Genomic DNA, 42,851 nt, shown 5'->3' on the forward strand with positions numbered 1-42,851 from the left:
CTCCCCACCCCCAGGGGTGGGGGGGGGGCGGGGGGGAGAAGGGGGACCCGGGGGGGGAGCGGGGGGGGGCGGTCGGTTCCGGCGGCCGCCCCCACCGCGTCACCTCTGTGGTGTGCCGGCCGCGCCCACCACCAGCCAGTGGGACGGGAGGTCGATCCGGCTGCCGTCGGGCGCGAACTCGGTGAGGAACAACGGCAGTTCGCCGGAGGCGAGGACGGTGAGCCCGGCGGTGCGGAACAGCTCGCCGAAGGCCGAGTCGACGACCTCGGCGGGGGCGAGGCCGTGCTCGAAGACGGGGCGCAGCTTCGGGGGAGGGCCCTGCGGGCTCTGGGCGAGGCCGGCCAGGACGGCCTTCGCCGACGCGGACAGCTCGACGACGAACGCCCGGCCGCGATCCCCGACCAGGGCGGCGATGGCGTCGGCGACCGGCTGGCGGTCGGCCGGTTCGCACTGGTGGATCAGGGCGCGTACGTACACGTTGGCATCGCCGAGCCGGGCGTGCAGCTCCCGCACGGCCTGCCGGTCGGTGGCGTCGAGCCGGGCGAACTCGGCCCGCCCGTCCGGATGCTGGGTGCGGGCGAGCTCCACGGCGGCGGTGGACAGGTCGACCCCGAGGGCGCGGCCGAAGCGTTCGGCGAGGAAGCGGGTCTGGGTGCCGTTGCCGCAGCCGACGTCGACGACGGGCAGCGCCGGGTCGACGAGGTAGGGGTCGAACAGCGCGAGGTGCACGCTCGCGGTGAGTGCCGGCTCCGCGTCCCAGATCACCGCGCCGGCCTCCGCCGGTGCGTCGCGCCAGAAGCCCTCCCAGGCGTTCAGGTACCGACTCGACACGGGCATGGCGGAGAACCTCCCAGCTGGTGGAGCACGGTGTCGGGATCGTCCCCGGACAGCGGGCGGCGCGTGGAGGCGCGTGGGGAATCCGGCGAAGGCCTCCGCCTCCCGGCTTTCCCCGGCCCCCGAGCTGTGCGCAGCTCCGTCCGACCGGACGGCCGATGACGGTCAGTCACGCTAACGGTCCCGGCGGGCGAGGCCGGCCGCGCGTCACCCGAATGCGGTAATTCCGAGGGAAGTTCGCCCGAACGGCCGCCCGTCGTGCGAGCGCTTCGCGGTGACCCCGCAGGGCCGGTTCGGGTCGGAGCGGGGCTCAGCCGGTCACGCTCGCGGGGGTGGCGGCGAGGTCGCGGACGGTGTCGGCGATGGCGTGGAAGTCCTTGCGCAGGATCTTGGAGTGGTTGCTCGCGACCTTCGTGCTGACCCGGATGTTCGGGTTGCGGGCGAGCACCGGGTCGAGGTTGGTGCGGATCTGTTCCATCAGCTTCGCTTCGCCGCCCAGGTTGCCGCCCGTGGCGACCACGTACCGGACCGGTGCGGCCACCTGGTCGAAGACCGGGTCGAGGGCGGCGGGCGCGCAGAGCTCGTTGATCTCAAGATTGATCTCGGCGTGCTGCTCGGCGCTCATCCGCGCGGCCATGCCGAGTCGGCGGGCGATCGGGAACAGCGGGCTGAGCCGGCGGAACAGCTTGCGGACCTGCTCCCGGGTGGCGTCGTCGAGCCACTCGTGCGGGAACGCGCCGTCCACGGACACCGCCCCGAGGGCGCGGTCCGGGTGCCGGGCGGCCCAGTGCACCGCGAGCATCGCGCCGTAGGACCAGCCCACCAGGATCGGCCGGTCCACGCCCCTCGCGGTGAGGACGGCGTCGACGTCGCGCAGGCACGCTTCGAACGAGTAGTCCGCCGAGCGCTTCGACTTGCCGCGGGCGCGCTCGTCGAAGGTGATGTGCCGGTAGCCGTCGCCGAGGTCGGCGATGACGCGCCGCCAGTGCGACTGGTCGGCGTAGGAGCCGTTGAGGTAGACCACGGGACGGCCGGGCCCGCCGGTGTCGGTCACGGCCAGGGCGGTGTCGTCGACGGAGACCATGCCGGTCCAGGCGGGCTGCTTGATGGTCATGGGGTGCCTTCTTCCAGGTGTGGGGGTGGCGGGCTGCTGCGGCTCGGTGTTTCTGATGATGGAAACGCTACGTTGCCTTCACGGGTAATGGCAACAAGTTCGTTGCTTGAAATCGGTATCGATGCAGGTAAAAGCGCGATTATCGTTGCAGTGGTTTTGAATTTAACGCAACGTCAGTCGCTGTGTTCGTTGCACTGTAATGGGAGTGAACGCTATGGTGAGGGCGTTCAGGGAAGCGTGAAGGGAGAATCGCGGTGCCGGGAGGCAGGCTCACTCAGCAGGAACGCCAGCAGATCGCGCTGGGGATGGCCGACGGCCTCGCCTACGCGGAGATCGCCAGGCGGCTCGACCGACCCACCTCGACGGTCACCCGCGAGGTGATGCGCAACGGAGGCCCCACCGCCTACCGCGCCGACCTGGCCCACCGCGCCACCGAACGCCGCCGCGCCCAACGGCGCAGGCCCGCCGCGCCCCGGGGGCCGGCGGCGCCCCCGCAGGCCCACGGGCGCGACGCCGAGGCCGTGCGCGAGTACCAGGAGACGTACACCACCGTCCTGATGGCCTCCGGCATGCCCAAGATGACGGCCCGGGTGCTGGCCTGCCTCACCCTCACCGACAGCGGCAGCCTCACCGCGTCCGAGCTGGCCCGGCACCTCCAGGTCAGCCCGCCGTCCATCTCCAAGGCGATCACGTTCCTCGACGGCCAGGGCCTCGTCCGCCGGGAGCGCGACGAGCGCCGCCGCGAGCGCTACGTCGTCGACGACGACGTCTGGTACCAGTCGATGATGGCCAGCGCCCGCGCCACGGCCCACCTCGTCGAGGTCGCGCGGCAGGGCGTCGGCGTCCTCGGCCCGCAGACCCCGGCCGCCACCCGCCTGGAGAACATCGCCCGCTTCGTCGACTTCGTCTCCGAGAGCATCGTCCGCGCGGCGGAGCAGGCCCGCGAGATCCTCCACGCGAAGCCGGAGACGGCCCCGGCCGACACGGCCGCTCCGCGTTCGGACCGCGGATAGCCGGCGATCACCGGGAGGCGGCGCGGTAGGCGCGGCGCCAGGGGCCCGGGTCCGCGCCGAGGGCCTGGACGATGTCGGAGAGCAGTTCGACGTCCAGGCGTTGGCGTCCGCTGCGGAAGCAGTCGTAGACGGTGATCCGCCCGGGTGTGCGTTCCCCGGCCGGGACGCCGCGGGCTGCCCGGACGGAGCTGATCCGCCGGACGATGGTCGAGTAGGAGGGGCTGCCGGCCTCCTGCCGGAGCAGGGTGAGGGACTCGGCGAGTGCGTCCAAGGACTGCGAACGGGCTAGCGTCGCAGCGGAGTTGACCTCGGCTGCCCGGCAGGAGCACGGGGCCGCCGTGGTGCGCATAGGTGACCAGGTCAAAGCTCTGTCCTCCCCCCGCCGGGCCTGCGTGAACAGCCTCTTCGCGCCGGAGGTTCCTGTCAACTGAGGTGAATCAAATGGCGAAATCCATACACTCCCGTTTGTTCGGGATCGTTCGGAAAGCTGCCCAGGCCCTCAACTCCGCTGCCAGGATGGCCGCATTCCGCAGTGACCCGACGTCAGAGAGAGAGGTGTCGGACCTCATGAAGTCCGCCCGAAAGATCGTCTCAGCACTGGCACTCGCGATCGGCCTGAGCGTCTCGTTGCCCGTCGCCGCCGCGCAGGCCGACCCCGTCAATCCGCAGCCCTACGCCTACGGTTCCCTCGTGGCGCTCGCCCGCCCGGCCAGCGGCGGCCCCAACGGCACCTACTACTGCTTGGACGAGTACCGGCAGACCAACGGCGACGGCCGGCCGGTCGTCCTGCGCCCGTGCGACGGCTCCTGGAACCAGTTCTGGTTCGTCTCGCCGGAAGGCCTCATCCGCAGCACCAACGACGGCCGTTGCCTGTGGGGCCACGTCCCGAGCGGCCCGTCCGACGGCCCGGGCGCCAAGGCGGTGGGGTGCAACGGGGGCGACCCGAACCAGCGTTGGACGTTCAACACCGACCGCAGCGTGTGCAACGCCGCCGGCGCCTGCCTGACCTACACCGGCAACCAGGGCCCGCGGTCCTCCTACGAACTCTGGACGCTGGGGCGGAACGCGAGCATGGGGCAGACCCAGGAGTTCGACTGGCACCACTCCGACAGCGACCGTCCGATCAACCCCAACATCTAGACATCTGGGCACTGTCAGGGGCCCGGCGTGGCCGGGGTCGAGGCGGTGATCGCCTCGACCCCGGCCGAACGGGGCCGCCGGTCACCAGACGCGGCGGTCGGCGGGGGTGCCCAGGCCGGTGCGGAGGTGGCGGACGAGGCTGCGGCGCAGCTCGCGGTCCTGGTCGGTCTCGACGGGGAGGTCGAGCTGGACGATGTCCACGCCGGCCGAGCGGAGCAGGCCGATGCGGGCGGCGACGGTGGCGGGGGAGCCGGCGTAGGCGGCGGTGAGGGAGCGGCGGATGTAGGCGGCGACCTGCTCGTCGCCCCGGGCCGGGTCGGAGCGGCCGCGCTCTCGGTCGCGGTCGAGCTGGACGGCTTCCGTCCAGGGCCCGCCGCCGCCGGAGGTGAGGCGCAGGGCGTCGCGGCGCAGCCGGCGGACGCGGTCGCGGGCCGCCTCGTCGGTGTCGGCGAGGACGACGGTGACGTGCCGCCAGATCCGCAGGGTCCGGCCGTGCGCGGCGGCGGCGGTGCGGACCTGGGCGATCCGCCGCCGGGTGTCCGGCAGCGGCAGCGGGCTGACGGCGTACACCTCCGCGTAGCGGGCCGCCAGGTCGAGGCCCTGCGGTGACGAGCCGCCGAAGGAGAGCAGCTCGCCGCCGGGTCTGGGGTGCAGGCCGGGCCGGGCGGCGGAAACGGTGTAGAACTCGCCCTTGTGGTCGATGTCCTGGTCGGCGGCGAGGTAGCGGGTGAACAGGTCGAGGTACTCGTCGGCCCGGCGGTAGCGCTCCTGCTTGTCCAGGAGGTCGCCGTCGCGAGCCGTGTCGTGGTCGCTGGAGCCGATGATGACGTGGGCCGCCGCCCGCCCGCCGGAGAGGCGGTCCAGGGTCGCGAGGGAGCGGGCGGCGACGGTCGGCGCGGTGGTGCCGACCCGGTGGGCGACCGCGATGCGCAGCCGTGTGGTGGCGGCCAGGGCCCACGAGGCCACCAGCCACGGGTCGGGCCACGAACTGGACTGCACCACCAGGGCGCTGTCCAGCCCGTCCTCCTCGTTCTCCCGCGCGGTGCGGGTGACGTACGCGGGGTCGGCGGTGCGGTCGCGGCCGTCGGGGGCCCAGCGCAGGGCCTGGCGTTCCTGCGCGGTGTGGCCGGGGACGGGTGCGGCGCGGACCCCGCCGCGGATTTCGAGTGGCACGGCTCTCCTCCGGTCGTGAGCGTCGTGAGGGTGGCAGGGGATGGGGACGGGTGGGGCGCGACGGTCAGAGGGCGGCCGGCCCGAGCCGGGCCAGGGTGTCGAGCAGCTTGGCGCGGCTGACGAACACCTCGGGCGGCAGCGACACGTACAGCTGGATGGTGGTGACACCGGGGCGGTGGTAGGCGAGGATGCGCTCCCGGCACTCCTCCGGCGAGCCGCTGATGAACAGCCCGTCGACGACCTCGTCGGGCAGCGCCTTCTGGGCGCCCTCCGGGTCGCCGGCCGCCCAGAGGCGGTGGGTCTCGGCGAGGAGTTCGCCGTGGCCCAGCCACTCGTGGAACTTGCGGTACGGCTCGCGGTTGAGGATCCAGGCGAGGAACGGCCGGCTGGCGCGGTGGGCGTAGTCGGTGTCCTCGGTGGGGCAGACGAAGACCTTGACGACCAGCTCCTTCCCGGGCGGCTGCGGGCCGACGGCGTCCAGGATCTTCGGCACGTCGTGCGGGAACAGCAGGTTGGTGATGGCGCCGTCGCCCTCGTTGAAGCCGAGCCGGAGCATGTTGGGCCGCAGCGCGCCCAGGATGACCTTGACCGGCTCGGTCGGCGGGTGCGGCAGCCGGTAGCCGGTGATGTCGAAGGTGTCGAACCCGCCGGTGACGTACTCGCCGCGCAGCGCCCGGGTGACGAAGCGCAGGACGTCCCTGGTCCGCTTGAACGGCTCGTCGAACGGGATGCCGTTGATGTCGGTGACGTGCGCGGGCACCGAGGCGCCGATGCCCAGCAGCAGGCGGCCCGGGGCGAGTTGGGCGAGCGTCGCGGCGGTCTGGGCGAGCACGGCCGGGCCGCGGGTGTGCACCGGGACGATGCCGGTGCCGATCCGCAGCGAGGGGGACCAGGCTGCCGTGGCGGCCAGCGGGGTGAAGGCGTCGGTGCCGCCGCCCTCGGCGCTCCACACGTCGGTGTAGCCGAGGTCGGGCAGCCGCTCGACCAGGAACCGGTGCCGGTCGATGGTCAGGCCGGGCAGCGGGAGGGTGATGCCCCACTTGGGCGGCGCGGCGGGCACGGGGCCGTGCGCGGAGCCGGGCGGGACGGTCCCGCTGTGGTGGTGCGGTCGGTGCGGGTCGGTCATCGGGATGGCCGTCCTTCCTGTGGTGCGCGGTGCTCTTCGGAGCCGGGGGAGAGGCGGTGTCCGCGGGTCAGCGGACCCACACGGTGGTCAGGTCGAGGAACCAGGACTGCGGCTGCACGAGCCCCTGGACCTTCGGCGAAAGGGCCCGCGGATTACGGTCGTTGACCACGAACAGCCAGGGCGCGTCCTGGGTGACCAGCGCGAGCGCCTTGCGGTACCCGGCCTGCCGGGCGGCCTGGTCGGCGTTCGCGGCCGACGACGCGAGCAGCTCGTCGACCTGCGGATTGGCGTAGTGGCCGGTCCAGAACGGGCTCTTGGAGCCGATGAACAGCGGGAGCAGCGCCTCGGACTGGAACAGCGTGGTGGACTGGGCGACGGCGTCCGAGCCGAGCGCCACCTGGCCCTTGGCCTCGGCGCCGATCAGCGTGGTCCAGTCGGTGGTGCGCAGCTCGACCTTGATGCCGACGGCGGCGAGATCCCGCTGGAGGGCCTCGGCGATCGGCACCGGCAGCAGGTTGCCGCTGCCGCCGGTGGGCACGGTGACGGAGGTGCTGAAGCCGTTCGGGACGCCGGCCTCGGCGAGCAACTGCCGGGCCTTGGCGGGGTCGTAGGAGTAGACGTCGCCGGCGGGGTCGTAGGCGGCGGTGGCGCGCGGCGCGGTCTGGTAGGCGGGGTCGGCGGTGCCGTGCAGCAGCTTCTCGGCGATGGCCTTGCGGTCGATCGCGTAGTTGGCGGCCCTGCGGACCAGCGGGTTGTCCCAGGGCGCCTTCGAGGTGTCCAGGATCCAGTACCAGAGGTGGTCGTAGCTGTTGGTGGCGATCTGGACGCCGTCGGCCTTGAGGCTGTCGATGTCGTCCGGGTTCGGGTACTCGATCCAGTTCACGCCGCCGGAGCGCAGGGCGGCGGTGCGGGCCGCGGCGTCCGGCAGCGCCTTGATCACGAGCCGGTCGAGTTTGGGGGCGCCGCGCCAGTAGCCCTTGTTGGCGGCCAGCTCGATCTGCTGGCCCTCGGTCTGCGAGACGAACGAGAAGGGGCCGGTGCCGACCGGGTGCCGGGCGAAGTCGGCCGAGCCGGACTTGCGGACGGCGGTGGGGCTCGCGATCAGGACGTGCGCGAGGTCCTCGGGGAAGTGGCCGTTGGGGTCCTTGGTGACCAGCTCGACGTGGTCGGCGTCGGTCTTGCGGTACGAGGCGATGTCGCCCGCGTACTCGGCGGCGGCGGCGCCGAGGGCGTCGGTGTACTCGGGGCTCTTCTTGTCGAGGTAGCGGGCCAGGTTGAAGACCACGGCGTCGGCGTCGAACGGGGTGCCGTCCTGGAACGTGACGCCCTTGCGGAGGGTGAAGGTCCACGTCCTGGCGTCGGCGGCGACCTGCCAGTCGGTGGCCAGGGCGCCGGTCACGACCGGCGGCTTGTCGGTGTCCTTGAGCAGTTCGTACCGGGTGAGGCCCTCGTAGAGCTGGAAGGAGACCAGCCGCTTGCCCTCGAATCCGGCGCCGCCGATCACGGTGTCCGGGTTGGGGAGTTTGCCGGTGGCGCCGATGACCAGGGTGCCGCCGCGGCCGTCACCGCCGCCCGCCCCAGCGGAGCCGCCGCCGTCGGAGCCGGCGCAGCCTGCCGCCGCCGCGAGCAGAACGGCGGCGGCCGGCAGGGCGACGGCTCTGGAGCGGATACGGCTGGTGCGCGTCATGGCGATTCCTCGTCGGTTCGGTGGTGCGGAGGTTCAGCGGTGCGGGGGTGCGGGGGTGCGGGGGTGCGGCGGTGTGTCGGCATGGAGTTTCGGCGGCGGGTCACGCGACGCCGGTGGCGGCCTCCAGCAGCGCCCGGGTGTACGGGTGCGCGGGGGAGTCCCAGAGCAGGCCGGCCGGGCCCTCCTCGACCACCTGGCCGTGCCGCAGCACCAGCACCCGGTGGGCGAGGTGCCGGACGACGGCGAGGTCGTGGGAGATGAACAGGTAGGCCAGGCCGGTGCGTTCCTGGAGGTCGGTCAGCAGGTCGAGCAGGCGGGCCTGCACGCTGCGGTCGAGGGCGGAGGTCGGTTCGTCGCAGACGACCAGGTCCGGTCCGGTGGCCAGGGCCCGGGCGACGGCCACCCGCTGGAGCTGCCCGCCGGACAGCTCCCGGGGGTAGCGGTCGGCGAGCGCGGGCTCCAGGCCGACCTGGGTGAAGAGCCGGGCGACGGCCGCGGCGCGTTCGGCGCGCGGCGTACCGTGCAGGCGCAGCGCGAAGGCGACCGCCTCCCCGGCGCGCAGGCTGGGGTTGAGTGATCCGCGCGGGTCCTGCGGGACGAACTGGAGCCGGCCCCGCAGCGCCCGGTCGGCGCGGCCGCGCAGCCGGTACGGATCGCGGCCGGCGAAGCGGACGCTGCCGGCGTCGGGGGCGAGCACCCCGAGGGCGAGCCGGGCCAGGGTGGACTTCCCCGAGCCGGATTCGCCGACCAGGCCGACGGTCTCGCCCGGCGCGACGGTGAGGCTGACGGCGTCCAGGGCGGTCCGGTCGCCGTAGCGCTTGGTGACGGCGTCGACGACCAGGACCGGGCCCGGGCGGGCGGGGACGGCGTCCGGCCGGGTGTGGGCTACGGCGTTCATCGGCGGGCTCCCGGTTCGGCGGCCACCAGGGCGGCGGTGAAGGCGTGTTCCGGGTCGCCCAGCACCCGTTCGGCGGGCCCGAGTTCGACGATCCGGCCGGCCCGCATGACCGCCACGGTGCCGCCGATCCGGCGGGCCGCCGCGAGGTCGTGGGTGACCAGCAGCAGGGCGATGCCGCAGTCGGCGCGCAGGGTGGTGAACAGGTCGAGGATCCGCCCGCGGATCAGCGCGTCGAGCGCGGTGGTCGGCTCGTCGGCGATCAGCAGTTCCGGGCCGCAGCAGATCGCGACGGCGATGGCGGCGCGCTGGCGCAGGCCGCCGGAGAGCTCGTGCGGGTAGGCCCGGGCGACGCGTTCCGGGTCCGGGATGCCGGCGGTGGCGAGCAGCTTCGGGACGGCCGCGCGGGCGGCCCGGCGGTCGGCGGCGATCCCGTGCCGCCGCAGCACCTCGGCGAGCTGCGGGCCGATCCGGCGCAGCGGGTCGAGCGAGGCGGTCGGGTCCTGCGGAACGTAGCCGATCCGCCGGCCGCGGACGTCGGCCAGTGCGCGTTCGCCGAGCGCCCGCAGGTCCGTCCCGGCGAGCCGGACGCCTCCGGTGACGGTGGCGCCGTGCCCCGGCAGCCCGAGCACCGTGCGGGCGACGGTGGTCTTGCCGCTGCCGGATTCGCCGAGCAGCACCAGGGAGCGGCCGGCGGGCAGGGTGAGGGAGACGTCGTCGACGGCCCGGACCCCGCCGGGGTACTCGACGGTCAGGCCGTTGATCTCCAGCAGCGCGCTCATGCGCCCACTCGCTTCGCGGCTCGCGGCCGGGCCGAGCCGTCGGCCGAGCGGTCGGCTGAGCCGTCGGCCGAGCGGTCGGTGGACTGGTCGGCGGACCGGATCGCGGCGGCGGGGGCGGCGGGGGCGGCGTGCGCCAGCAGGGCGGCCGTGTCGCCGACGCGGGTGCGCAGCGTCTCGCCGAGGGTGTTGAAGACGACCGAGACGGCGATGATGACCAGGGCCGGCAGGACCGCCACCCAGGGGTGGGTGAGCAGCGAGGGCCGCAGCTCCTCCAGCATCGCGCCCCACTCGGCGGTGGGCGGGGCGACCCCGAGCCCGAGGAAGGACAGCCCGGCGGCGTACATGATGGCCAGCCCGACCAGCGAGGACGCGTACACCAGGACCACCGGCGCCACCACCGGGGCGACCTGGCGCAGGACCAGCGACCCCCAGCCGGCACCGCTGACCCGGGCGGCCACCAGGTACTCGGCGGCCCGGACCCGCCGGGTCTCGGTGAACGCGACCCGCGCCACCGCGGGGGTGAGCACCACCGACAGCGCGAGCACCGTCGCGCCCAGGCCGGGCGTGAGCAGCGAGGCGATGGCGATCGCCAGCAGCACCCCGGGGAAGGCGTAGAGCACGTCCAGCAGGCGCAGCAGGGCCTGTTCGGTGGTCCGGCCGCCGAGCCCGGCCACGACGCCGAGCAGGGTGCCGACGACGGCGGCCACCGCGACCGGGACGAGCCCGCCGGTGAGCGAGGCGCGCCCGGCCCAGATCAGCCGGCTGAGCAGGTCGCGGCCCTGGCCGTCGGTGCCGAGCAGGTGGCCGGGGCTGCCCGGGTCGAGCAGCCGGTCCGCCAGCCGCCCGGCGGCCGGGTCGTACGGGGCGACCAGCGGCGCGGCGAGCGCGAGCAGGACCAGCAGAGCCGCGAGGGCGGCGGGGACGGTCAGGCCGAGGTTGCCCCGGCTGAGGACACGTGACGTCACATCAGTTCCTTACTCGCGGGTCGATCGCCGCGTGCGCCGCGTCCACGAGGATGTTGACGCCGACGAACGCGACCGCCACCACCAGCACCCCGCCCTGCACCAGGGGCAGGTCGCGGGAGGTGAGGGCGTCGTACAGCAGCCGGCCGACGCCGGGCCAGGCGAACAGGGTCTCCACGAAGATCACCCCTTCCAGGAGGTAGGCGAGTTGCAGGCCGCCGATGGTCAGCAGCGCCGGCGAGGCGTTGTGCACGCAGTGCCGCAGCACGGTGGCCGGGCGTAGGCCGCGGGCGCGCAGCGAGTCGGCCAGCTCGCCGGCCAGCACGCCCCCCAGCGCGGCCCGGAACACCCGGGCGGTGAGCCCGAGCGGGACGAGCGCGGCGGCCACGGCCGGCAGCACCAGGTGGCGGGCCAGGTCGGGCAGGCCGCCGGAGCCGAACACGTCGTGCGTGCCCCCGGCCGGCAGCCAGCGCAGGCCCACGGCGAAGACGGCGATCAGCAGCAGGGCCACCGAGTACTGCGGGGCGGAGACCGCGAGGGCGGACAGCGCGCCGGAGATCCGCCCGCCGGGGCCGCGCGGGCGCAGCGCGCCGACGGCGCCCAGCGCCACCCCGCCGACCAGCACCAGCAGGAAGGCGGCCGCGGTCAGGGTCAGCGTCTGGCCGAGCGCCGGGAGCAGCAGGTCGGCGACCGGGCGCTGACCGGAGACGGAGGTGCCGAGGTCGCCGGTGAGCGCGTGCCAGAGCCAGGAGGCGTAGCGGACGGGCAACGGCTGGTCCAGGCCGAGCCGTTCGGAGAGCTCGCGGCGGGCCTCGGGCGGTGCGCCCGGCCCGAGGAAGAGGGCCACCGGATCGCCGGGGACGAGCGTGACGGTCGCGAAGACGACGGCGGTGACGCCGAGCAGGGTCGGTACGGCCAGCAGGAGGCGGCGCAGCAGGAAGCGGGTCACCCGGCCCTCCGTGGCGTGGCGCCGGACTGGCCGGCGGCGGGCCGGTTGGGCGGGGCGGGCATGGGGCTGGTGGTCCTTCCGGGAGGGGCGGTTCGGGGAGCGGTTCGGGACGGTCGGCGGTGGTAACCGGCAGTCACCGGCGGCGTCCGGGGTGCTGGACCGCCGGACCGGGGCCGTGGGACGGGCCGTTCGCCGGGGGGCGGATGCCGCGTCGGGGCGGGATCGGGTGCCGGAGCACGGGTCGGGCGGTCCGTGGGACGGGGGACGTCGGTGCCGCTCCGGCAGCTGCGGCCGCTTGAAGGAGCGTTGCGGACCGGTGGCCCGGACAGCCAGTCAGCACTTGATGCTGTTACTCCTGGTCACAGCATCCGGAGTGCCAGGACCGCCACTGCCCAGGGCGCCGAGCCCCGGTTCTGTCCTTGACCTGCACAAGGAACCGGACCTAGGGTTCCCCGCATGGCTATTCGGCGGACCGACATCACCCTGGTCGGGATCGGCGGCTCGTGGCACCGACGGTGTTTCGACGAGCTCTGTCGCCCGCGCGCTGCGCGCTGACCGCCCCGTTCCCAGCCGCTGCGGTCGGCGCCCCTCCCCAGTCCCGGATTCCGCAGCCGACGCCCGTGCGCGTCCTCGACGGATCCTCGCCGCAGCACCCGTGCCCACCGGGCCGGCCCGCCACCAGCAAGGGGACCGTATCGCCATGCCGTACCTCAGACGCCCTGCCTCCGCCCCCGGGGGTGCGCGATGGCAGCAGTGAGCAAGCTCGCCGTCCCGGCCGGCCCGCGCGGCCGCCGGATTCCCGCCCGACGCGGCGCCTGCGGCGGCGCCACCCTGGTGGACGCCCCCGCCGCGGGCGCGCCGCCGGTGCACGCCGCACCACCGGCACAGGCCGAGATCGACAACCCGCTCGACCTGATCGCCGGTCACCAGCTGCTGGCGGAGACGGTGACGCCGCCACCGTCGGTCGGGCCGACCGCCACCGGTTGCGGGTGCGGCCATCCGATGTGCGTGGAGGAGGACCGCGACCGCACCGCCGACGCCCGGGTGTTCCTGGTCGAGCGGCACTCGGTGGCCAGCGCCGGGCTGCGCAGCGTGCTGACGACCGTGCCCGGGCTGGCCGTGGTCGGGTCCACCGGCGACCCGCTGCGCGCGGTGGCCGCCGTGCGCCGGGTCGCCCCCGACGTCATCCTGCTCGGCCGCGGCGCGAGCCTGGAGGCCGACCTCGCCGTCGTGGTGGCGCTGCGCGGCCCGGACGCGGCGCCCGACGCCCGGGTGCTGCTGCTGCGCCGGGCCGAGTCGACCGCCGAGGCGAGCCGGATGCTGCTGGCCGGGGCCAGCGGCTGCTTTCCGCTCGACCTGGCCGAGGACCGGATCATCAGCGCCGTCCAACTCGCCGCGGCGGGCGGGTCGGTGTTCCTGCCGGCGCCGCCGCCGGCCCGGACCCACGCGGCGGCTCCCCCTCAGCACGTCGGCGAACTGGCGCCGCAGCACGCCGGACTGACGGATCGTGAGCACGAGGTGCTGGTCCAGCTCGGGCTCGGGCTGAGCAACGCCGAGATCGGGCGGGAGCTCGCCCTGGCCGAGGCGACCGTGAAGAAGCACCTCACCCAGGCCATGCGCAAGATCGGGCAGCCCGACCGGCTGCGCGCCGCGCTCTACGCCCACCGGCACGGCCTCGCCGGGTAGTTCGTTCCAGCACATCTCCGTCACCACTCTCCGGAGGGCGGGCCCCGAAGCACGTGGGCCCCGCCCTCCGTCGTGTTCCGGCCGCCTCCCGCAGGTGACCTTCGGAGCATGCGCGAGGCGACGAACGGCGCCCTGAGCGGCGCCGTTCGGGGCTACCGGGGCGCCCGGCCCGCTCCGTAGCGTGGCGGGAAACGACCACCACACGACGGTCCGAAGGATCGTCCAGCCGAAGGGAGATGGCCCGATGGGGGGTGTGTCCGACAGGACCGGCGGTCCGACCGGTTCCACCGGTGCGGCGAGTGCCGACGCCGGCCCGCGCACGGCGGTGCTGGCCGCCGCGAGCCACCGGAGCCCCGGCGCGGAGCAGCCGAGGTCCCCGTACCGCGCGATGTCGGACGCCGAGCGGTCGGCGCTCTGGCGCCAGCGGCTGCACGAGGCCGAGGCGGGCCTGACGCGGTACCTGGTGTCGCGCGGGAACGGGCTGCACCTGACCGACTGGTTCGTGCTGCAGTCCGAGCTCTTCGCCGACCTCCCCGCGCCGGACGCCCCGGCCCCGGAGTGGCAGCGGGTGTTCTTCCGCGACCAGGCACTGATGGAACGTTTCCTCGTGCGCCGCTACGGCGAGGAGGGGCTGGGGGACTGGGCCCGGTCCAATGCCGAGGTGCACCGCGAGGTCGAACCCGACCACGGCCGGGGCGCCGCCGACCCGATCCACCGGATCGCCCGGCAGGCCGAACTCTACGGCTCGGAGTACGAGTTCGACGACGAGGAGCCGCCCGGCGCCGAGCACGCGGCGCTCACCATCACGCACTGTGCGATCTGGGACTACCGCGAGAAGGCCCGCCGCTCGGGCGTCCAGCTGACCCTCGCCTCGCCCTGCACCTACTGCACCGAGGCGCTGTCCGCCAACATCCGCGCCAAGGGCTACCGGCCCGCGCACCGCCTGACCAGCGGCCCGACCGGCCACGGCTGCCGCTGGGAGTCGAGCGCCGCAGCCGGGCCCGCCGCCAACGACGAACCGGGGGAGTCCTGAGATGTGCGGTGTCACCGGCTGGATCGACTGGGACACCGACCTGCGCCACCAGGCGCGGACGGTCCGGGAGATGACCGCCACCCTGGCCTGCCGCGGCCCGGACGCGGACGGCGTCTGGCTCTCCCGGCACGCCGCGTTCGGCCACCGCCGGCTGTCCGTGATCGACCTGGACGGCGGGGCCCAGCCGCTCGCCGACCGCCCGGGGCCCGACGCCGGCGCCGTCCTCTGCTACAACGGGGAGCTCTACAACCACCGCGAGCTGCGCGCGCAACTGGAGGCCCTCGGGCACGTCTTCCGGACCCGCTCCGACACCGAGGTGGTCCTGCGGGCCCACCTCCAGTGGGGCAAGGACGCGCCGACCAGGTTCAACGGCATCTTCGCCTACGCCCTGTGGGACGCCGCGCGCGAGGAACTGCTGCTGGTCCGCGACCACCTCGGCATCAAGCCGCTGTACTGGCACGCCCACGCCACCGGGGTGCTGTTCGGCTCCGAGCCCAAGGCGGTGCTCGCGAACCCGCTGTTCCGCGCCGAACTGGACGCCGAGGGCATCGCCGAACTGTTCGCGCTGCCCGCCGCGCCGAGCGCCGGCCACGGCCTGTTCCGCGGGCTGCACGAAGTCCGGCCCGGCCACCTGGTGGTCGTCGGCCGCGGCGCCACCCGCGAACTCCGCTACTGGCGGCTGGAGTCGGCCGAGCACCGGGACGACGCCGCGACCACCCGCGGTACCGTCCGGGACCTGCTCGCCGACGCCGTCGAGCGGCAGCTGATCAGCGACGTGCCGCTGTGCACCCTGCTCTCCGGCGGCGTCGACTCCAGCGCCGTCACCGCGCTGGCCGCGGCCGCCCGCGAGCGGGCCGGCCACGGGAAGATCGCCAGCTTCTCGGTCGACTTCCCCGGCAGCACCGACCGCACCCCGGACGCCTGGCGGACCACCCTCGACGCCCCGTACGTGCAGGCCGCCGCCGAGCACATCGGCACCCTGCACACCACCGTCCTGGTGCCCGACGACGACCTGCTGGACGCCCGCGACGCCGTCCTGCGCGCCCGGGACCGGCCCGGCTGGGGCGAGATGGACGCCTCGCTGCACCTGCTCTTCCGCGAGGTGCGGCGGCGCTCCACGGTCGCACTCTCCGGCGAGGCCGCGGACGAGATCTTCGGCGGCTACCCGTACTTCCACGACGCGCAGGCCGTCGCCGCGCCGACCTTCCCGTGGCTGCACGGCAAGGCCACGCCGGCGGACCTGCTGCGTCCGGACGTCCGGGCCGAGGTGCGCCCCGAGGAGTACACCGCCGCCGCCTACCACCGCTCGCTCGGCGAGGTGTCGCGCCTGCCCGGCGAGTCGGCCGCCGACGCGCGGATCCGCGAGGTCTTCCACCTCGCGCTCACCCGCTGGCTCCCCCCGCTGCTGGACCGGGTGGACCGGGTGTCGATGTCGGTCGGCCTGGAGGTGCGGGTGCCGTTCTGCGACCACCGCCTGGTGGAGTACCTGTGGAACGTCCCGTGGGCGCTCAAGGCGCCGGACGGGCGGGCCAAGGGCCTGTTCCGCGACGCCGTCCGGGACCTCCTCCCGCCGCAGGTCGCCGACCGGCCCAAGAGCGGCTACCCCTCCACCCCGGCCGTCCGCTACACCGAGGTGCTCACCGCCCGGGCGCACGAGCTGCTGGCCGACCCGAACGCGCCGGTCTTCGAGCTGGTGGACCGCGAGCTGGTCCGCCGGCTGCTCGCCGAGGGCCGCCCGCTGCCCAGCCCGCGCACCGCGCCGAACCCGGTCGGCGGCCTCGACCACCTGGTCCAGGTCGACGAGTGGCTGCGCGCCTACCGGGTGGGGCTGCGATGAGCGGCCCCGCGGCGGCCGTGACCACGGCGAAGGCCACCGAGGAGGCCTTCCGGGCCGCCTCCCGCGGCTGGACCACCGGGGTCGCGGTGGTCACCACCCGATCGGACGAGGAGGTCTTCGCCAAGACGGTCTCCTCCTTCAGCACCCTCTCCCTCGACCCGCTGCTGGTCACCGTCGCGGTCAGCCGCCACAGCCCGCTCGTGGCCGCGGCCCGCGCCGCCGGACGGTTCGGCCTCTCGGTCCTGACGGACGGCCAGTCGGCGGTGGCCCGGCGCTTCGCCACCCCCGGGGCCGGGCGTGCGCTCGGCGGCTTCACCGCGGTGCCGATGCGCACGGCCGTCACCGGCGCCCCGCTCGTCGACGACGCTCTGGCCTGGTTCGACTGCCGGCTGCACGGCACCCTGCCCGGCGGCGACCACACCATCCTGGTCGGCCGGGTCGCCGCCGCGGACCGCGGCGACGGCGACCCGCTGCTCTACCACGACGGCCGGTACCGCGTGATCGACCCGAAACCCTTGAACCCTTGAACCCTTGACATCAAACGGAGTTGGCGCATGACACTGCTGGGCACCATCACCGGCCGCGGCGCACCCGCCACCGCCCGCGGCCTGCTGACCGGCGACCGGTACCGGGCCGAACTGGACGACGGCCGCGAGCTCTACCTCGACGGCAAGCGCATCGCGAACCCCGCCGAGCACCCCGCGTTCCGCCCGGCCGTGGACGAACTGGCCCGCCTGATCGACCTCCAGCACGACCCGGCCCACCGCGACCTGCTCACCTGGGAGGACCCGGACAGCGGCCTGCGGCTCGCCCGCGCCTACCAGCCCCCGCGCACCCTGGAGGACCTGCGGCTCCAGCGCCGCAGCGCCGAACTGTGGCACGCCGAGGCGCTCGGACAGCAGGGCCGCTCACCCGCCTTCATGGCCTCGATCGCCGTCGGCGTCTACGACTTCCGGCACCGGCTGGCCGGCGCCGACCCGCGCTTCGGCGCCAACGCCGAGGCGTGGTACCGGCATTGCGCGAGCAACGACCTGGTCCTCTCGCACGCCCTCGGCGACCCGCAGATCGACCGCTCCGCCAACCCGCTCGACGACCCCGACCTCGCCCTGCGCGTCGTGGAGGAGAACGACCGGGGCATCGTGGTGCGCGGCGCCAAGCAGCTCACCACGCTCGCCCCGATCGCCCACGAGGTGCTGGTCTACCTCTCGGCGTCGTTCACCGAGGGCCGGGGCGAGCAGTTCGTGACCTGGTTCGCCCTGCCGCTCAACACCCCCGGCCTGATCACCCTCGCCCGCGAACCGCTCGGCAGCGCCTCCTGGGGGCACGCCCACCCGCTCGGCGCGCGGTTCGACGAGCAGGACGCGATGCTCTTCTTCGACGACGTCCTGGTGCCCTGGGACCGCGTCTTCCTGCTGCGCGACGCGAACCTGGCGCGCACCGGCCTCGGCCGGATCAACGCCTGGAGCGCCTACGTCGGCCACATCCGCTACCGCGAGCGGCTGCGGACCCTGCTGGCCAGCGCCACCCTGGTCGCCGAGTCGATCGGCGTGGACGGCTTCCGCAACATCCAGGAGGACCTGGGCCGCCTCGCCGGGTACGCCGAACTGACCGAGTACTTCCTCGACGCCGCCGAGGCGCGCGGCGGCCTCACCGACGGCGGCCTGTTCGCCCCCGGCGACACGGCGGCCTCCCGGGTCTGGTCGGCCGAGGTGGCCGGCAGCGCGGTCGAGATCGTCCGCAAGATCGGCGCCTCCGGGCTGCTCATCCAGCCCACCGCCGGGGACCTCGCCAACCCCCGGCTGCGCCCGCACCTGGACCGCTACATGCGCGGCCGGGACATCGACGCCGAACGCAAGGCCCGGCTCTTCCGGATCGCCTGGGAGCTGACCGGCGACGGCTTCGGCCAGCGCCAGGACCTCTACGAGTACGTGCACCGGGGCGACCTGGCCCGCAACCGGATCAACCTCTTCAAGCGCTACGACCAGAGCGCCGCCCGCGAACGGCTGCTGAAGCTGGTCGACCAGGGCGCCGCGGAGCAGCCCGCTGCTGCGGCGCAGCCAGCTACCGACCAGCCGTCCACCAACCAGCAGTCCACCGAGCAGCCGTCCACCGTGGAGGAGAACCAGCCGTGAGCACGTCCGCCGTCGAGATCCAGGCCCGCACCCTCGCGGGGTACGCCGACGCCAGCCGACTGCGCCAGGTCCAGGACCGGGACTGGGTGCTCGACCAGGTCACCGGAGCCCCCGAGTCCCTGATCGACCTCGGCAGCGGGATCGGCCAGCTGCTCCAGGAGGCCCTGGAGCGCTTCCCCTCCCTGCGGCGCGCCGTCGGCCTGGAACGCTCCGAGCACCGCATCGCCGAGGCCGCCGCCCGGCTCCAGCCCTACGGCGGGCGGGTCGCCCTGCACCGGGCCGACCTCACCGTGCCCGAGCCGCTGCCGTTCCGGGCCGACCTGATCACCCAGACCTCGGTGCTGCACTGGCTGTACCCGGACGAGGAGCGGATCTTCGCCTGGGCCGCCGCCCACCTCGCCCCCGGCGGCCGCTTCCTGCTCACCACCTACCACCCGGCCCGGGACGAGCGCGGCCTCGGCGGCGAGGACGAGCTGGTCCGCGACGCCCTGGTCGCCCTCGGCACCCCGTACGACGAGGTGCCCGGCGTCCTGGAGCGTGCCGGGGTGCTGCCGATCGCGACCCGGACCAGGACCGTCGACGAACTCGCGGCGGTGGTGGGCCCGCACCTCGCGGTGGCCGGCCACCTGGAGCGCGACGCCGTGGTCACCGTCGACGGCGCCGCCCAGTACGAGCACTTCCACGCCGCCACCTTCGGGGACTACTACAGCCGTGCGGTGCCGGCGCAGCAGCGGCCCGCCTTCTTCCGCGCCGTCGGCGAGAGCGCCTGGCGCCGGCAGCAGGAGCGCGGCCACGTCAGCCACATGCCCGTCCGACTGTGGCAGCTGACGTCTCGTTAACAACATGTGTAGCCCGCCGCTCACCCCTGGGGTGGGCGGCGGGCTGCGTCTACGCTGGTGGCAGCCCACACCCCCGCATTCGACGGCACCGACCAGGGCCGAGGAGCCAACCGTGTCAACTCCCCCCGCAGGCAGGGAACTCGGCGCCTTCCTGCGCGCCCATCGCGAGCTCCTCAAGCCCTCCGACGTCGGCCTCACCGCCACCACCCGGCGCCGCACCCCCGGTCTGCGCCGCGAGGAGGTCGCCTCCCTCTCCGGCGTCGGCCTGGCCTGGTACACCTGGGTCGAGCAGGGGCGGGTCACCGCCTCCCGGCAGGTGCTGGAGGCGATCGCCCGGGTGCTGCGGCTGGACGCGGCCGGGCTGCGGCACGCCATGCGACTGGCCGGCTACCACGAGCCGACGGCGGCCGCCGCCTCGGAGGACGGCGCCGGCCGGCTCGCCGAGGCCATCCGGCCGGTCCTGGACTCCTGGCCCACCAGCCCGGCCGTCCTGCTCGACCGCCACTTCGACCTGCTCGGCTGGAACGCCGCCTGGGTCGCGCTCTGGGGCTCGCCCGAGTTCGTCCCCGCCGACCGGCGCAACCTGATGTGGGTGATGGCCGCCGACCACCGGGTGCGGGCCGTGTTCCGCGACTGGGAGCCGCTCGCGATGAACGTCTTCCAGCAGTTCCGGGCGCAGGCCGGCCCGGCCCTGGCCGACCCCCGCACCGGCGAGGTCTACCGGCACCTGGACGAGGACGCGCCCGAGTTCCGGCACTGGTGGGGGTGCCACTCGGTGGCGGAGCTGACCGTCCGCACCGTCACCGTCGAGCCGGCCGGGCTCGGCCCGGTCCGGCTGACGCTGTCGTCCTTCCACCCGGTGGACGACCCGACCGCGACGGTGCTGCTGTTCACCCCGCACGGCGCCGCCGACCGGGCGCGGATGACCGAACTGGTCGATCATCCGTTGCGCGCGGTCGGCGGCGTGGAGGGGGAGCGCCGGGTCGGCTGAGCCGCCGGCCCTGCCGGGCATCCCGGCCGTTCCGGCGGGGCCTCAGGCGCCCGATGCGGCGGACCGGCGCAGGCCGAGGCTGACCGCCAGCGCGCCCAGGGCGGCCACCAGCGCGAGCCCGGTGCCGATCAGCAGGGTGCCGTCCGCGACGTTGCCGAAGGTGCCGATCGCCCAGGCGCCCAGGCCGGTGCCCGCGTACATGGTCGAGGTCAGCCACGCGCTGGAGGTCGCCCGCAGCTCCGGGGCGATGGTGCCGGCCAGCGTCTGCTGGTCCGTCACGAAGCCTCCGGAGGCCAGGAACCACACCACCACGCCGGCCAGGGCGAGGACCAGGCCGGGCCCCTTGGCCGCCAGCGCGACGCCCGCCGCCAGCAGCACGCCCCACAGCGGCAGCATCGGCAGGTCGGAGCGCCCGGCGGTCCTGGCCCGGTCCCCGAGCCGGCCGCCCAGCAGCGAGCCGACCAGGCTGCCCGCACCGACCAGCACGCCCACCAGGCCCAAGGCCTGTACCGACAGGTCGAAGCGCTGCACCAGCACCGCGCCGAGGAAGGTGTAGGCGCCCAGGTTGGCCGTGTTGAACACCGTGTTGACCAGCAGGGCGCGCCGCAGCGTCGGGTCGGCCCAGCCCGCCAGGATCGCCCGGACCGCCCCCACCTGCGGCGCGGCCGCCTGCGCCGAACGGCGCTGGACCTGGCTCAGCAGCAGCGGCACGGCCGCCGCGGTGCCGATGGTCAGCGCCCAGAACGCCGACCGCCAGCCGGCCAGTCCGGCGAGGAAGCCGCCGAGCGGCACGCCGATCACCTGGCCGCAGGAGAACAGCGCCATGCCCAGGCCGAGGGCCCGGCCGCGTACCGCCTCCGGTGCGGTCTCGGCGATGTGCGCCCAGATCGCCGGCCCGGCCGCGGCCGCCGCCAGCCCGGCCACCGCGCGGGAGACGACCAGCAGCGTCAGCCCGGTGGAGAGGGCGGCCGCCGCGTTGGACACGACGAACAGCAGGGTGCCCGCCACCAGGGTGCGGCGGCGGCCGAACCGGTCGCTCAGCAGCCCGAGGAAGGGCGCCGCGACGGCGTACACCAGCACGTAGGCGGTGACGCTGGAGGCGGCGGCCGCCTCGGTGGTGTGCACCGAGTCCGCGATGGTCGGCAGCAGCGGCGACACCAGGAAGGTCTCCGTGCCGAACAGGAACAGCAGGAGGAACACTCCCGCGTAGCGCCACCGTTCGAAGGCCTGGGCCGGCGCCAGGGGCGGGACGTCCTCGGCCTGTTCGGGCCGGGGCGGGTCGGAGATGCTGCTCACAGCGATCACCACCTTGTCGTGCGAGGGAGCGGCCGGGCCTTCGGACGGCAGGCGGAAGCGGCCGCGACGGGAGGGCAGGAGTCCGATGCGGCCATCCTGCGGACGGCCCTCGCGGCCAGCCAGACAGGCGGTCATCCTGTGACCCCAGGTCACAGGCTGCCGCCCTGGTCCGGCCGGTGACCCGGTGGCCGACTACTGACCGTCCCCGCCGTCCCCGCCGTCCCCGCCGTCCCCGCCGCCCCCGCCGCCCCATCGACCCTGCGGGTCGGCCGCGGGTGGTCGCGATCACCAGGGAAGTGAGGTTAGGCTAACCAAACTTGATGGACGGTCGAGGGTGAGGGCGGTGCCGGGGATGCACAGTCAGGGTGAGCCGGGGTGGGCGCGGACACGGGACGGCCGAGAGCTGTTCTACCTGCGGCGGCCGGGGCCCGGCGGCGAGGGCGTGCCGACGGTCGTGCTGGAGGGCGGGCTCGCCTCCAGCCGCTCGTACTGGGCGCCGGTGCAGCTCCGGCTGGACGGGGTCGCGGCCACGGTGGCGTACGACCGCAGCGGGCTCGGCCGCAGCGCGCCGGACCCCGCGCCGCGCCCGCTGCGCCGCCTCGCCGAGGACCTCAACGACCTGCTCGACCACCTCGGCGGCCTCGGCCCCGGGCCGTTCGTCCTGGTCGGGCACAGCTGGGGCGGGCCGATCGTCCGGCTCGCCGCCGCGGCCCGCCCCGAGCGGATCGCGGGCCTGGTGCTGGCCGACCCGACGGACGAGTCCTGCGACCTGGTGTTCGCGCCCTCGGTGCGCCGCCAGGAGCGGATCGGGCAGGCGGTCAGCATGCTGCTGGCCCGCACCGGCCTGCTGGCCCGGGCCTTCCGCCCGATGCTCGACGCCCTTCCGGCGGACGCCGCGGCCGAGATGCGCGAGGAGGGGTTCACCGTCTCCACCATCCGCACCCGGGGCGCCGAACTCGGCTCCGTCGTCGCGGACTTGACCGCCATGAAGGAGAACCCGCCGGCCCTCGGCGGCATCCCGCTCACGGTGGTCTCGGCCGTCCGGACCTCGACCGGCATGGGCCCGAAGGTCCGGGAGGCCGTGAACGCCTCCCATGCTTACCGCGTCGGCCGGGCCGAGGTCGGCCGCCACGTACTGGCGGCCGACGCCGACCACATGGTGCCGACCAGTGACCCCGACACCCTGGCGCGCGAGATCCGGCGGATCGTCGAGGGCCGGGCACCCGCCTAGGAATTGACTGATCGTCAGTTTTCGATGATCTCCAGGCTGGCGACGATGCCCGGAACGCCGCCGGGGTAGGTGTTGCCGCCGAGGTAGAAGGTGTGGCCGTCCGGGGCGAGTGCCAGGCCGGTGGCGAGTTCCACCTTCTGCGGGTTCACCGTCTCGGCGGGGACGAGCGCGTGGGCCTCGGTGTCGTAGGAGAGGATCACGCTCTCGTAGTGGTAGCCGGGAGGGGTGGGTCCGCCCGGGGCGACGAAGACGGTCGACTTGGAGATGAAGTACAGGCGGCTCCCGTCCGGGCTGACGACCGGGTAGCGGAGGTCGGTGTTGCCCGGTGCGAAGTGGAAGTTCTCGGTGACGGTATCGGTCTCGGTGTCGACGAGGTAGTCGCTCTCGTAGCCGCCGAGGCCGTACAGCGTGCTGCCGTCGGGGCTGAGCACCGCGCCGCCGGAGGCGCCGTGTCCGGCGGTGAGGGTGCGGACGGTGGTGAGCGAGGTGGGCGTGGCGGCCAGGTGGACCAGGCCGGCTCCGGTGGTGACGTACAGGTCCTGGCCGTTGGGGCGCAGGACGATCGAACCGACGCTGAAGTCGGTGACGCCGACGGAGGCGGTGAAGGTACCGGTGGCGGTCGAGTACGCGAGGACCCGGGCGGGCTGGAAGCCCCAGCGCTGCCGCGGCCCGTTCTGGGCCAGGTAGACGCCCGCGCCGTCCGGGCTGACCACGAGGGAGCTCGGCGAGCCGTCCACGTAGCCGTCGGGGTGCGGCTGGACCGGGAGCAGGGCGTCGGCGGCCACCGTGTCGCTGTCGGTGTCGATGGTGACCAGGTGCTGCGCCCCCACGGTCGCGTACAGCCGCGTGCCGTCGGGGCTCATCGCCAGCGCGCCGACGAAGGAGTTCGCGGCGGTGGAAAGGGTGAGCCGGGCGGTGATCCCGCCGGTCCGGGTGTCGACGACCTTGACCGCGGGCGTGCCGCGGGGGTCGTCGGTCACCCCGACGTAGGCCTTCGTGCCGTCCGGGGTGACGGCGGTCGTCGGGTACGCGTACCCCACCGGGACGACCTGGGGGGCCGCGGTGGTGGCGGGCTGTGCGGTGGCGATCCCGGCTCCGGTGGACAGCAGCAGGCCGACCGATGCCGCGGTGCCCAGCCAACGGGCCTTTGCCATGAGCGACTTCACAAAATCCTCCCCTGTGACACACGATGCGTCCGCATCGGCGGGAGCCAGAGTATGGGGCGGGGAAGGCGAGTTGGGCGGCAATGACGCAGTCGACGATTCGGCGTAGACGCCATGGCCGCCCATGCCTACGGCACATGACGGGGCACATGACGGGGCGCGTGACGGGGCACACGGCGTGGCGCGCGGGGCTGCACGATCGGATCAGGGGGCGTCCGGTGCTTGCGCCGTGCAGGCGGCAAGGGCGGCCAGGCGGTCCACCTCGACCCATTCGTCGAGGTGGAGGCCGATCAGGTGGTGGCCCCGGCTCCACGGGTGGTCCGCGACGGGAGGGGTGGGTGGCGGCGAGGGGGAGTCGGCGTGGTGGAGGTACCAGGAGCTGAGGCGTTCCAGGGCGGCGCGGCGCTCGGCGGTACCGGTCTCGGCGGTGCAGCGTTCGGCGGCGTAGAGGCGAAGGAAGTCGTTGAGCCGGTAGCGGTGGTGGTCCTCGTGGGTGAGCAGGTGGGCGGTGGCCAGGTGATCGAGGATGGGCCGGACGGCGGCGGTGGGGGTGTCGGCCAGGGCGGCTGCCGCGCCGGGGCCGACGCCGACGGCCGGGGCCAGGGCGAGCAGCCGGAGCAGGGCCCGGGCCTCGGCGGGGAGCGAGCGGTAGGAGAGGTCGAAGGCGGCGCGGACCGCCGAGGTGGCGTCGCCGTCGATGACGAGACGCCTCGAACCAGGAGCAGTTGATGAACCGTCTGAAGAAGGTCGTCGCCACCGCGACCGCCGTCACCGCAGCCGCCCTGATCCCGCTGTCCGCGGCCCCGGCCGAGGCCGCCACCGGACCGGGCACCCACCTGGGGATGACCTGGTCCGTCGTCGCCTACGGCCCGGAGGGCACCGTCCAGGTCGGCGGCCCCGGTGGCAGCCCGAGCAACGCCTGCAACGGCGACACCGCGCCGTCGGTCTGGCTGCCCGTGCTCTGCCTCGACGTCGACGGCAGACCGGCCCCGTCCGGGATCAGCATCGGCTTCTACAACGGTTGGGCGCAGGGCACCGTCGCCCTCGGCCAGCCGGTCAGGGGCGCCCGGCTCAACAGCCGGGCCGCGGCGGACAGCCTCTGCCAGGCCTCCTTCGGGGCCGGCTGGCGCGAGGCCGAGTTCCACGACGGCCACTTCGGGTCCGACCTGGCGCAGACCGGTGGCTGGACCTTCTGGGCCTACGGCAACATCCCCAACAACACCCGGTTCTGGACGGCCATCAACGACCAGGCGGCCAACCCCTGGAACTGACCGGGCCGAAGCCGCCGTTGCGCCCGCCCACCCGGCGGGCGCGACGCTGCCCGGATCGCCGCCGCTCAGCGCATGACGCGGCCCCGCTCGGCGCGTGAGCCCCGCTCAGCGCACGAGGCGGCCCCGGTGCCGGGGAATCCGTGCACCGGGGCCGCCTCGTCGTGCCGTCGTGCCGTCGTGCTGTCGTCCGGCGGCCCGCGGTGGCGACGTGTGGCCGTCCGTGCGTACGGAACGCGTCAAGATGTCCGGCGGCGGCAACCGGGTGGGCCGGAACGACCGTCCACGCCATCAGAAGCACTGATCGATCGTCAGGGGAGCCCGGCCGTCGGGCCGGACTGCCCCTGGCGCGGCATCGTCGTAGGGCGACGTCCGGCAGGCGCCGTCCGAGTCCGCGTCCGACCGACCACCACATGGGGGAACGCTCATGACACAGCTGCTCATCGAAGAGAACTTCCAGCACCTCGACGGCCAGGACGTGGAGTCGCTGATCGAGGCCCTCGCCGAGTTCGGTCTGAACGCGGAGCCCACCCAGCCCCGCACGGGGACCCGAAACGGCGAGTGGGCGCTCGTCCTGCACTGGCTCGGGGACGACATCGGGCCGATCACCGAGGACGCCGTGACGACGGCGCTCGTCATGGCGGTGACAGAGGTGCTGGGCCGGGCGCACTCGGCCGGGCCCGGCGGGACCAGCGTGCGGCGCCGCACGCTGCCGGTCCGCATCGACATCCGCGGACGTACGGGAGAGCTGATCACGTCCGTTGCGGTGCCGGGCGCGAAGGCGGCGCCGTCGGCTGCGTCGTGATGGCACGGCAGGGCCGCGGTGGCCGGGCGGCGTGCCGCAGCCGGCCCCGTCGCCTCCCGCGGCTGAAGCGGGGTGGCGGTCGGCTGGAGGTGGCCGACCCGCTCGAACGCTGCTGTACGGGCGCTCCGAGGCGGCCCGCCATCCTCGGCGGATGCGCTGCTCACTGCTCGGTTCCTGCCTGCGCTCGCTGCTGCGAGGCCTGATCGCCCTCGGGCAGCTGTCGGGGTACGCCCCGCCGGTCGCGCCGCCGCCTCCCGCTGGTCCCGGGCCGGGCCACCCGGAGCGGCTCCGCCCCGACCTGCCGCTCAGCGACGTCGAGAGGGAGCTGCGCAGGCAGCTGCGCGACATCTCCGGTGGACCGGTGCCGCGCGACTTCTGACCCCTTCGGGGCCGGACGGTCAGGAGTTGCTGGACACCGCCTCGGGGGCGGCCGAGCGGGCGCGGAGCGATGGTGGTGGCGTGCCCCGCGGGGCGACGCGTCGCAGCAGCGGCCCGGTCATCAGGGTCGTGACGAGGGCCATGACCACCATCGCGCTGAACATCCGGGTATCGATGACGCCGAGCCGGTGGCCCACGTTCAGGATGACGAGCTCGGTGAGGCCTCGGGCGTTGAGCAGGATGCCGAGGGCGGCCGCCTCCCGCCTGGTCGAGCCGGTGAGCCGGGCAGCGGCGGCGGCACCGGCGAACTTGCCGACGCAGGCCGTCACCAGCACCGCGGCCACGATGACCAGGCCGTGCCACCCGATGCCGGTCAGGTCGACGGCCAGCCCCGTGACCGTGAAGAAGGCCGGCAGCAGGAGGAGGCCGGCCTGCTCGATGCGCTCCGGGACCTCGGGCGCGAGGGCGTCGATCCGGTCGCGGGGCACCGCCGCGCCGAACATGAAGGCGCCGAAGACGGCGTCCAGGCCGATCTCGCCGGTGACCCAGGCGGAGAGCACTGTCCCGGTGACGAGGACGGCGTGGATCCACGGTCCGCCGACGGCGCGGCGCCGCTCCGGCGCCAGCAGCCAGCCGAGGGCGGGGCGGACGACGCAACCGAGGACGAGCACGACGACGACCGTGTTCAGCGCCAACCGTCCGAGCGCCCAAGGGCTCTGGGCGTTCACCACGGCCACTACCACGGCCAGCGCACACCACGCGAGGAAGTCCTGCAGGGCGGCGCAGGCGAGCGACAGGGTGCCGAGCGGATCCTGGTGCATCCCGCGTTCGGCGATGATCCGGGCGAGGACGGGGAAGGCCGTGATGGACATCGCCGTCCCCAGGAACAGGGCCGGGCCCAGCCAGCCGGTGGTTCTCAACTGGGAGGCGTCGAACCAGGGTTGGAGCAGCACCGCGAGGCCCAGGCCGAGCGCGAAGGGCAGTGCGACGGAGCTGAGCGACACCGCCGTCACCCGGCGCCCGGCGCCCCGCAGATGGGCGGTGTCGAACCGGTACCCCACGATGAACATGAAGAAGACCAGGCCGAGTTGGGAGAGCACCCGCAGGTGGGGCTGGACCTCGGGGGGGAACAGGACGGCGTCCAACCGTCCCGGGAGCAGACCGATCAGGCTGGGCCCGAGGGCGACCCCGCCGACGATCTCACCCATGACGGCGGGCTGGCGCAGCCGGACGGCCAGTCTCCCGCAGACGAACGCGGTGCCGAGGATGACGGCCAGGGCGACGAGCACACCGCCCGCCGTCGCCGCCTCGGTCGGCCCGGCGGCCGACAGTTGATGCGGATCGATCAGTGGAGTCATCACGCTCTACCTCTTCGCTCGGTGCCCCGGTGAGGGCGGCTGCCAGGCCGGTACGGGAAATGGGGTGACGTACCGGGAGGGGTGGGGGAGGGCGCCGGTCACCGTCCGGTGGAGCCGAGCAGATCGGTCCGCAGCCGGACGGGCGAGGTGCCGAAGGCGATCCGGCGCAGCATCGCGCCGTAGAGCGGGGTCCTGGACACCAGAGCCGCCGTCCGCGGGCGGATCGCCGAGGAGAGGCGCCCGGTGGAGAGCATCATCCGGCTCTGGATCCGCTGGATCCGGGTGATCCGGTCCACCTCGGGCCTGCGCAGCGCTGTGTACCGGTCGAGCCGGGCCGCGCCGGCGTCGGCGCTGCGCACCGCCTCGACCAGGACGGGGTGAGCCGCGACGGCGTCCCGAATGGCGAGGTTGATGCCCTGCGCGCCGATCGGGCTGTGGGTGTGGGCGCTGTCGCCGATCAGCACCAGCCCGTCGCGCACCCACTCCTCGGCGCTGCCGGAGAAGACGTCGAGCAGGGACAGGTCCCCGAAGCCGGTGATCTCCTCGCGGATGCGCTCGGCGTACTCCGGTGCGGCGTGGCACAGTTGCTCGATGATGTGGTCGGCTCCCCGGTCGGCCAGCCGACGGAAGCCGCCGTGCGGGAGCGTCCAGCCGAGCTGGAGCGAGTCGGGCACCGAGGAGTAGCTCAGGACCGGATTGCCGCCGGCCCGGAAGACCCGGACGTCCCGCGTGTGCCCGGTGCTCCGCTGCGGCGCTCCGCTCAGCCGGAACCAGAGGACGTCCTGGCTGAACAGCTCCTGGCGCCGGTAGCCGATGCCGGCGAGGGTGCGGATCTTCGAGAAGCGGCCGTCCGCCGCGACCACGCACCGCGCCCGGATCACCTGCTCGCCCGCGCCGCCGGGCCCGGCGGCGACCGCCCCGCGGACGACGCCGCCCTCCTCCACCAGCCCGCTCGCCCTGGTGCCCGCCAGGTAGCGGAAGCCGTCGTGCCGTGCGCAGGCGGCCAGCAGCTCGGCCAGCAGGTGGCGTTGTGGCAGGCTCAGCAGGCAGTTGTACGGTCCGGGCAGCCGTCGGTAGTCACCGTTGATGAGGATCCGGCCGCGCTCCTCCAGCAGGAAGCGTTGGTGCTCGACGGCGCCGTGCGCCCGCGCCGGGCGGAGGACGCCCAGCTCGTCCAGCAGTGCCTGGCCGCCGGGCTGGAGGATCTCGCCGCGGTACGTCCGGTCCAGCGAGCGGCTGCGTTCCAGCAGGGTGACCCGCACGCCGGAGCGGACCAGGAGCAGGGCGAGCGTCAGCCCGGCGGGGCCGCCGCCGACCACGCAGATGTCGGTGTCGATGTCCATGCGACCAGAGGCTAGGCAGCACTCCTCAACGCCGGTTCGCGCGGCGGGCCGCGCGGCAGGTGGACGGCGGCTCGAATCCGCCGCGAGGGCGGGAGCCGACGATCGGTGCCGGCGGATTTCTTCTCACGGACAGGAGGCGATCGGGTATGTCGGATGCGGAGCGGGGGAGCAGCGGTGTCAGGTGAGGACGGGCGGCGCCGTGTGGTGGTGACCGGGATGGGGGTGGTGGCCCCCGGCGAGGTCGGCACCAAGGCGTTCTGGGAGTTGCTGACCGCGGGCCGGACGGCGACCCGGACGATCTCGACGTTCGACCCGTCGCCGTTCAGGTCCCGGGTGGCCGCCGAGTGTGATTTCGATCCGGTGGCCAGTGGTCTGACCCAGCGTCAGATCCGGCAATGGGACCGCACCGCGCAGTTCGCCATGGTGGCGGCGCGCGAGGCACTGGCCGACTCCGGGGTGTCGGGGTCGAACGATCCGCTCCGCACCGGGGTGATGGCCGGGACGGCGTGCGGGATGACGATCAGCCTCGACCGCGAGTTCGCCGTGGTCAGCGACGAGGGCCGGCGGCAGCTGGTCGACGACGCCCACGGTGTGCCCTATCTGTACGACTACTTCGTGCCGTCCTCGATGGCGACCGAACTGGCCTGGCTGGTGGAGGCCGAGGGGCCGGTGGGCGTGGTCTCGACCGGGTGCACCTCCGGTATCGACGTGATCGCCCACGCCTGCGACCTGATCCGTGACGGCGAGGCGGACGTGATGCTGGCCGGTGCGTCGGACGCGGCGATCTCTCCGATCACGGTGGCCTGCTTCGACGCGATCAAGGCGACCTCGCCGCGCAACGACGAGCCGGAGAGCGCCTCGCGGCCGTTCGACCTGACCCGCAACGGCTTCGCCCTCGGCGAGGGCGCGGCGATGTTCGTCCTGGAGGAGCGCGAGCACGCGCGCCGACGCGGCGCGCACGTCTACGCCGAGGTCACGGGGTACGCCGGGCGCTGCAACTCCTACAGCATGACGGGGCTGCGGCTGGACGGGAACGAGATGGCGGAGGCGATTCGGGTCGCGCTCGACCGGAGCCGGATGAATCCCGAGGACATCGCGTACGTCAACGCGCACGGCTCGGCCACCAAGCAGAACGACCGGCACGAGACGGCCGCGTTCAAACGGAGCCTCGGCGAGCACGCCTACCGGGTGCCGGTCAGCTCGATCAAGTCGATGATCGGGCACTCGCTGGGCGCGGTCTGTGCCCTGGAGTTCGCCGCCAGCGCGCTGGCGATCGAGCACTCGGTGGTTCCGCCGACGGCCAATCTGCACGTGCCCGATCCCGAGTGCGATCTGGACTACGTGCCGCTGGTGGCCAGGGAGCAGCGGGTGTCCACGGTGCTCAGCGTGGCCAGTGGTTTCGGTGGCTTCCAGAGCGCGATCGTGCTGGCCGAGCCGGAATGGAGCGGGGCATGACGAAGGTCGTGGTGACCGGTATCGGCGTGGTGGCGCCGAACGGCTGGGGTGTGGAGGAGTACTGGGAGGCCACGCTGGCCGGCCGTTCGGGCCTCGGCCCGGTGACCCGCTTCGACTCGGCCGGCTACCGGGCGCACGTGGCCGGTGAGGTGAACTTCCGGCCGGAGGACCATCTGCCGAGCAGGCTGCTGCCCCAGACCGACCACATGACCAGGCTGGCGCTGGTGGCGGCGGAGGAGGCCCTGGCCGACGCGGGGGCGGACCCGGCGACGATGCCGGACTTCGCCGCCGGGGTGGTCACGGCCGCCTCCGCCGGCGGGTTCGAGTTCGGGCAGCGGGAGCTGACGGCGCTGTGGAGCAAGGGCCCGGCATACGTCAGCGCGTACCAGTCCTTCGCCTGGTTCTACCCGGTCAACACCGGGCAGATCTCGATCCGGCACGGCATGCGGGGCCCCGGCTCGGCGCTGGTGGCCGAGCAGGCGGGCGGGTTGGACGCACTGGCCAAGGCGCGGCGGCACGTCCGGGAGGGCACCGCGTTGATGCTGGCGGGCGGGGTGGACGGCTCGCTCTGCCCGTGGTCGTGGCTCTGCCTCACCCGCAGCGGCACGGTGAGCCCGGAACGGGACCCACGGCGGGCCTTCCTGCCGTTCGACGCCGACGCGTCGGGCGGGGTGCCGGGGGAGGGCGGTGCGCTGCTCGTCCTGGAGGATCCCGAGCGGGCGGCCGGGCGCGGGCAGCGCCGCCACTACGGGGAGGTGGCCGGCTACTCGGCCACCTTCGACCCGCGCCCCGGTTCCGGGCGTCCGCCCGGGCTGCGGCGGGCGATCGAGGCGGCGCTGGCCGACGCCGGGGCCGACCCGTCCGACATCGACGTGGTCTTCGCCGACGCCAGCGGGGTGGCCGAGCGGGACCGGGCGGAGGCCGAGGTGCTGAGCGCGGTGTTCGGACCGCGCGGGGTGCCGGTGACGGCGCCCAAGACGATGACCGGCCGGCTGCTCGCCGGGGGTGCCCCGCTGGACGTGGCCGCGGCGCTGCTGGCCATGCGGGACTCGGTGATCCCGCCCTCCGTCCACCTCGGACGGCCCGCCTTCGGTGAGCTGGACCTGGTGGGGGACCGGCCGAGGCCGTCCCGGCTGGGGAGCGCGCTGGTACTCGCCCGTGGGCACGGCGGGTTCAACAGCGCGCTGGTGCTGACGGGTTGCTGACCGACCGCTGACCGACTTCCGACCGACTGCGGGCGAGCCGCGGAAGCGGCCGCCGAAGAACCGACCGACGATCGACCGACGACCGACCGAACTGAGGAAACGCCATGGCAGAGTTCACCCTTGACGATCTGATCACCACGCTGCGCGAGGCCGCGGGCGTCGACGAGGGCGTCGACCTCGACGACGTCCTGGACGTGCCCTTCGAGGCCCTGGGCTACGACTCGCTGGCGCTGTTCAACACCGTCAACATGATCGAGCGGGACCGGGGCATCGCGCTGCCGGACGACGTCGTGGTCGAGGCCAGGACCCCGCGGCAGCTGCTGGCCGCGGTCAACCTGAGCCTGACCCAGGTGGGTTGAGCGTGTGCGGCATCGTTGGGGCGGTCGACTTCGACGCCTCCCCCGAGCAGCGCCGTGATCTGCTGCAGGCGATGACGGACACCATGGCCTGCCGAGGGCCGGACGCCGAGGGGCTCTGGTTCGGCCCGTGGGTCGGCTTCGGCCACCGCCGGCTGGCGGTGATCGACCCGGCGCACGGGCAGCAGCCGATGACCGCCCGGCACCGGGGCCGCGGCGCGGCGATCACGTTCGCCGGCGAGGTCTACAACTTCCGTGAGTTGCGCGCCGAGTTGATCGCGCTCGGCCACCGGTTCCGGACGGCGTGCGACACCGAGGTGGTGCTCCGCGGCTACCTCCAGTGGGGTGCCGCGCTGGTGGACCGGCTCAACGGCATGTACGCCTTCGGCATCTGGGACGAGCAGGCCGAGGAACTGCTGCTGGTCCGCGACCGGATGGGCGTCAAACCGCTGTACTACTACCCGACAGACACGGGCGTGCTGTTCGGCTCGGAGCCGAAGGCCGTCCTCGCCGACCGCGCGGTGCCGCGCAGGGTCGGCGCGGAGGGGCTGTGCGAGGCGCTGGACATGGTCAAGACGCCCGAGGCGGCCGTCTTCTCCGGGATGCGCGAGGTCCGGCCCGGCCAACTCGTCCGGGTCGGGCGCACCGGGGTGCGCCGGCACACCTACTGGCGGCTGGAGGCCCGTGAGCACACCGACGACCTGTCCGCGACCATCGGGACGGTGCGGGAGCTGCTGTCCGACACGGTCGCGCGCCAGCTGGTCTCGGACGTGCCGCTGGGCTGCCTGCTCTCCGGAGGCCTCGACTCCTCGGCGGTGACGGCGCTGGCGGCCCGGTCGGGGCCGGTGCGCTCGTTCTCGGTGGACTTCCGGGGCGCGGCGGACGGCTTCGCCCCGGACGCGGTGCGCCAGGCGCCGGACGCGCCGTTCGTCCGCGACCTGGCCCGGCACGTGGGTGCGGAACACCGCGAAGTCCTGCTGGACAGCGGCGATCTGACGGATCCGGCGGTGCGCGCCGCGGTGCTGCGGGCCACCGACCTGCCGCCCGCGTACTGGGGTGACATGTGGCCCTCGCTGTACCTGTTCTTCCGGGCGGTGAAGCGGGAGTGCACGGTGGCGCTGTCCGGCGAGGCCGCGGACGAACTGTTCGGCGGCTACCGCTGGTTCCACAACCCGCTGGCCCTGCGCGCCACCACCTTCCCCTGGCTCACCTCGGGTTCGGCACGCTACTTCGGCGGCCGCTCGCTGTTCCAGCAGGGACTGCTGGACAAGCTCGACCTCGACGGCTACCGGGCCGCGCGGTACTCGGAGGCGCTCGCCGAAGTGCCGGTGCTGCCGGGGGAGTCCGCCGATGACCGTCGGATGCGCGAGATCACCTATCTCAACCTGACCCGGTTCGTGCAGACCCTGCTCGACCGCAAGGACCGGATGAGCATGGCGGTGGGCCTGGAGGTTCGGGTGCCGTTCTGCGACCACCGGTTGGTGGAGTACGTCTTCAACGTGCCGTGGGCGATGAAGTCCTTCGACGGCCGGGAGAAGAGCCTGCTGCGCGCGGCCGTCGCCGACCTGTTGCCGCGGTCGGTGGTCGAGCGGGTCAAGACCCCGTACCCGGCCACCCAGGACCCGGGCTACGAGGCCGTGCTGCGCGCCGAACTCGCCCGGCTGCTGCGCGACGCGGACGCCCCGGTCCTGCCGCTGCTGGACCTCGGGCGGGCGCGGGCGGTCGTCGACCGGCCGCTGGGCGCGGTGAGCCGCCCGTACGACCGGGGGAGCCTGGAGCTGGTGCTCTGGCTCAACTCCTGGCTCACGGAGTACGAGGTCACGTTGGACCTGTGAGATCCGCGGTGCCACTGTCGCCCGCGACCGACGGGGGCAGTTCGTCGGCCAGCGCCGCCCGAAGGCCACGCAGCACTCGCAGCGTGGCCTTCAGGTCGTCCGGGTCCAGTGGCGAGGCCAGGTGTTCCAGCCAGCGCCGCTCGGCCGGCTCCAGCAGGGCGAGTGCGTCGGCGCCCTTTGCGGTCAGCGAGACCAGCGGTGCGCGCCGGTCCGCCGGGTTGGGGCTGGTGGTGGCGAGGCCGTCCTCGACCAGTTTGACCACGGTCTGCTGGACGGCCTGGCGGCGCAGCCCGCGCTCCCGCGCGAGGTGCGCGGCGCTGTGCGGACCGTCTGCCAGCAGGCCGAGGACCTGCCATCGCGCGGAGGTCAGCCCGAACCGGCCGGACAGCCCGTCGCCCGCGCGCAGCAGGGCGCCGTTGACGGCGAACAACTCGGTGGTGATCTCGCTCAAGGTATCTGCCACGGGGGAGAGGTCGGTCATGACGGAAGCCTAATCGCAGCACGCTCGCGCGATTTCGACAAGAGCTTGTCATTTACTCGAGGTGGGCACTACCCTCAAATTGACAAGAGCTTGTCGATTTTGTGTGTCGGGCCCGGGTTGTGCGGTCGTCCGGCACCGCACGGCGGGCCGACCGAAACCGCATGGAGAAACAGGACATGGCAAACCTCGCCTCGCAGACCGACGAGGCCGTCGCGGACGACGCCGGCCCGGCCGGCTTCACCCACCGCCAGATCATCACGGCCCTCACCGGACTGCTGCTGGCAGTCCTGCTCGCCGCACTCGACCAGACCATCGTCTCGACCGCGCTGCGCACGATCGGCGACCAGCTGCACGGGCAGACCGTCCAGGCCTGGGTCATCACCGGCTACCTGGTCAGCTCCACGATCGCGATGCCGTTCTACGGCAAGCTCTCCGACATCTACGGCCGCAAGCCGCTCTACCTGGCGGCGATCGTGGTCTTCATCGTCGGGTCGGCGGCCTGCTCGCTGGCGAACTCGATGGAGACGCTCGCCGTCGCCCGCGTGGTCCAGGGACTCGGCGGCGCCGGGCTGATGTCGCTGCCCACGGCCGTCATCGCCGACCTCGCCCCGGTGCGGGAGCGCGGCCGGTACTTCTCCTACCTGATGATGGCGTGGGTCGCGGCCAGCGTGCTCGGCCCGCTGGTCGGCGGGCTGTTCGCGGGCGCCGGCGAGATCCTGGGGGTGACCGGCTGGCGCTGGGCCTTCCTGATCAACGTGCCGCTCGGGCTGGTTGCGCTGCTGAGCGTGCGCAAGGCACTCAACCTGCCGCACCAGCGGGTGAACCACCCGATCGACTACCGGGGCGCCGTCACCCTCGCGCTCTGGCTGGTGCCGCTGCTGGTCGTCGCCGAGGAGGGCCTCGACTGGGGCTGGGGTTCGGGCCGTTCGCTGGTGCTGTACGCCGTCGCCGCGCTCGGCCTGGTGCTGTTCGTCCTGGCGGAGCGGGCCCGGGGCCTGGAGGCGATGGTCCCGCTGCGGCTGTTCAAGCGGGGCGGGATCACCCTGGCCACCGCAGTCAACTTCACCATCGGTGTCGGCATCTTCGGTACGGTCTCCACCCTGCCGCTCTACCTCCAGCTGGTGCAGGGCCGCACCGCCACCGTGGCCGGGCTGGTGATCATCCCGCTGATGACGGGCGCGATCATCTCCCAGATGGTCTGCGCGAAGATCATCAAGAAGACGAACCGGTTCAAGAAGCCCGCCATCGTCGGGCTCGGTTCGATGGCCGGCTCGCTGCTGGGGCTCTCCACGGCCGGCGCCGACACCCCGCTGTGGGTGGTGGTGGTGCTCACGGCGTGGCTCGGCCTGGGCATCGGGCTCTCCCAGACGGTCATCACCCTGGCCATCCAGAGCGCGGCGCCCCAGTCCGAGCTGGGCGTGGCCAACGCCGCCTCCGGCCTGTTCCGTCAGCTCGGCGGCACGGCGGGCGCCGCGGTCTTCATGTCGGTGCTGTTCGGCGTCGCGGCCGGCCGGATCGGCGGTGACCTGAACGGTGACGAGGCGGTGCGCCAGGCGCTCTCGGACCCCGCCACGAGCGGTGGCCTCGCGGCCCGCACGATCGACGCCTTCGCCGCCGGCTTCCAGACGATGTTCCTGGTCGGCGGCCTGATCCTGGCGGTCGGCTTCGTGCTCACCTTCCTGCTGCGGGAGCTGCGCGACGAGGAGTGACCGCGCGTCCGAGGCAACCCGCGTACCCCTGGTCCCGCTCCCGGGCCAGGGGTACGCGGCGTACCCGACGGCGACTCGAACGCGCCCGACGAGCATGGGGACACCGCACCGGACTGCCGAGAGTGGAGACCCCATGCCCACCATGCCCCTACCCCTGCCCGAGGACCTCGCCGGCGACTGCGTCGACGGCCCGACCTTCCTGTCCATCATGGGCGCGCTGCCCACCGGAGTGACCGTGGTGACCACCCTGGGCGCCGACGGCGAGCCGTACGGGTTGACCTGCTCCGCGGCGTGCAGCGTCTCCAAGACGCCGCCGCTGCTGCTGGTCTGCATCCATCGGGAGAGCCGGGTGCTGCGGGCCGTGCTGGACCGCGGCGAGTTCGTGGTGAACGTGCTGCGCGGTGGTGGTGAGGACACCTCCGCGCTGTTCGCCTCGGCCAGTGGCGACCGCTTCAGCGGCGTCCGCTGGGAGCCCAGCCGGCTCGGTGGCCTGCCCACCGTGCCGCTGGACGCCGTCGCGCACGCCGAGTGCCGGGTCGCCGCGGCCCTCGACGCCGGCGACCACACGATCGTGATCGGTGCCGTCGTGGACGGTGCCGCCCGGCCGGAGGTGCCCAGCCCGCTGATGTACTGGCGCCGCTCCTACGCCCGCTGGCCGGTCGAGGAGGACCCGAGGACCGTCGCGCTGACCCTGGCGGCCGAGGGCTGAGCGGCGCGCCGACGACGGAAGGGGCCGCGTCCGGGGATCAGCTCCCCGGGCGCGGCCCTCGGCGGTCCCGCCGGCCGTCCTCGGCCGGACAGGACCCTAGCTCCTGCGCATGGCGGCCTTGACCTCCTCGGCGCTGGCGGCCAGCAGCTCCTGGATCTCCGGGCGGGGGTGGTCGGTGGCCCACTGTGCGAGCTGGATCATCTTCTCGGCCGTCGGGTTGATGTGATGGGTGTCGGGGTCGTTGAAGCCCAGCGCGGGCAGCATCCAGTCCGACTCCCGCACCCGCTGCTCCAGGGTGGCGGCGGCCTCCTCGGCCGTCATCCGCTTGGCGTCCACGGCCTCGCACAGCTCGGTGAGCTCGTCGAAGGCCTCCTTGTAGAAGTCCAGCGGGCACCACAGCCCCGGGTACGGGTTGTCGTCCAGGGCCTGGCAGTGCGTGTCGTCACCGGTCTCCTTGGTCGCGGTCAGCGCGTTGAGGATGCGCTTGCCGCCGATCACGCTGGCCGAGGCCCAGATCCGGAACACCGAGTTCCACAACGGGTAGTGGGAGAAGGAGATGAACGAGTTGTTCACCAGCCGGTCGTTGTAGTCCAGCAGGCCCTGCTCCAGCCGCTCCACGTAGGCGAACCGCTCCAGCGAGAAGTCGTCCTCGCGCAGCGCCGCCATCAGCCGCCAGGACAGCGCGTTGATGATCTCGCAGGTGTTGGACAGCCCCCGGGAGAACAGCGGGTCGATGAACCCGGCCGCGTGCGACATCAGGCACCAGCGCTCGCCGACCGTCCGGGTCGAGGAGTACTGCATCCGGTCCGTCCGGACCCACTCGCGCACGCTCCGGGCGCCCTCCAACTGCCGCCGCACCGCGGGGAAGCGGTCCACGTGGGACCAGAACTCCTCCTCGGCGGTGAGGTCCTGGCGCGCCGGGTACGTCCTCGGGTCGAGCTGGATGCCCACGCTGCACAGGGGATTGGTGGCCCCGGGGTGGTTGTCGAACGGGATGATCCACATCCAGCCGCGCTCGAAGATGTGGTGCATCGTCCCGTCGTTCCACGGCACAGGCGGACGCAGCCCGTCGGGCGTGTCCAGGTGGTCGTCGATCGCCTCCACCCCGACCATGTGCGTGAAGATCGAGCGCGCGTGGTGCTTGAGCCGGCTGGGCTCCTCCCGCAGCCCCAGCTGCTTGGCCAGCGGCGAGCGGAACCCGCTGGCGTCGACCAGGTAGCGGGCGCGGTAGCTGCTGCCGTCCGCGCCGACCACCGTGACCCCGTCGTCGTCGAGGTCGACGCGCTCCACCCGGTAGTCCTGCCGCGCGTCGCAGCCGTAGCGGACAGCGGTGTGGAACATGTACGCGTCGGTGTCCTGCCGGAAGAAGTGCGCGGCGTTGCCGACGATCCCGGGGATGCGGAACTGGCTGGTGAGGTTCGGGTCCGGCTCCTCGCCGTCCTCGTGGAACATGAACCCGAAGTTGCTCTTCTGCCCGTGCGCGCTGCTCACGTTGGCCAGCACGTCCTCGAAGCTCGCCAGGTGGGCGATCTCCGGGATCCCGTACCGGTCGGCGATCAGCCGCAGCACCACCAGCGTCTGCCCGATGGTCGACTCGCCGACGGCGAACCGGGGGTGGTGGGTGCCGTCGAGCAGCAGGACGCGGAAGTCCTGCTTGGCCAGGATCGAGCCGAGCATGGTGCCCGACAGGCCGGTGCCGACGATGACCACGTCGTACGGCTGTTCCGCCTGCGGTGCGGCGTGCTCCGTCACGTCGTTCTCCCTTCCGTTCAGGCGGACTTGACGCCGATGGCGAAGTGGTCCCGGGTGATGGTGTCGGTGGCGGTCACCCGGTCGACCGTGAAGCCGGCCTCCTCCAGGTAGTCGCGGGCCTGCTGGAGCGAGTACGCGGAGCTGTCGTCCCGGATCATGGTGTGGTTGATCCGTTGCAGCAGGACCTCCGGGTCCCGCTCGTCCGGGTCGATCATGGCGTCGTAGAGCACCACCGCGCCGCCGGGCCGCACCGCCTTGTGGGCGCGCCGCAGCAGCTCCCGGCGGTCGTCGACCGGCCAGTCGGGCAGCACGTGGCCGAGGATCACCACATCGGCCTCCGGCATCGGGGAGGCGAAGAAGTCGCCGCCGTGGAAGGTGACCCGGTCGGCCGTCCCGGCCGTGCTCACCAGCTCGTCGAAGAGCGGGCGCAGCGCCGGCAGGTCGAAGACGGCGCCCCGCAGGTGCGGGTGGGCCGAGGCGATCCGGGAGGCCACGTTGCCGCGCGCGCCGCCGACGTCCACGAAGGACGTGTAGCGGCTCCAGTCGAGCTGGCGGGCCAGCTCGTCCGCGGTGAACCCGTTGTGGGCGTCCATGTGCGCCATGACCTGGCGGGCGCGGTCGAGGTCCTCGTAGTGCTTGGGGTAGGCCAGCGGACCCTGCGCGGCGACGGCGGACTTGGCCTTGCCGTCGCGCAGCGCGTCGGTCAGCTGCGCCCAGGCGTGGAAGTGCAGCCGGGCGTGCTGCTGGGCGGTGCCGCCCAGGTAGGTCGGAGCGTCCGGGAGCAGGAACTCCTCGGCGAGCGGGGCGGCGCGGTAGCGGCCGTCCTCGGCCGTCAGCAGGTCGAGGCCGACCAGGGCGTCCAGGAAGTCCTTGAACAGCCGGTGGTCGACGCCCAGTTCGGACCGGATCTCGTCGACGCCGGCGGAGCGGTCCGCCAGTAGCTCGAAGAGGCCGAGCTCCACCGCGCTCTGGAGCGCCTTCGCTTGGAAGTAGGCGGTGTTGAGTGCGACGATCCGGCGCGCGCGGGCGGCGGGGCTGCCGGTGACTGAAGTCATCTTCTCCCTCTCTCGGTGTGCTGCGGGTGTCGTGCGGGTCGTGCGGGTCGTGCGGTTCTCAGGCGGCGCCGAACCAGGTGGTCGCGGCGTGGCGGAGCTCCTCGCGCCGCGCCGGGGGCCCGGCCCAGGCGACGTAGCCGTCAGGGCGGATCAGGAAGGCGAGGTCGGGCTCCGCGCCCGCGACCTTGGCGGTCACGGTGGTGACGCGGTCGGCCCAGGCGGCCAGTGGCGAGGCGGCCGGTGGCGAGGCGGCCGGTCCGGGTTCGGGCAGCAGCAGCAGCCCGCGCGCCTCGGTGAAGCAGCCGCTGATCCGTCGGCCGCCCCCGGCGGTGAGCAGGTCGGCGTCCGGCATCCGGCGCCCGACCGACGGGTGGTCACCCGTCCCGTAGGCGACGTCGAAGCCGGACAGCATCCCGGCGATGTGGCGGTTGGTGTCCGGCAGTGCCATCAGCTCGCGGAAGGTCTGGCGCAGCGCGTCGTACCTCGGGTCCGGGTCGATCAGCACGGCCTGGGTCCGGGTGTTGCGCACCACGCCGTCGGCGACCGGGCGCCGCTCGCCCTGGTAGCTGTCCAGCAACTCCTCGCCGCCCTGGCCGCGTACCACGGACGCGAGCTTCCAGCCGAGGTTCACCGCGTCCTGGATGCCGAGGTTGAGCCCCTGCCCGCCGGCCGGCAGGTGGATGTGCGCCGCGTCGCCGGCCAGCAGCACCCGGCCGCTGCGGTACGCCCCGGCCAGCCGGGAGACGTCGGTGAGCCGGGACAGCCAGGTGACGTCGTGCATCCCGTGGTCGCCGCCGGTGTGCTCGACCAGGGCCGCGCGCATCTCCTCCTCGGTGACCGGCGCGTTGCGGTCGGGGAAGGGCTCGCCGAACCAGGCGACGGTGGCCCGGTAGACGTCCGGCTTGTGCTGGAAGGCGCCGAACCAGGACCTCTTCTCCGGGTTGACCAGACCCACCGGGCGCATCGGCCCCAGTCCCTCACCGCGCGGCAGCTCACCTCGGAACCGCATGTCCCCGATCAGCGCGTACATGTGCGGGTCCTGGCCGGTGAAGGCGATCCCCGCCTGCCGGCGTACGGTACTGCCGCCGCCGTCGCAGCCGACCAGGTAGCGTGCCCGGACGGTGCCGGTCCCGGTCTCGACGGTCACGCCGTCCTCGTCCTGGGTGAAGCCGGTGACGGGAGCGCCCCGGACGATCCGCACGCCGAGTTCCCGCGCCCGCTCGGCCAGCAGCTCCTCCGTGCGCAGCTGCGGCACCAGCAGCACGTACGGGTGCCGGGTGTCGAACTCCTCGAACCGCATCGGCACGCCCAGGCTGGCGAAGTTGCCGCCCTTGAGCAGGCCCGCGCCCTCCAGGAACCGGTCGAGCAGCCCGCGCAGTTCCAGCAGTTCCACGGTGCGGCCCTGCATGCCCATGGCCTTCGAGTGTTTCTCCGGCTCCTCCCTACGCTCCACCACCAGCGTCCGGGCACCGCCCAACGCCAGCTCGCAGGCGAGCATCAGGCCCGTCGGCCCCGCACCCGCCACCACCACATCGCAGTCCATCGCGCCCTCCGCTGCCGGCTCCTGTACGACGGGCCCACCGTGCCAGCGCCGCTTCGAGCCGGTGTCCAGCGCTCTTGGCAGCCCTGGCGCGGGCGGGGCACGAAAGCGGCTCGAAGGGCGACGCCTAGCGTCGGCGGAATCCCTGATCCGACCGATGTGAGGACCCGTCATGCCCTTCACCGCGAACGAGGCCGCCTACCTGGCCTCGCAGTCGCTAGCCCGCCTGGCCACCGTGGACGGTCGCGGGCAGCCGCACGTCGTCCCGCTCGGCTTCCACTACAACGCCGGCCTCGGCACCATCGATGTGACCGGTCGCGGCATGGCCCGCAGCCTCAAGTACCGCCACGTGCAGGAGAATCCGAAGGTCTCGCTGGTCGTGGACGACGTGCTGGACCCGGCGGACTGGGTGGTCCGGGGCCTGGAGATCCGCGGCACCGCGCAGGCGCTCCCCACCGGCGGCAAGGAGGTCCTGCCGCACGTCGACGACGAGCTGATCCGGATCACCCCGGAGCGGATCGTCTCCTGGGGCATCGACTCCGACTGCCAGGCGACGCCGCTGGCCCGCACCGTCGCGAAGGGGGCCCGGGCATGATAGAGCGGCTGCCGAAGTTCCCCTGGGACGTCCTGTTCCCCTACCGCAAGCTCGCCGCCGCCCACCCCGACGGGCTGGTCAACCTGGCGCTCGGCGACCCGGTGGACCGGACGCCGGCCGTCGTCCGCGCGGCCCTGGCCGCCGCCGCGGACGCCCCCGGCTACCCGTCCACGGAGGGTACGCCGCAGCTCCGCGAGGCCGTCGCGGCATGGCTGCTGCGGCGCGAGGGCGTGAGCGTGGACCCGTCCGCGGTGATCCCCGCGGTCGGCACCAAGGAGCTGATCGCCTGGCTGCCCACCATGCTCGGCCTGGGCCCCTCCGACGTCGTCCTGGTGCCCGAACTCGCCTTCCCCACGTACGAGGTGAGCGCCCGGCTGGCGGGTGCCCGGCTGGTCCGGACGGCCTCGCCGCTGGCCTACGACGGCCCCGCCCCCAGGGTGGTCTGGCTGAACTCCCCGTCCAACCCGGAGGGCCGCGTCCTCGGCACCGCCGAGCTGCGCGCGATCGTCGGCTGGGCGCGGGAACGCGGCGCCCTCGTGGTGAACGACGAGTGCTACCTCGACCACGTCTGGGAGGGCGAGACCCGCTCGGTGCTGCACCCCGAGATCAGCGGTGGCAGCCACGAGGGGGTCCTGGCCGTGCACTCGCTCTCCAAGCGCTCCAACCTGGCCGGCTACCGGGCCGGGTTCGCTGCCGGGGACCCGGCGGTGATCGCCACGCTGCTGGAGGTGCGCAAGCACGCCGGACACATGGTGCCCGCCCCGGTGCAGGCCGCCATGGTGGCGGCGCTCGGCGACGACTCGCACCTGGCGGGGCAGCGCGGGAGCTACGCCCGGCGGCGGGCCGTGCTGCGCGCGGCGCTGCTGGAGTGCGGCTTCCGGATCGACCACTCGGTGGGCGCGCTCTTCCTCTGGGCGACCAGGGACGAGCCCTGCTGGGTGACGGTGGGCGCGCTGGCTGAGCTCGGCATCCTGGTGGCACCCGGGGAGTTCTACGGCGAGGCGGGCGCGCGGCACGTCCGGGTGGCGGTCACCGAGACCGACGAGCGGGTCGAGCAGGCGGTGAAGCGGCTCGCCGCGGCCTTCTGACGGACGGAGTGGACGACGGCGTCGGTCCCCGAGACC

Annotated in this window: 40 protein-coding genes; 22 read left to right on the top strand and 18 right to left on the bottom strand. The window is 73.8% G+C overall.

The window, feature by feature from the left end:
• Positions 1 to 99: 99 nt before the first annotated feature.
• Positions 100 to 837 (bottom strand): class I SAM-dependent methyltransferase, encoded by a 738-nt coding sequence (locus ACFVX9_RS33225; RefSeq protein WP_380378303.1) that lies wholly within the window; start codon positions 835 to 837, stop codon positions 100 to 102.
• Positions 838 to 1,144: 307 nt separating this feature from the next.
• Positions 1,145 to 1,948, bottom strand: coding sequence for an alpha/beta fold hydrolase (locus ACFVX9_RS33230; RefSeq protein ID WP_387985248.1), 804 nt, complete (start codon positions 1,946 to 1,948; stop codon positions 1,145 to 1,147).
• A 254-nt stretch (positions 1,949 to 2,202) separates the two neighbouring features.
• On the opposite strand from ACFVX9_RS33230, the gene ACFVX9_RS33235 reads away from it, so the two are divergent.
• Positions 2,203 to 2,961, top strand: coding sequence for a helix-turn-helix domain-containing protein (locus ACFVX9_RS33235; RefSeq protein ID WP_387985251.1), 759 nt, complete (start codon positions 2,203 to 2,205; stop codon positions 2,959 to 2,961).
• Between the two features lie 7 nt (positions 2,962 to 2,968).
• Here the strand turns inward: ACFVX9_RS33235 and ACFVX9_RS33240 are convergent, their stop codons facing one another.
• Complete coding sequence (locus ACFVX9_RS33240; RefSeq protein WP_387985254.1) at positions 2,969 to 3,232, bottom strand: hypothetical protein; 264 nt, start codon at positions 3,230 to 3,232, stop codon at positions 2,969 to 2,971.
• Positions 3,233 to 3,528: 296 nt separating this feature from the next.
• Between ACFVX9_RS33240 and ACFVX9_RS33245 the strand changes: the two genes are divergently transcribed.
• Positions 3,529 to 4,101 (top strand): RICIN domain-containing protein, encoded by a 573-nt coding sequence (locus ACFVX9_RS33245; RefSeq protein ID WP_380378311.1) that lies wholly within the window; start codon positions 3,529 to 3,531, stop codon positions 4,099 to 4,101.
• A gap of 81 nt (positions 4,102 to 4,182) precedes the next feature.
• Here the strand turns inward: ACFVX9_RS33245 and ACFVX9_RS33250 are convergent, their stop codons facing one another.
• The 7 genes from ACFVX9_RS33250 to ACFVX9_RS33280 form a co-directional block, all read right to left on the bottom strand.
• A complete protein-coding gene (locus ACFVX9_RS33250; protein ID WP_380378312.1) occupies positions 4,183 to 5,274 on the bottom strand; it encodes an LLM class flavin-dependent oxidoreductase in 1,092 nt (363 codons plus the stop codon).
• Between the two features lie 64 nt (positions 5,275 to 5,338).
• Positions 5,339 to 6,400 (bottom strand): LLM class F420-dependent oxidoreductase, encoded by a 1,062-nt coding sequence (locus ACFVX9_RS33255; RefSeq protein WP_363581882.1) that lies wholly within the window; start codon positions 6,398 to 6,400, stop codon positions 5,339 to 5,341.
• Between the two features lie 67 nt (positions 6,401 to 6,467).
• On the bottom strand, positions 6,468 to 8,087 hold the full coding sequence (locus tag ACFVX9_RS33260) for an ABC transporter substrate-binding protein (protein ID WP_387985259.1): 1,620 nt from the start codon (positions 8,085 to 8,087) through the stop codon (positions 6,468 to 6,470).
• A 100-nt stretch (positions 8,088 to 8,187) separates the two neighbouring features.
• Entirely contained in the window at positions 8,188 to 8,985 is a 798-nt protein-coding gene (locus ACFVX9_RS33265; protein ID WP_387985262.1) for an ABC transporter ATP-binding protein, read from the bottom strand.
• On the bottom strand, positions 8,982 to 9,764 hold the full coding sequence (locus tag ACFVX9_RS33270; protein ID WP_387985265.1) for an ABC transporter ATP-binding protein: 783 nt from the start codon (positions 9,762 to 9,764) through the stop codon (positions 8,982 to 8,984). Before ACFVX9_RS33270 ends, ACFVX9_RS33265 begins: the two co-directional genes overlap by 4 nt.
• Positions 9,761 to 10,729 (bottom strand): ABC transporter permease, encoded by a 969-nt coding sequence (locus ACFVX9_RS33275; protein ID WP_387985268.1) that lies wholly within the window; start codon positions 10,727 to 10,729, stop codon positions 9,761 to 9,763. Before ACFVX9_RS33275 ends, ACFVX9_RS33270 begins: the two co-directional genes overlap by 4 nt.
• Before the next feature lies 1 nt (position 10,730).
• A complete protein-coding gene (locus ACFVX9_RS33280; protein WP_350880832.1) occupies positions 10,731 to 11,675 on the bottom strand; it encodes an ABC transporter permease in 945 nt (314 codons plus the stop codon).
• A 744-nt stretch (positions 11,676 to 12,419) separates the two neighbouring features.
• Here ACFVX9_RS33280 and ACFVX9_RS33285 point away from each other — a divergent pair.
• From ACFVX9_RS33285 to ACFVX9_RS33315, 7 genes are all read left to right on the top strand, one after another.
• The gene (locus ACFVX9_RS33285; protein WP_380378323.1) at positions 12,420 to 13,361 is read left to right on the top strand and encodes a LuxR C-terminal-related transcriptional regulator; all 942 of its coding nucleotides are present in this window, start codon (positions 12,420 to 12,422) and stop codon (positions 13,359 to 13,361) included.
• 253 nt (positions 13,362 to 13,614) lie between these two features.
• Complete coding sequence (locus ACFVX9_RS33290; protein WP_387985272.1) at positions 13,615 to 14,394, top strand: hypothetical protein; 780 nt, start codon at positions 13,615 to 13,617, stop codon at positions 14,392 to 14,394.
• A gap of 1 nt (position 14,395) precedes the next feature.
• Positions 14,396 to 16,231, top strand: a complete 1,836-nt coding sequence (gene asnB / locus ACFVX9_RS33295; protein WP_380378326.1) for an asparagine synthase (glutamine-hydrolyzing) — start codon at positions 14,396 to 14,398, stop codon at positions 16,229 to 16,231.
• Positions 16,228 to 16,758: a flavin reductase family protein gene (locus ACFVX9_RS33300; protein WP_387985275.1), complete on the top strand. Its 531-nt coding sequence runs from the start codon at positions 16,228 to 16,230 to the stop codon at positions 16,756 to 16,758. Before asnB (ACFVX9_RS33295) ends, ACFVX9_RS33300 begins: the two co-directional genes overlap by 4 nt.
• A gap of 27 nt (positions 16,759 to 16,785) precedes the next feature.
• A complete protein-coding gene (locus tag ACFVX9_RS33305) occupies positions 16,786 to 18,363 on the top strand; it encodes a 4-hydroxyphenylacetate 3-hydroxylase family protein (RefSeq protein WP_380486345.1) in 1,578 nt (525 codons plus the stop codon).
• Positions 18,360 to 19,202 (top strand): class I SAM-dependent methyltransferase, encoded by an 843-nt coding sequence (locus tag ACFVX9_RS33310; protein WP_387985279.1) that lies wholly within the window; start codon positions 18,360 to 18,362, stop codon positions 19,200 to 19,202. Before ACFVX9_RS33305 ends, ACFVX9_RS33310 begins: the two co-directional genes overlap by 4 nt.
• Positions 19,203 to 19,314: 112 nt before the next feature.
• Positions 19,315 to 20,193: a helix-turn-helix domain-containing protein gene (locus ACFVX9_RS33315; protein WP_380378331.1), complete on the top strand. Its 879-nt coding sequence runs from the start codon at positions 19,315 to 19,317 to the stop codon at positions 20,191 to 20,193.
• Positions 20,194 to 20,235: 42 nt separating this feature from the next.
• Here ACFVX9_RS33315 and ACFVX9_RS33320 read toward each other — a convergent pair whose 3' ends face one another.
• On the bottom strand, positions 20,236 to 21,489 hold the full coding sequence (locus ACFVX9_RS33320; RefSeq protein WP_380378333.1) for an MFS transporter: 1,254 nt from the start codon (positions 21,487 to 21,489) through the stop codon (positions 20,236 to 20,238).
• A 352-nt stretch (positions 21,490 to 21,841) separates the two neighbouring features.
• On the opposite strand from ACFVX9_RS33320, the gene ACFVX9_RS33325 reads away from it, so the two are divergent.
• On the top strand, positions 21,842 to 22,720 hold the full coding sequence (locus ACFVX9_RS33325; protein ID WP_380486348.1) for an alpha/beta fold hydrolase: 879 nt from the start codon (positions 21,842 to 21,844) through the stop codon (positions 22,718 to 22,720).
• Positions 22,721 to 22,734: 14 nt separating this feature from the next.
• Here the strand turns inward: ACFVX9_RS33325 and ACFVX9_RS33330 are convergent, their stop codons facing one another.
• Positions 22,735 to 23,874, bottom strand: a complete 1,140-nt coding sequence (locus ACFVX9_RS33330; RefSeq protein WP_387985283.1) for a WD40 repeat domain-containing protein — start codon at positions 23,872 to 23,874, stop codon at positions 22,735 to 22,737.
• A gap of 498 nt (positions 23,875 to 24,372) precedes the next feature.
• On the opposite strand from ACFVX9_RS33330, the gene ACFVX9_RS33335 reads away from it, so the two are divergent.
• The 4 genes from ACFVX9_RS33335 (at position 24,373) to ACFVX9_RS33350 (ending at position 26,335) form a co-directional block, all read left to right on the top strand.
• Complete coding sequence (locus ACFVX9_RS33335) at positions 24,373 to 24,612, top strand: hypothetical protein (protein ID WP_387985286.1); 240 nt, start codon at positions 24,373 to 24,375, stop codon at positions 24,610 to 24,612.
• Positions 24,612 to 25,154, top strand: a complete 543-nt coding sequence (locus tag ACFVX9_RS33340; protein ID WP_387985289.1) for a hypothetical protein — start codon at positions 24,612 to 24,614, stop codon at positions 25,152 to 25,154. The genes ACFVX9_RS33335 and ACFVX9_RS33340 overlap by 1 nt, the downstream gene beginning before the upstream one ends.
• Positions 25,155 to 25,578: 424 nt before the next feature.
• Positions 25,579 to 25,956: a hypothetical protein gene (locus ACFVX9_RS33345; protein WP_063346348.1), complete on the top strand. Its 378-nt coding sequence runs from the start codon at positions 25,579 to 25,581 to the stop codon at positions 25,954 to 25,956.
• Positions 25,957 to 26,107: 151 nt separating this feature from the next.
• Positions 26,108 to 26,335, top strand: coding sequence for a DUF6059 family protein (locus ACFVX9_RS33350; protein ID WP_063346347.1), 228 nt, complete (start codon positions 26,108 to 26,110; stop codon positions 26,333 to 26,335).
• A 19-nt stretch (positions 26,336 to 26,354) separates the two neighbouring features.
• Here ACFVX9_RS33350 and ACFVX9_RS33355 read toward each other — a convergent pair whose 3' ends face one another.
• Complete coding sequence (locus ACFVX9_RS33355) at positions 26,355 to 27,692, bottom strand: cation:proton antiporter (RefSeq protein WP_387985293.1); 1,338 nt, start codon at positions 27,690 to 27,692, stop codon at positions 26,355 to 26,357.
• A 98-nt stretch (positions 27,693 to 27,790) separates the two neighbouring features.
• On the bottom strand, positions 27,791 to 29,035 hold the full coding sequence (locus ACFVX9_RS33360; RefSeq protein WP_063346345.1) for an FAD-dependent monooxygenase: 1,245 nt from the start codon (positions 29,033 to 29,035) through the stop codon (positions 27,791 to 27,793).
• Between the two features lie 174 nt (positions 29,036 to 29,209).
• Here ACFVX9_RS33360 and ACFVX9_RS33365 point away from each other — a divergent pair, with 174 nt between their 5' ends.
• The 4 genes from ACFVX9_RS33365 (at position 29,210) to asnB (ACFVX9_RS33380) (ending at position 33,886) form a co-directional block, all read left to right on the top strand.
• A complete protein-coding gene (locus ACFVX9_RS33365; RefSeq protein ID WP_279634872.1) occupies positions 29,210 to 30,490 on the top strand; it encodes a beta-ketoacyl-[acyl-carrier-protein] synthase family protein in 1,281 nt (426 codons plus the stop codon).
• On the top strand, positions 30,487 to 31,695 hold the full coding sequence (locus ACFVX9_RS33370; protein ID WP_387985297.1) for a ketosynthase chain-length factor: 1,209 nt from the start codon (positions 30,487 to 30,489) through the stop codon (positions 31,693 to 31,695). The genes ACFVX9_RS33365 and ACFVX9_RS33370 overlap by 4 nt, the downstream gene beginning before the upstream one ends.
• Before the next feature lie 104 nt (positions 31,696 to 31,799).
• Positions 31,800 to 32,054 (top strand): acyl carrier protein, encoded by a 255-nt coding sequence (locus ACFVX9_RS33375; RefSeq protein ID WP_387985300.1) that lies wholly within the window; start codon positions 31,800 to 31,802, stop codon positions 32,052 to 32,054.
• Positions 32,055 to 32,056: 2 nt separating this feature from the next.
• A complete protein-coding gene (gene asnB / locus ACFVX9_RS33380; RefSeq protein WP_063346341.1) occupies positions 32,057 to 33,886 on the top strand; it encodes an asparagine synthase (glutamine-hydrolyzing) in 1,830 nt (609 codons plus the stop codon).
• On the opposite strand, the gene ACFVX9_RS33385 is transcribed toward asnB (ACFVX9_RS33380), so the two are convergent.
• Positions 33,870 to 34,367 (bottom strand): MarR family winged helix-turn-helix transcriptional regulator, encoded by a 498-nt coding sequence (locus ACFVX9_RS33385; RefSeq protein ID WP_063346340.1) that lies wholly within the window; start codon positions 34,365 to 34,367, stop codon positions 33,870 to 33,872. The genes asnB (ACFVX9_RS33380) and ACFVX9_RS33385 overlap by 17 nt on opposite strands.
• A 176-nt stretch (positions 34,368 to 34,543) precedes the next feature.
• Here ACFVX9_RS33385 and tcr3 point away from each other — a divergent pair, with 176 nt between their 5' ends.
• Positions 34,544 to 36,076: a tetracycline efflux MFS transporter Tcr3 gene (tcr3, locus tag ACFVX9_RS33390; RefSeq protein WP_380345791.1), complete on the top strand. Its 1,533-nt coding sequence runs from the start codon at positions 34,544 to 34,546 to the stop codon at positions 36,074 to 36,076.
• A gap of 133 nt (positions 36,077 to 36,209) precedes the next feature.
• A complete protein-coding gene (gene ctcQ / locus ACFVX9_RS33395) occupies positions 36,210 to 36,785 on the top strand; it encodes a flavin reductase CtcQ (protein ID WP_380379901.1) in 576 nt (191 codons plus the stop codon).
• A gap of 96 nt (positions 36,786 to 36,881) precedes the next feature.
• On the opposite strand, the gene ACFVX9_RS33400 is transcribed toward ctcQ, so the two are convergent.
• Genes ACFVX9_RS33400 through ACFVX9_RS33410 form a run of 3 tightly spaced genes read right to left on the bottom strand, consistent with a single transcriptional unit; the run spans position 36,882 to position 41,135 of the window.
• Entirely contained in the window at positions 36,882 to 38,537 is a 1,656-nt protein-coding gene (locus ACFVX9_RS33400) for an NAD(P)/FAD-dependent oxidoreductase (RefSeq protein ID WP_387985306.1), read from the bottom strand.
• Between the two features lie 17 nt (positions 38,538 to 38,554).
• Complete coding sequence (locus tag ACFVX9_RS33405) at positions 38,555 to 39,592, bottom strand: methyltransferase (RefSeq protein WP_380346391.1); 1,038 nt, start codon at positions 39,590 to 39,592, stop codon at positions 38,555 to 38,557.
• Between the two features lie 58 nt (positions 39,593 to 39,650).
• Complete coding sequence (locus tag ACFVX9_RS33410) at positions 39,651 to 41,135, bottom strand: FAD-dependent monooxygenase (RefSeq protein WP_380379907.1); 1,485 nt, start codon at positions 41,133 to 41,135, stop codon at positions 39,651 to 39,653.
• Positions 41,136 to 41,304: 169 nt separating this feature from the next.
• On the opposite strand from ACFVX9_RS33410, the gene ACFVX9_RS33415 reads away from it, so the two are divergent.
• A complete protein-coding gene (locus ACFVX9_RS33415) occupies positions 41,305 to 41,727 on the top strand; it encodes a PPOX class F420-dependent oxidoreductase (RefSeq protein WP_380379910.1) in 423 nt (140 codons plus the stop codon).
• On the top strand, positions 41,724 to 42,815 hold the full coding sequence (gene dapC, locus ACFVX9_RS33420; RefSeq protein WP_387985311.1) for a succinyldiaminopimelate transaminase: 1,092 nt from the start codon (positions 41,724 to 41,726) through the stop codon (positions 42,813 to 42,815). The genes ACFVX9_RS33415 and dapC overlap by 4 nt, the downstream gene beginning before the upstream one ends.
• The last annotated feature ends 36 nt before the right edge of the window (positions 42,816 to 42,851 follow it).

The organism is Kitasatospora sp. NPDC058243 (assembly GCF_042882025.1).
GTDB lineage: Bacteria > Actinomycetota > Actinomycetes > Streptomycetales > Streptomycetaceae > Kitasatospora.

Bases quoted from the DNA above. Each gene is read 5' to 3' on its own strand.
- ACFVX9_RS33405 (WP_380346391.1), bottom strand. From the start codon at position 39,592: ATGACTTCAGTCACCGGCAGCCCCGCCGCCCGCGCGCGCCGGATCGTC.
- ACFVX9_RS33225 (WP_380378303.1), bottom strand. From the start codon at position 837: ATGCCCGTGTCGAGTCGGTACCTGAACGCCTGGGAGGGCTTCTGGCGC.
- ctcQ (WP_380379901.1), top strand. From the start codon at position 36,210: ATGCCCACCATGCCCCTACCCCTGCCCGAGGACCTCGCCGGCGACTGC.
- ACFVX9_RS33270 (WP_387985265.1), bottom strand. From the start codon at position 9,764: ATGAGCGCGCTGCTGGAGATCAACGGCCTGACCGTCGAGTACCCCGGC.
- ACFVX9_RS33410 (WP_380379907.1), bottom strand. From the start codon at position 41,135: ATGGACTGCGATGTGGTGGTGGCGGGTGCGGGGCCGACGGGCCTGATG.
- ACFVX9_RS33230 (WP_387985248.1), bottom strand. From the start codon at position 1,948: ATGACCATCAAGCAGCCCGCCTGGACCGGCATGGTCTCCGTCGACGAC.
- ACFVX9_RS33305 (WP_380486345.1), top strand. From the start codon at position 16,786: ATGACACTGCTGGGCACCATCACCGGCCGCGGCGCACCCGCCACCGCC.
- ACFVX9_RS33415 (WP_380379910.1), top strand. From the start codon at position 41,305: ATGCCCTTCACCGCGAACGAGGCCGCCTACCTGGCCTCGCAGTCGCTA.
- ACFVX9_RS33260 (WP_387985259.1), bottom strand. From the start codon at position 8,087: ATGACGCGCACCAGCCGTATCCGCTCCAGAGCCGTCGCCCTGCCGGCC.
- ACFVX9_RS33340 (WP_387985289.1), top strand. From the start codon at position 24,612: ATGAACCGTCTGAAGAAGGTCGTCGCCACCGCGACCGCCGTCACCGCA.
- tcr3 (WP_380345791.1), top strand. From the start codon at position 34,544: ATGGCAAACCTCGCCTCGCAGACCGACGAGGCCGTCGCGGACGACGCC.
- ACFVX9_RS33355 (WP_387985293.1), bottom strand. From the start codon at position 27,692: ATGACTCCACTGATCGATCCGCATCAACTGTCGGCCGCCGGGCCGACC.
- ACFVX9_RS33385 (WP_063346340.1), bottom strand. From the start codon at position 34,367: ATGACCGACCTCTCCCCCGTGGCAGATACCTTGAGCGAGATCACCACC.
- ACFVX9_RS33330 (WP_387985283.1), bottom strand. From the start codon at position 23,874: ATGGCAAAGGCCCGTTGGCTGGGCACCGCGGCATCGGTCGGCCTGCTG.
- asnB (WP_380378326.1), top strand. From the start codon at position 14,396: ATGTGCGGTGTCACCGGCTGGATCGACTGGGACACCGACCTGCGCCAC.
- ACFVX9_RS33350 (WP_063346347.1), top strand. From the start codon at position 26,108: ATGCGCTGCTCACTGCTCGGTTCCTGCCTGCGCTCGCTGCTGCGAGGC.
- ACFVX9_RS33255 (WP_363581882.1), bottom strand. From the start codon at position 6,400: ATGACCGACCCGCACCGACCGCACCACCACAGCGGGACCGTCCCGCCC.
- ACFVX9_RS33285 (WP_380378323.1), top strand. From the start codon at position 12,420: ATGGCAGCAGTGAGCAAGCTCGCCGTCCCGGCCGGCCCGCGCGGCCGC.
- ACFVX9_RS33360 (WP_063346345.1), bottom strand. From the start codon at position 29,035: ATGGACATCGACACCGACATCTGCGTGGTCGGCGGCGGCCCCGCCGGG.
- ACFVX9_RS33245 (WP_380378311.1), top strand. From the start codon at position 3,529: ATGAAGTCCGCCCGAAAGATCGTCTCAGCACTGGCACTCGCGATCGGC.
- ACFVX9_RS33370 (WP_387985297.1), top strand. From the start codon at position 30,487: ATGACGAAGGTCGTGGTGACCGGTATCGGCGTGGTGGCGCCGAACGGC.
- ACFVX9_RS33345 (WP_063346348.1), top strand. From the start codon at position 25,579: ATGACACAGCTGCTCATCGAAGAGAACTTCCAGCACCTCGACGGCCAG.
- ACFVX9_RS33265 (WP_387985262.1), bottom strand. From the start codon at position 8,985: ATGAACGCCGTAGCCCACACCCGGCCGGACGCCGTCCCCGCCCGCCCG.
- ACFVX9_RS33325 (WP_380486348.1), top strand. From the start codon at position 21,842: ATGCACAGTCAGGGTGAGCCGGGGTGGGCGCGGACACGGGACGGCCGA.
- ACFVX9_RS33375 (WP_387985300.1), top strand. From the start codon at position 31,800: ATGGCAGAGTTCACCCTTGACGATCTGATCACCACGCTGCGCGAGGCC.
- dapC (WP_387985311.1), top strand. From the start codon at position 41,724: ATGATAGAGCGGCTGCCGAAGTTCCCCTGGGACGTCCTGTTCCCCTAC.
- ACFVX9_RS33300 (WP_387985275.1), top strand. From the start codon at position 16,228: ATGAGCGGCCCCGCGGCGGCCGTGACCACGGCGAAGGCCACCGAGGAG.